This is a genomic window from Stenotrophomonas sp. YJH_SMC_120 (assembly GCF_059368675.1).
On sequence record NZ_JCAFRY010000012.1, the window covers coordinates 56,551 to 111,971 of the forward strand.

At 67.7% G+C, this 55,421-nt stretch carries 53 protein-coding genes, 1 tRNA gene and 2 riboswitches (2 of these 56 only partly in view); of the genes, 25 read left to right on the plus strand and 29 right to left on the minus strand.

Annotation, left to right across the window (positions count from 1 at the left end; genetic code table 11):
• The 4 genes from AC5P60_RS14520 to dtd all read right to left on the minus strand — a co-directional run.
• A protein-coding gene (locus tag AC5P60_RS14520) for a hypothetical protein (protein ID WP_049431604.1) crosses the window boundary here: on the minus strand, nt 1–191 show its 5' end (the start). Its footprint begins 451 nt before the window's first position; only the first 191 of its 642 coding nucleotides appear in the window; its start codon is at nt 189–191; the stop codon falls past the left edge of the window.
• Between the two features lie 90 nt (nt 192–281).
• A tRNA-Ile gene (locus AC5P60_RS14525) sits at nt 282–357 on the minus strand.
• A gap of 448 nt (nt 358–805) precedes the next feature.
• Nucleotides 806–2,659 (minus strand): RNA polymerase sigma factor RpoD, encoded by a 1,854-nt coding sequence (gene rpoD, locus AC5P60_RS14530; protein ID WP_005411179.1) that lies wholly within the window; start codon nt 2,657–2,659, stop codon nt 806–808.
• An 89-nt stretch (nt 2,660–2,748) separates the two neighbouring features.
• Nucleotides 2,749–3,189 (minus strand): D-aminoacyl-tRNA deacylase, encoded by a 441-nt coding sequence (gene dtd / locus AC5P60_RS14535; protein WP_005411180.1) that lies wholly within the window; start codon nt 3,187–3,189, stop codon nt 2,749–2,751.
• A 61-nt stretch (nt 3,190–3,250) separates the two neighbouring features.
• On the opposite strand from dtd, the gene AC5P60_RS14540 reads away from it, so the two are divergent.
• The 4 genes from AC5P60_RS14540 to AC5P60_RS14555 all read left to right on the plus strand — a co-directional run bounded on the left by AC5P60_RS14540 (nt 3,251) and on the right by AC5P60_RS14555 (nt 7,484).
• Nucleotides 3,251–4,171, plus strand: coding sequence for a lauroyl acyltransferase (locus AC5P60_RS14540; protein WP_483693948.1), 921 nt, complete (start codon nt 3,251–3,253; stop codon nt 4,169–4,171).
• A 65-nt stretch (nt 4,172–4,236) separates the two neighbouring features.
• A complete protein-coding gene (gene ribA / locus AC5P60_RS14545; RefSeq protein ID WP_033834003.1) occupies nt 4,237–5,373 on the plus strand; it encodes a GTP cyclohydrolase II RibA in 1,137 nt (378 codons plus the stop codon).
• 75 nt (nt 5,374–5,448) lie between these two features.
• Complete coding sequence (locus AC5P60_RS14550; protein WP_231522795.1) at nt 5,449–5,949, plus strand: PH domain-containing protein; 501 nt, start codon at nt 5,449–5,451, stop codon at nt 5,947–5,949.
• A complete protein-coding gene (locus AC5P60_RS14555) occupies nt 5,946–7,484 on the plus strand; it encodes a PH domain-containing protein (protein WP_231522794.1) in 1,539 nt (512 codons plus the stop codon). Before AC5P60_RS14550 ends, AC5P60_RS14555 begins: the two co-directional genes overlap by 4 nt.
• A 114-nt stretch (nt 7,485–7,598) precedes the next feature.
• Here the strand turns inward: AC5P60_RS14555 and AC5P60_RS14560 are convergent, their stop codons facing one another.
• Entirely contained in the window at nt 7,599–8,657 is a 1,059-nt protein-coding gene (locus tag AC5P60_RS14560) for a CDP-glycerol glycerophosphotransferase family protein (protein WP_033834006.1), read from the minus strand.
• Here AC5P60_RS14560 and AC5P60_RS14565 point away from each other — a divergent pair.
• Nucleotides 8,656–9,474: a glycosyltransferase family 2 protein gene (locus AC5P60_RS14565; protein WP_005414597.1), complete on the plus strand. Its 819-nt coding sequence runs from the start codon at nt 8,656–8,658 to the stop codon at nt 9,472–9,474. The genes AC5P60_RS14560 and AC5P60_RS14565 overlap by 2 nt on opposite strands.
• Before the next feature lie 43 nt (nt 9,475–9,517).
• The gene (locus AC5P60_RS14570; RefSeq protein WP_099473970.1) at nt 9,518–10,639 is read left to right on the plus strand and encodes a glycosyltransferase family 4 protein; all 1,122 of its coding nucleotides are present in this window, start codon (nt 9,518–9,520) and stop codon (nt 10,637–10,639) included.
• An 18-nt stretch (nt 10,640–10,657) separates the two neighbouring features.
• On the opposite strand, the gene AC5P60_RS14575 is transcribed toward AC5P60_RS14570, so the two are convergent.
• From AC5P60_RS14575 to def, 4 genes are all read right to left on the minus strand, one after another.
• Nucleotides 10,658–12,379: an ArnT family glycosyltransferase gene (locus AC5P60_RS14575; RefSeq protein WP_483693949.1), complete on the minus strand. Its 1,722-nt coding sequence runs from the start codon at nt 12,377–12,379 to the stop codon at nt 10,658–10,660.
• 24 nt (nt 12,380–12,403) lie between these two features.
• The gene (rsmB, locus tag AC5P60_RS14580) at nt 12,404–13,735 is read right to left on the minus strand and encodes a 16S rRNA (cytosine(967)-C(5))-methyltransferase RsmB (protein WP_483693950.1); all 1,332 of its coding nucleotides are present in this window, start codon (nt 13,733–13,735) and stop codon (nt 12,404–12,406) included.
• Nucleotides 13,736–13,738: 3 nt separating this feature from the next.
• On the minus strand, nt 13,739–14,662 hold the full coding sequence (gene fmt / locus AC5P60_RS14585; protein WP_033834010.1) for a methionyl-tRNA formyltransferase: 924 nt from the start codon (nt 14,660–14,662) through the stop codon (nt 13,739–13,741).
• 120 nt (nt 14,663–14,782) lie between these two features.
• The gene (gene def, locus AC5P60_RS14590; protein WP_495201768.1) at nt 14,783–15,295 is read right to left on the minus strand and encodes a peptide deformylase; all 513 of its coding nucleotides are present in this window, start codon (nt 15,293–15,295) and stop codon (nt 14,783–14,785) included.
• A 126-nt stretch (nt 15,296–15,421) separates the two neighbouring features.
• On the opposite strand from def, the gene AC5P60_RS14595 reads away from it, so the two are divergent.
• The 9 genes from AC5P60_RS14595 (at nt 15,422) to AC5P60_RS14635 (ending at nt 25,047) form a co-directional block, all read left to right on the plus strand.
• The gene (locus AC5P60_RS14595; RefSeq protein ID WP_483693951.1) at nt 15,422–16,555 is read left to right on the plus strand and encodes a LysM peptidoglycan-binding domain-containing protein; all 1,134 of its coding nucleotides are present in this window, start codon (nt 15,422–15,424) and stop codon (nt 16,553–16,555) included.
• A 165-nt stretch (nt 16,556–16,720) separates the two neighbouring features.
• Complete coding sequence (gene dprA / locus AC5P60_RS14600) at nt 16,721–17,848, plus strand: DNA-processing protein DprA (RefSeq protein ID WP_483693952.1); 1,128 nt, start codon at nt 16,721–16,723, stop codon at nt 17,846–17,848.
• 43 nt (nt 17,849–17,891) lie between these two features.
• A complete protein-coding gene (locus AC5P60_RS14605) occupies nt 17,892–18,365 on the plus strand; it encodes a DUF494 family protein (RefSeq protein WP_005411195.1) in 474 nt (157 codons plus the stop codon).
• 39 nt (nt 18,366–18,404) lie between these two features.
• Nucleotides 18,405–19,163: a pilin gene (locus AC5P60_RS14610; RefSeq protein ID WP_495201769.1), complete on the plus strand. Its 759-nt coding sequence runs from the start codon at nt 18,405–18,407 to the stop codon at nt 19,161–19,163.
• A 49-nt stretch (nt 19,164–19,212) separates the two neighbouring features.
• Nucleotides 19,213–20,145: an RDD family protein gene (locus AC5P60_RS14615; RefSeq protein WP_005411197.1), complete on the plus strand. Its 933-nt coding sequence runs from the start codon at nt 19,213–19,215 to the stop codon at nt 20,143–20,145.
• Between the two features lie 193 nt (nt 20,146–20,338).
• Nucleotides 20,339–22,825: a DNA topoisomerase I gene (locus AC5P60_RS14620; RefSeq protein WP_005414607.1), complete on the plus strand. Its 2,487-nt coding sequence runs from the start codon at nt 20,339–20,341 to the stop codon at nt 22,823–22,825.
• Between the two features lie 129 nt (nt 22,826–22,954).
• A complete protein-coding gene (tsaC, locus tag AC5P60_RS14625; RefSeq protein WP_483693915.1) occupies nt 22,955–23,545 on the plus strand; it encodes an L-threonylcarbamoyladenylate synthase type 1 TsaC in 591 nt (196 codons plus the stop codon).
• 43 nt (nt 23,546–23,588) lie between these two features.
• Nucleotides 23,589–24,278, plus strand: coding sequence for a DUF4124 domain-containing protein (locus tag AC5P60_RS14630; RefSeq protein WP_033835252.1), 690 nt, complete (start codon nt 23,589–23,591; stop codon nt 24,276–24,278).
• 22 nt (nt 24,279–24,300) lie between these two features.
• A complete protein-coding gene (locus AC5P60_RS14635) occupies nt 24,301–25,047 on the plus strand; it encodes a hypothetical protein (protein WP_033835253.1) in 747 nt (248 codons plus the stop codon).
• A 94-nt stretch (nt 25,048–25,141) separates the two neighbouring features.
• Here AC5P60_RS14635 and AC5P60_RS14640 read toward each other — a convergent pair whose 3' ends face one another.
• Nucleotides 25,142–25,918 (minus strand): SDR family oxidoreductase, encoded by a 777-nt coding sequence (locus tag AC5P60_RS14640; protein ID WP_005411202.1) that lies wholly within the window; start codon nt 25,916–25,918, stop codon nt 25,142–25,144.
• Nucleotides 25,919–26,029: 111 nt separating this feature from the next.
• Here AC5P60_RS14640 and AC5P60_RS14645 point away from each other — a divergent pair, with 111 nt between their 5' ends.
• Nucleotides 26,030–26,242, plus strand: coding sequence for a hypothetical protein (locus AC5P60_RS14645; protein ID WP_033835254.1), 213 nt, complete (start codon nt 26,030–26,032; stop codon nt 26,240–26,242).
• 99 nt (nt 26,243–26,341) lie between these two features.
• Here the strand turns inward: AC5P60_RS14645 and sppA are convergent, their stop codons facing one another.
• The 4 genes from sppA to AC5P60_RS14665 all read right to left on the minus strand — a co-directional run bounded on the left by sppA (nt 26,342) and on the right by AC5P60_RS14665 (nt 31,563).
• Nucleotides 26,342–28,264, minus strand: coding sequence for a signal peptide peptidase SppA (gene sppA / locus AC5P60_RS14650; RefSeq protein WP_005411204.1), 1,923 nt, complete (start codon nt 28,262–28,264; stop codon nt 26,342–26,344).
• 115 nt (nt 28,265–28,379) lie between these two features.
• Nucleotides 28,380–29,744: an MATE family efflux transporter gene (locus tag AC5P60_RS14655; RefSeq protein WP_005414611.1), complete on the minus strand. Its 1,365-nt coding sequence runs from the start codon at nt 29,742–29,744 to the stop codon at nt 28,380–28,382.
• A gap of 237 nt (nt 29,745–29,981) precedes the next feature.
• A complete protein-coding gene (locus AC5P60_RS14660) occupies nt 29,982–30,566 on the minus strand; it encodes a DUF3106 domain-containing protein (RefSeq protein ID WP_012481374.1) in 585 nt (194 codons plus the stop codon).
• Nucleotides 30,559–31,563: a hypothetical protein gene (locus tag AC5P60_RS14665; protein WP_483693914.1), complete on the minus strand. Its 1,005-nt coding sequence runs from the start codon at nt 31,561–31,563 to the stop codon at nt 30,559–30,561. Before AC5P60_RS14665 ends, AC5P60_RS14660 begins: the two co-directional genes overlap by 8 nt.
• 413 nt (nt 31,564–31,976) lie before the next feature.
• Between AC5P60_RS14665 and AC5P60_RS14670 the strand changes: the two genes are divergently transcribed.
• The gene (locus tag AC5P60_RS14670) at nt 31,977–34,154 is read left to right on the plus strand and encodes a primosomal protein N' (RefSeq protein WP_483693918.1); all 2,178 of its coding nucleotides are present in this window, start codon (nt 31,977–31,979) and stop codon (nt 34,152–34,154) included.
• A 96-nt stretch (nt 34,155–34,250) separates the two neighbouring features.
• Here the strand turns inward: AC5P60_RS14670 and AC5P60_RS14675 are convergent, their stop codons facing one another.
• Both AC5P60_RS14675 and AC5P60_RS14680 read right to left on the minus strand, forming a co-directional pair.
• Entirely contained in the window at nt 34,251–34,871 is a 621-nt protein-coding gene (locus AC5P60_RS14675) for a glutathione S-transferase family protein (protein ID WP_024957891.1), read from the minus strand.
• Between the two features lie 143 nt (nt 34,872–35,014).
• Nucleotides 35,015–35,794, minus strand: a complete 780-nt coding sequence (locus AC5P60_RS14680) for an NYN domain-containing protein (RefSeq protein WP_005411210.1) — start codon at nt 35,792–35,794, stop codon at nt 35,015–35,017.
• A 123-nt stretch (nt 35,795–35,917) separates the two neighbouring features.
• On the opposite strand from AC5P60_RS14680, the gene AC5P60_RS14685 reads away from it, so the two are divergent.
• Nucleotides 35,918–37,198, plus strand: coding sequence for an NAD(P)/FAD-dependent oxidoreductase (locus tag AC5P60_RS14685; RefSeq protein ID WP_005414616.1), 1,281 nt, complete (start codon nt 35,918–35,920; stop codon nt 37,196–37,198).
• Nucleotides 37,199–37,289: 91 nt separating this feature from the next.
• Here the strand turns inward: AC5P60_RS14685 and AC5P60_RS14690 are convergent, their stop codons facing one another.
• From AC5P60_RS14690 to AC5P60_RS14700, 3 genes are all read right to left on the minus strand, one after another.
• Nucleotides 37,290–37,745 carry a hypothetical protein gene (locus AC5P60_RS14690; protein ID WP_483693917.1) on the minus strand — a complete coding sequence of 152 codons (456 nt, stop codon included), beginning with the start codon at nt 37,743–37,745 and terminating at the stop codon, nt 37,290–37,292.
• 5 nt (nt 37,746–37,750) lie between these two features.
• Entirely contained in the window at nt 37,751–38,182 is a 432-nt protein-coding gene (locus AC5P60_RS14695; RefSeq protein ID WP_099473983.1) for a nuclear transport factor 2 family protein, read from the minus strand.
• A 71-nt stretch (nt 38,183–38,253) separates the two neighbouring features.
• Nucleotides 38,254–38,529, minus strand: a complete 276-nt coding sequence (locus AC5P60_RS14700) for a GIY-YIG nuclease family protein (protein ID WP_024957887.1) — start codon at nt 38,527–38,529, stop codon at nt 38,254–38,256.
• A gap of 40 nt (nt 38,530–38,569) precedes the next feature.
• Nucleotides 38,570–38,659: riboswitch (glycine riboswitch) on the plus strand.
• Between the two features lie 13 nt (nt 38,660–38,672).
• Nucleotides 38,673–38,776: riboswitch (glycine riboswitch) on the plus strand.
• Nucleotides 38,777–38,860: 84 nt separating this feature from the next.
• Here AC5P60_RS14700 and AC5P60_RS14705 point away from each other — a divergent pair.
• Nucleotides 38,861–39,478: a trimeric intracellular cation channel family protein gene (locus AC5P60_RS14705; protein ID WP_005411215.1), complete on the plus strand. Its 618-nt coding sequence runs from the start codon at nt 38,861–38,863 to the stop codon at nt 39,476–39,478.
• A gap of 168 nt (nt 39,479–39,646) precedes the next feature.
• Here AC5P60_RS14705 and AC5P60_RS14710 read toward each other — a convergent pair whose 3' ends face one another.
• The 7 genes from AC5P60_RS14710 to AC5P60_RS14740 all read right to left on the minus strand — a co-directional run bounded on the left by AC5P60_RS14710 (nt 39,647) and on the right by AC5P60_RS14740 (nt 45,120).
• A complete protein-coding gene (locus tag AC5P60_RS14710) occupies nt 39,647–40,720 on the minus strand; it encodes a 3-deoxy-7-phosphoheptulonate synthase (protein WP_005411216.1) in 1,074 nt (357 codons plus the stop codon).
• A gap of 295 nt (nt 40,721–41,015) precedes the next feature.
• Complete coding sequence (locus AC5P60_RS14715) at nt 41,016–41,273, minus strand: hypothetical protein (RefSeq protein WP_005411217.1); 258 nt, start codon at nt 41,271–41,273, stop codon at nt 41,016–41,018.
• A 112-nt stretch (nt 41,274–41,385) separates the two neighbouring features.
• Nucleotides 41,386–41,724 (minus strand): DUF6616 family protein, encoded by a 339-nt coding sequence (locus AC5P60_RS14720; RefSeq protein WP_005411218.1) that lies wholly within the window; start codon nt 41,722–41,724, stop codon nt 41,386–41,388.
• Between the two features lie 47 nt (nt 41,725–41,771).
• On the minus strand, nt 41,772–42,512 hold the full coding sequence (locus AC5P60_RS14725; protein ID WP_169448974.1) for a DNA alkylation repair protein: 741 nt from the start codon (nt 42,510–42,512) through the stop codon (nt 41,772–41,774).
• Nucleotides 42,509–43,009 (minus strand): MarR family winged helix-turn-helix transcriptional regulator, encoded by a 501-nt coding sequence (locus AC5P60_RS14730; RefSeq protein ID WP_005414623.1) that lies wholly within the window; start codon nt 43,007–43,009, stop codon nt 42,509–42,511. Before AC5P60_RS14730 ends, AC5P60_RS14725 begins: the two co-directional genes overlap by 4 nt.
• A 72-nt stretch (nt 43,010–43,081) precedes the next feature.
• Nucleotides 43,082–44,380 (minus strand): sensor histidine kinase, encoded by a 1,299-nt coding sequence (locus AC5P60_RS14735; protein WP_483693916.1) that lies wholly within the window; start codon nt 44,378–44,380, stop codon nt 43,082–43,084.
• 32 nt (nt 44,381–44,412) lie between these two features.
• Nucleotides 44,413–45,120: a response regulator gene (locus AC5P60_RS14740; RefSeq protein WP_005411222.1), complete on the minus strand. Its 708-nt coding sequence runs from the start codon at nt 45,118–45,120 to the stop codon at nt 44,413–44,415.
• 106 nt (nt 45,121–45,226) lie between these two features.
• Here AC5P60_RS14740 and AC5P60_RS14745 point away from each other — a divergent pair, with 106 nt between their 5' ends.
• A complete protein-coding gene (locus AC5P60_RS14745; protein ID WP_288416215.1) occupies nt 45,227–46,156 on the plus strand; it encodes an aspartyl protease family protein in 930 nt (309 codons plus the stop codon).
• A 67-nt stretch (nt 46,157–46,223) separates the two neighbouring features.
• Nucleotides 46,224–47,387 carry a serine hydrolase domain-containing protein gene (locus AC5P60_RS14750; RefSeq protein ID WP_483693913.1) on the plus strand — a complete coding sequence of 388 codons (1,164 nt, stop codon included), beginning with the start codon at nt 46,224–46,226 and terminating at the stop codon, nt 47,385–47,387.
• Between the two features lie 28 nt (nt 47,388–47,415).
• Here AC5P60_RS14750 and AC5P60_RS14755 read toward each other — a convergent pair whose 3' ends face one another.
• The 3 genes from AC5P60_RS14755 to AC5P60_RS14765 form a co-directional block, all read right to left on the minus strand.
• Nucleotides 47,416–48,027, minus strand: a complete 612-nt coding sequence (locus tag AC5P60_RS14755; protein ID WP_164076438.1) for a DUF6445 family protein — start codon at nt 48,025–48,027, stop codon at nt 47,416–47,418.
• A 134-nt stretch (nt 48,028–48,161) separates the two neighbouring features.
• Entirely contained in the window at nt 48,162–49,811 is a 1,650-nt protein-coding gene (groL, locus tag AC5P60_RS14760; RefSeq protein WP_005411226.1) for a chaperonin GroEL, read from the minus strand.
• An 81-nt stretch (nt 49,812–49,892) separates the two neighbouring features.
• Entirely contained in the window at nt 49,893–50,180 is a 288-nt protein-coding gene (locus AC5P60_RS14765; RefSeq protein ID WP_005411227.1) for a co-chaperone GroES, read from the minus strand.
• A 312-nt stretch (nt 50,181–50,492) separates the two neighbouring features.
• Between AC5P60_RS14765 and AC5P60_RS14770 the strand changes: the two genes are divergently transcribed.
• The 4 genes from AC5P60_RS14770 to AC5P60_RS14785 form a co-directional block, all read left to right on the plus strand.
• Nucleotides 50,493–52,283, plus strand: coding sequence for an endonuclease (locus AC5P60_RS14770; RefSeq protein ID WP_005414629.1), 1,791 nt, complete (start codon nt 50,493–50,495; stop codon nt 52,281–52,283).
• A 68-nt stretch (nt 52,284–52,351) separates the two neighbouring features.
• The gene (gene cutA / locus AC5P60_RS14775; RefSeq protein ID WP_033834043.1) at nt 52,352–52,690 is read left to right on the plus strand and encodes a divalent-cation tolerance protein CutA; all 339 of its coding nucleotides are present in this window, start codon (nt 52,352–52,354) and stop codon (nt 52,688–52,690) included.
• Nucleotides 52,687–55,059, plus strand: coding sequence for a protein-disulfide reductase DsbD family protein (locus AC5P60_RS14780; RefSeq protein ID WP_483693912.1), 2,373 nt, complete (start codon nt 52,687–52,689; stop codon nt 55,057–55,059). Before cutA ends, AC5P60_RS14780 begins: the two co-directional genes overlap by 4 nt.
• Nucleotides 55,056–55,421: the 5' portion of a TlpA family protein disulfide reductase gene (locus AC5P60_RS14785; protein WP_483693911.1), read on the plus strand. Its footprint extends 198 nt past the window's final position; the window shows 366 of its 564 coding nt (coding positions 1–366); it begins with the start codon at nt 55,056–55,058; the stop codon falls past the right edge of the window. Before AC5P60_RS14780 ends, AC5P60_RS14785 begins: the two co-directional genes overlap by 4 nt.

A 55,421-nucleotide genomic window follows, 5' to 3' on the forward strand; every position in this document is an offset into this window, starting at 1 on the left:
GGCTCATCGTGGAAGATCAACGCGTGCTCGTACTCGCGGCCGGGGCTCTGGTCGGGATAGCGTTGGCGTGCCTGTTCAAGTGCCAGCGCCTCGGGCACCTGTCCATAGTGGACCAGGCACCAGGCAAACAGGTGCCGGCTGTCTTCGATTTCGTTGGTGAAGTCTTCCACCGGCGTATCGGTGCTGGCCATGGTCGATCCCTGTGTGCGGATCAGATGGTACCGACGCTGCAGGTCGCGCTGGGGAGCGATGAGACCTGCGACCGGTCAGGCGAGGTCGGTTGGTGGGCCCACCAGGATTCGAACCTGGAACCAAGGGATTATGAGTCCCCTGCTCTAACCGTTGAGCTATAGGCCCGGCGCAGCGTCACAGTGTAGTGGAGGCCGCGCTCGATCGGCTACCCGGCAGCAGCAAGAGCCTCAGCCACATGCCCCAACCGCTTCTCCGCCACGTCCGCAAACCAGACCTGCCGCCGCAGGTGCGCGTGGAACAGCGCCACAGTCCTCCTGGTCTCTTCCAGCCCCTTCTGGTTGTCCGCCGCCGAAGCCAGCAAATAATCCAGCACCAGACTGCGTCAGCAATGCCAGCGTCGCTCTTCGGGCAAATCCCAGTGAATCCTCGCGCTCGTCGCGCATCACATCTTCCCAATGCAGTAGCGGCGCAAACGCGCAGCCGTTGAGAAGACCTGCTGGATACGTCATCGCAAACAGCAGCTGGCTCGACTCTACAGAAAGCACACACCCCCCAAAAAGAAAAACCCCGCACCAGGCGGGGTTCCTCTCAACGCTTCAACAGCCGCTGGAAATCAATCGATATCCAGGAAGCTGCGCAGCTGCTCCGAGCGGCTCGGGTGACGCAGCTTGCGCAGGGCCTTCGCTTCGATCTGGCGGATGCGCTCGCGGGTAACGTCGAACTGCTTGCCGACCTCTTCCAGCGTGTGGTCGGTGTTCATGTCGATGCCGAAGCGCATGCGCAGCACCTTGGCTTCCCTCGGGGTGAGGCCGGCCAGCACGTCGCGCACGGTTTCAGACAGATTGATGTTGGTGGTGTTCTCGATCGGGGACTCCACGTTGGTGTCCTCGATGAAGTCGCCTAGATGGGAATCCTCGTCGTCGCCGATCGGGGTTTCCATCGAGATCGGCTCCTTGGCGATCTTCATCACCTTGCGGATCTTGTCTTCCGGCATGTCCATTTCCTTGGCCAGCTCCTCCGGCGTAGCCTCGCGGCCGTACTGCTGGAGCATCTGGCGGGAAATGCGGTTCAACTTGTTGATCGTCTCGATCATGTGCACCGGAATACGGATGGTGCGTGCCTGGTCGGCGATCGAGCGGGTGATCGCCTGGCGGATCCACCAGGTGGCGTAGGTCGAGAACTTGTAACCGCGGCGGTACTCGAACTTGTCCACGGCCTTCATCAGGCCGATGTTGCCTTCCTGGATCAGGTCGAGGAACTGCAGGCCACGGTTGGTGTACTTCTTGGCGATGGAGATGACCAGGCGCAGGTTGGCCTCGACCATTTCCTTCTTGGCCTTGCGCGCCTTGGCTTCACCGTAGGCCATGGCACGGCTGATTTCCTTCAGCTCTTCCAGGTCCAGCTGGGTCAGCGTCTCGATGTCGATCGTCGCCTGCTGTTCGGCAATGATCTGGTCCTTCACTTCGCGCAGCGCCGAGGACCACTTCTGCTTGCGCTTCAGTGCGTCTTCCACCCACTCCAGGTTGGTCTGGTTGCCTTCCCAGGAACGGATGAAGTCCTTGCGCGGCATGCGGGCGGTAACGGTCGCCAGGTTCAGCACGCGGCGCTCATGGGCCTTGATCGACGCCATGGTGTCGCGCAGCTGCTTGGTCAGCACATCGGTCAGCGGCAGCGGCAGCTTCAGGGTGACGAACACCGCCGACATTTCTTCGCGCAGGCGCGGCAGGTTCTTCTTGTCGCCCTTGGTCGCGGCCTTCTTGAAGGCGTTGAAGGCATCGCTCAGCGCCTGCATACGCGCGGCGACTTCCTCCGGATCCGGACCGGTCGGTGCGGCTTCTTCATCGCCACCGTCGACATCGTCGTCCTCGTCCTCGTCGCCTTCGGCGTCCGCATCGGCGCTGTCATCGGCAGCGACCGCCGGCGGCGCCGGCTCTTCGTCGACCAGGTCGTTGAAGCCGACGATCACTTCGGCCAGGCGCTTCTTGCCTTCCTTGTGGGCTTCGTAGTCGTTCAGCAGCGACTCGACCGAAACCGGGAACTGGCCCAGGGCCGCCTGGACCTGCGAAAGGCCTTCCTCGATGCGCTTGGCGATGGCAATTTCGCCTTCGCGGGTCAGCAGCTCGACGGTGCCCATTTCGCGCATGTACATGCGCACCGGGTCGGTGGTACGGCCACCTTCGGTGTCGAGCGCGCTCAGCGCAGCGGCAGCTTCTTCAGCCGCGGTGTCATCGACTTCGCGGTTGCCGGTGTTGCCATCGTTGAGAAGCAGGGTTTCCACATCCGGCGCAACTTCATGGACATCGATGCCCATGCCGTTGATCATGCCGATGATGTCTTCGATCTGTTCCGGGTCGACCATGTCGTCCGGCAGATGGTCATTGACTTCGGCGTAGGTCAGGTAGCCCTGTTCCAGGCCCTTGCTGATCAGTTGCTTGATTTCGGATTGGGCAGGACGTTCGTTGGCCATGTAGTGCTCGCGCCACCGGCAGGGAGAAATAGGGAACGTAGCATTATACCAGCCCGGGGCCCTGCCTGCCGGGCGGTGGTCCCGCAGGCTCAGGGCCGGAGAAGGAAGGTCACGGGACCGTCATTGACCAGGCTGACGACCATATGGGCACCAAATCGGCCCGTTTCCACCCCTGGCGCGTGATTTTCACGACAGATCTCAACAAAACGGTTGAACCCGCGTTCAGCCTCTTCCGGCGGCGCGGCCGTGGTGAAGCTCGGCCGCATGCCCGAACGGGTGTCGGCGGCCAGGGTGAACTGGCTGACCAGCAGCAGGCCGCCGCCGGTATCGCGCAGCGAGCGGTTCATCTTCCCGGCCTCGTCGGCGAATACCCGGTAGCCCAGCAGGCGCTCGGCCATCCGCCGCAACTGGGCCTCGGTATCGCCCGGCTCCATGCCGACCAGGGCCAACAGGCCAGGGCCGATCTGCCCCACGGCCTCATCGTCGACATGGACGGCAGCCTGGCTGACACGCTGGATCAGGACGAGCATCGTGGGCTTCCAATGAACAGGGCCGGCCACGATAGCAGCGCCCTTGGCTAAACTGGCGCCGATGAATCCGCAACGCAAAGCCCGGCTGGTCTACCGCGCCACCACCCTGTTCGCCCGCCTGCCCTGGCCGCTGCTGCGGGCGTTCGCGCGCGCCCTGGCGTGGGCGTGGATCGCCCTCGATGCCCGTGAGAGCCGCGTCACCCGGCGCAACCTGGAACTGGCCTACCCGGAGCTGGATGGCGCCGCGCGCGACCGCCTGCACCGTGATCTGCTGCGCTCCACCGCGCTGCAGGCCATCGAAACCCTGCGGCTGTGGAGCCAGGCGCCGGCCCACAACCTGCGCCTGCACCTGAAGCAGCGCCATGGCGAGGCCCTGTACGACGCCGCCCTGGCCAGCGGCAAGGGCGTGATCGTGGCCGCGCCGCACTTCGGCAACTGGGAGCTACTGAACCAGTGGCTGGCCTCGCGCGGGCAGATCGCCATCGTCTACAAGCCGCCGGAGGACGAGGCCAGCGATGCCTTCCTGCAGCTGGTGCGCGGCGGCCAGAACGTACAGCAGGTGCGCGCCGAAGGGCCGGCCGTGCGCCAGCTGTTCAAGGTGCTCAAGGACGGCGGCGCCACCGGCATCCTGCCCGACCAGCAGCCCAAGGCCGGCGACGGCGTGTTCGTGCCGTTCTTCGGCGTGCAGGCGCTGACCATGACCCTGGTCAACCGGCTGGCCGAACGCACGGGTGCCACCGTGCTCTATGGCTGGTGCGAACGCATCGGGCCGGACATGGAGTTCGCCCTGCACATCGAGCCGACCGACCCGGCCGTGGCCGATCCGGACCCGCTGGTGGCGGCCACTGCCCTCAACGCCGGCATCGAACGCATCGCCCGCCGCGACCCGGCGCAGTACCAGTGGACCTACAAGCGCTATACGCTGCGGCCACCGGGCAGTAGCGAGGAAGACCCGTACGCAACTGAGGAACACCCCCACTGACGGCCGCCTGCGACCACTGGCCGCACCACGTTGAATACGACGCCGGCGCCCCCATAGAGACTGCGATGTCCGCCTCCCCCGGTCCTGCCATGCCTGCTGCTTCTTCCCTGTTCGGCGATCCGGCCGCGATCCGCTGCGAACGCGCGGTGGCCGAACTGCGCGCCGGTCGTCCGGTGCTGCTCCACGATGGCCAGGGCCAGCGCCTGGCGGTGATCGCGCTGGACAGCGCCACGACCAGCAGCTTCGCCGCCTTCGCCGCTGCCGCCCGCGAGCGCCATTACCTGTTCCTGACCGCCACCCGCGCCCGCGTGCTCGGCGTGGAGGCACCACAGGGCGCGCGCCTGCCGCTGAGCGGCGTGGCCTTCGAGGCCCTGCCCTCGCTGGGCTACCTGCGCGAACCCGGGCCGATGCCCGAAAGCTGGAGCGCCGGCGACGCCTTCGATGCCGGCGCGGTGGAGCTTGCCCGCCTGGGTCTGCTGCTGCCAGCGATGGTCGCGGTGCGCCTGGACGTCGATGACCACACTTTCGACGGTGCGGCCGAGGTGGCCCTGTGCGACCTGGCCGAAGGCGCAGCACATGCGGCCCACGACTACGAACTGGTGGCGCGTTCGCCGGTTCCGCTGCGCGACGTCGGCATGACCACCTTTGCAGTCTTCCGCGGCGGCGTGGCGCAGCGCGACCAGGTCGCGATCATCGTCGGCGAGCCGGACCTGTCGGCAGTGGTGCCGGTACGCGTGCATTCTTCGTGCCTGACCGGCGATCTGTTCGGTTCACTCAAGTGCGACTGCGGCGACCAGCTGCGGCGTGGCCTGCGCAAGCTGAAGGACCTGGGCGGTGGCGTGCTGCTGTACCTGGACCAGGAAGGCCGCGGCACCGGCATCGCCGCCAAGATGCGCGCCTATGGCTATCAGCACGACGGCCTGGATACCATCGACGCCGATGCGCAGCTGGGCTTCGGTGCCGACGAGCGGCGCTACGGCAGCGCGGTGGCGATGCTGCGTGGCCTGGGCATTTCGCGCGTGGCGCTGCTCAGCAACAACCCGACCAAGGCACAGCGCCTGCGCAATGCCGGCATCGAAGTGCTGGACTGCATTCCGGTCACCGGCGAGATCACTGCCGAGAACGAGAACTACCTGCGCACCAAGGCCGACCGTGCCGGCCACCTGCTGGATGTCGATGCGCTGATCCAGGCTGCCCAGTAACGCAGCCGACCTGCTACCGTCTGCGCGGTGCGGCCACGGCCGCTACCGCCCGCCCTGCTGCCTGACGGAGCCCGCGTGACCGACGCCACGATTCCCGCACCACCCGCCACCGACTGGCAGTCACTGCCGCAACGTGCAGCCCGCCTGGCCGCACTGGAAGGTGCCTTTGGCGGCCTGTTCGTCCCGGGCCTGCCACTGGCGGCAGCGGCGTGGTTCTTCGATCTGCCCGGTGGCCTGTGGACCGCTGCAGCCGGGCTGCTGATGGGTGTGGCTTTTGGTGGGTGGCTGGGCCGTCGACGCCTGGTCCGCACCCGTTGGCGGCTGGACGCACAGGGCCTGGGCCTGCGCCGCGACCTCATGTGGCAGCTGGAGACGCGCATCCCGCTCTCGCGGGTGCAGCATCTCGATCTGCGCCGGGGCCCGCTGGAGCGCCGTGCCGGCCTGGCCACGCTGATCGTGCACACCGCCGGCACCCGCATGAGCGCGGTGACCGTGAGCGGTCTGGACCAGGCCGACGCCGAGCGCCTGCGCGACACCCTGTCCCACCAGCTCGACCAGGACGCCGACGCCCTGTGAGCCTGCCGCCGCCCCTGCCTGCACCGCTGCCCGCCGGTACCGAGGACCACCGCCTGCACTCGTGGTCGTGGCTGTTCGTGCTGCTGATGCAGCTGCGCCACTACTTCCTGCCACTGGTCGCGCTGCTGGTGTTCGGCCAGCGCGGCGACCGCGATCCGATGTGGGCGCAGCTGATTCCGCTGACGGCAATTGCCGCCCTGGTCCTGGTGTCGGTGATGCAGTACCTCAGCTACCGCTACCGCATCGGCAGCGATGCGATCACCGTGCGCAGTGGCCTGTTGGCGCGCAACCGCCGCGAGATCCCGTTCGCCCGCATCCACAACGTGGAAGTGCGGCAGAACCCGCTGCACCGCCTGTTCGGCGTGGCCGAGCTGCGCCTGGAATCGGCCGGCGGTGTGCGCCCTGAAGCGGAGATGCGGGTACTGAAGCTGGACCAGGCACTGGCGCTGGAACGGCTGGTCCGCCAACGCGGACAGACGCCGCAGGCCAACGACGCCGTCGATGCACCGCCCATTGCCGACGTCGACAGCGAACGCGTACTGCTGCGACTGTCCAGCTGGGACGTGGTGCGCATGGGCCTGCTCTCCAACCGCGGTTGGGCGCTGGCGGTGGCCGCGTTCGGCGTCCTGTTCCAGACCGTGCCACGGCCGGTGATGGACGATGCCATCCAGCGCGGCGGCCGCGAGGCCTTCGGCTATGCCAGCCACCTGCATCCCGGCGTGACCGGCGCGTTGCTGCTGGCGGCGGCGGCCCTGCTGCTGGGCTGGCTGGCGCTGCGCGTGCTGTCGGTGGTGCTGACCCTGTTGCGTTACCACGGCTTCACCCTCGTCGAGCAGGACCGCCGCCTGACGGTGTCGGCCGGGATGCTCAGCCGCACCCGCAGCAGCGTGGCACGTCGCCGTATCCAGGCCTGGACGCTGCGCGAAGGCACCCTGCAGCGCTGGTTCGGGCTGCGCCAGCTGCGCATCGACAGTGCCGCCGGTGGCCCTTCGCGTGATGAGGACCGCGCCCTGCGCGAACTGGCGCCGCTGGCAACCCGCGAGCATTGCACGCAACTGGTGCAGCACCTGCTCCCCCAGCTGCACTGGCCACCGGCGCAATGGCAGTCCATCCCGCAGCGTGGCTGGTGGCGGCTGTGCCTGGGCGCGCTGCTGCTGGTGCCGCTGCTGGCCGCCACCGCGTACTGGCGCTGGGGCACGTGGGGCCTGGTCGTGCTGGCCTGGCTGCCGGTCGCGTTGTTGGTCGCACACCGGCAGATGGCACGCATGGGCTGGTATCTGGACGAGCACTATGTGGCCGTGCGCGGCGGCTGGTGGAAACGCTGGTGGCGCTGGGCCGAGCTGGACAAGGTGCAGGGCCTGCGCCTGCAGCGTTCACCGCTGGACAAGGTGCTGGGCACCAGCAGCCTGCAACTGGATACCGCCGGTGCGCATGGCGACGTGGCACTCACCCTGCACCATCTGCCTCAGGCACAGGCACAGCAGGCGATGGATCAACTGGCGGCCGCGCTGGCGCGGCGCAAACTGCGCTGGTGATGCGGGGTCGGATCCCGGCCTGAATCAGGTAGTGCCGGCCGCTGGCCGGCAACTGCACATCCCCCAGTTTGCCGGCCAGCGCCCGGCACTACCGCGAGCAGGGCCAGCGAGGCATCATCGCTGCGAGGGGCCCCAATAGCCCAGGTCCCTTCGGATCTGCAGATCGCGCACCCAGCTGCCGAGAGGCTTGCGGCGCAGCGCACCCATTTCACCGGACAGGAAATCCTCGGTGGCCGCGATTACCCGCTCGCTGGACAGGCCGTCGCGGTACGGATGGATGGCATCGGCGTAACGCACGATTTCCGCCTGCAGCGCGGCGTCCGGATGCAGCGCGTGCTGCAGCATCGCCGGCAGCTGTGCCGGGTCGTCGAAATCAATCATGTGCGGCTTCGGCACGCGGTTGCGGAAGGTCACCACCGGCTTGTGCTGGACGATGAACTCCGAAACGATCGACGAGGTGTCCGACACCAGCACATCGGCGGCGCGCTGCGCGGCCATCACCTGCTCCGGCTCGATGAAGCGGGCATTGGCACCGGCCAGCGCGCGATAGCGCTCGAACAGTTCCGGCGGACATTTGGGATGCAGGGTCAGCAGCCAGTAGCGCCCACCGGCAGCGATATCGGCGGCGATCTGCGCATGCAGGTGCGGTGCCGCACTCAGCCGCTCGGTGAAGGTGGAACCAAACAGGATCACCGGGCGATCGCCGGCCGGCGCGCGCAGTGCGGCGCTCTCGCCACCGTCATCGCGGAACAGCGGGTCCAGCTTCGGCCAGCCGGTCTCGGCCACCGCGAAGTGGCCCTGCTGGGCCGCGATCTCGCGGAACGGTGTGGTGGTGGCCGGCCCCTGCGTGCAGTACAGGTCGAACATGCCGCGCACCCGGAAGTGGCCGCGCGCGCTGTCGCGCTTTTCCACGTTGAAGCCATGGAACAGCTGCACCTTGGCCCCCGAAAGGAAGGTCGGCACCCAGTTGGCCGCGCTGAACACCGCCCGCGGGCGCATTGCCAGGGCCTGCTTCAGGCCGACGTTGGCCACCCCCGGCAGGCTGCTGCCGGCCGCGCCGCCTTCGAACCAGGCCGCAACCTCCTGCCCGGACGCGTGCAACGCCTGCGCCAACGGGGCGAGAATAGGCAGCGCATAGCGCTCCGTCGCAAACAACAGGTACCCGGCCATCATGTCCTCCACGACCGCTCCCATCGAACGGCCTCGCATCTCGGCGTGCATTATCGCGTTCAACGAGGCCGGGCGCATCGGCGACTGCCTGGCCTCGCTGGCCTTCTGCGATGAGATCGTGGTGGTGGACTCGCAGTCCACCGATGCGACCGTGGCCATCGCCGAGGCTGCCGGTGCCCGCGTGCTGCAGCGTCGGTTCGAGGGCTTCCGCAGCCAGAAGGCGTTCTGCGTCGAGCAGGCCAGCCACGACTGGGTACTGTGCCTGGATGCCGACGAGCGCATCAGCCCCGAGCTGCGTGCGGCCATCGAACAGGCCCGTGACGGCGGCTTCGCCGGCCACGCCGGCTACCGCTTCGCCCGCCTGTCCGAATACTTTGGCAGGTTCCTGCGCCACGGCAATGCCTACCCGGACCGGGTGATGCGCCTGTTCGACCGTCGCCAGGGTGGCTGGCGCGGCAAGCGCGAGATCCACGAGGCGGCCAGCGTCGATGGCAGCGTCGGCACCCTGCGCGGCGATCTCATCCACTATCCCTATCGATCGTTGCAGCAGCAGCTGGCCAAGACCGAGAAGTATGCGCGGATGATGGCCGAGCACGAGTTCGCGCGTGGCAAGCGCGCCACGCTGGGCAAGCTGGTGCTGGCGCCGGCCTGGCGGTTCTGGCGTGGCTTCCTGTTCCGCGGCGGTTTCCGCGACGGCTGGCACGGCCTGGTCTATGCCTATGTGCGTGCCAACTACGTACGGCAGAAGACCATCATGCTGTGGATGCTGGGCAACGGCCAGGCGGTGGCCGATCCTCCAGCCCCTGTGGAACGGCCCTGAGCCGGCTGTGTCACACTTGCCGCGCGTTGCCTGAAGATCCCCCATGAAAATCCTGTACACCAACTTCCACTATGGCGACGGTGGCGGCCACACCACGTACATCGTGTCCCTGGCGCGCGCCCTGCATGGCCAGCACACGCTCCATGTCGCAGCCCCCGCCGACAGCCGCCTGCTGCGCACGGTGGCCGAGGAAGGAATCGCCACCCCGCTGCCGATGGCCTTTGGCAGCGGCCTGCCGACCTTGCCACGACAACTGGCCGAACAGCATGCGCTGCGCCGGCTGGTGCGGGACGAGGGCATCGACCTGGTCCACGTCAACGGTGCTCGTGATCACCGCTTCGTGATGCAGGGACTGCTCGGCATGCGCCGCCCGCCGATCATCCTGACCAAGCACAACAGCAAGCCCACCCGTACGCTTGGCAATGCCTTCAGGGCCCGCTGGGCCACCGACCGCGTGATTGCGGTTTCGGCACACACCGGGCGCCTGCTGGAGCAGGGCCCGTACCGGCGCTGCCCGATCGATGTGGTCCGCAACGGCGTCGACCTGGACCGCTTCGCGCCGCTGCCGGCCGACGCCGGCCAGGCAATGCGGCAGCAATGGACGCAGGACCCGGATGCGCTGCTGCTGGTCAGCAACGCCGGCACCGATGACTACAAGGGCTGGATCGACCTTGCGCAGGCCATTGCCCTGCTCCCCGACGCGATCCGGCCGCACGTACACATGGCGGTCGCAGGTCACCTGCCCAACGCGCAGCAACGCGCGCAGGTGCAGGCCCTCGGCGATGTCGCCGCGCAGGTCCACTTCACCGGACTGCTGGCCGATACGCGCCCACTGATCGCCGCCGGCGACGTCGGCTTCGTGCTGTCCAACGACATCGAGACAATTTCCTTCGCCTGCCGCGAAATGATGGCCAGCGCCAGGCCGATGCTGGTCAGCGACTACGCGGGGCTGCCGGAAAACATCGAGCAGGGAGTCGACGGCTGGGTCGTGCCCACCCGCAACGTGGCCGCCATCGCCGCACAGGTGCAGGCGATGTATGAACAACGCCAGGCGCTGCCGGCGATGGGCATGGCCGCCCGCCGCCATGCAGAGCGTGAGTTCGGCCTGCAGACCTTCGCCGGGGCGACCCTGGCCAGCTATCACGCCGCCTTGGCCAGCACCTGAGCCACATTGCCCGAACGCTCAATCGGTAAGGCCGGGCCCCTGCAGGCGGCGCTCGTGCTCGAGTTCCGCCGCCGACGGCCGGCAGGTGCCGGCGACCGCGTCGGCAGGCACCAGCCACCAGCGGCGACGATTGGAAATGCCCGCCATTTCGGCCTGCGCACGGTCAATGCAGGCCTGCATCGCATCTTCGTTCACCAGCAGCCAGCGGTGCTGCGGAACCAGCCGCTGCCAGCGCACGGCCGCCTGCAGCTGTTCATGCCAGCGGTTCTCGAATCCAAAGGTCGCCGCGCGGCGGTCCGCCATCAGCAGATTCTGTTCCTTCCAGGCCACCAGCCCCAGTTCCGCGCCTGGCCCGAGACGCGTGCCGACGTCACGCATCAGACCACGCGCGGAGCTTGAATCATTCAGCAACGGGTAGCCGAGCAGGCCGTAGAGCACCCAGGCCACGGCCAGGGTCGATAGCAGCGCCAGGTGGCTTCGACGCCAGCCGGTCACCACCAGGCTCAAGCCACCCCAGAGCCCCATCGCCAAGATCGTCCACGCCAGTGCATCGGTCGCGCCGGGCGGCAATCCGCGTCCATGGGCAAGGTTCACCTCGAAGCGCGGATCACCCAGCAACGCGAGCGCCCCGACCAGGCTCAAGCCCAGTGCCAGCAACGCGGCAAACCCTCCCAGCACGCGCTGCACATCGCGCCGCTTCAGCAGCCCGGGCAGCAGCGGCGCCAGCGCCAGGCAGAACATCGGCAGCGCCGGCAGGATGTAGACATCACGCTTGCCCTGGGGAATCGAGAAGAACAGCACGACCAGCAACCACCACGCCAGCGGCAGCAGGTAGCGTGGATCGCGGCGGCACAGGCGCCGCCGCCACGCCGGGATCGCCCATGGCAGCGCCAGGAACGCGGGTATCCACATCGTTGGCATGACACCGAAGAAGTACCACCACGGCTGGTGATGGTCCCAGGACTGCGTGTAGCGGCGGGCCGTCTGCCGCACCAGGATGTCGTTGATGTAGCCGCGGTACTCGTCCGATCCGGTGCCCAGCGCGGCCAGCAGCATCGGCGCCAGCCACAGCGATATCGCCAGCAGGAAGGCCAGCGGTGCCAGCCAGAAGCGGCCATCGCGCGCGTGCAGGGAAACACGGGGCCACTGCAGGGCTGCTGCGATGGCCGCCGGCACGATCATCAGCAGCGCCAGCATGCCCACGCCCTTGGTGATCACCCCGATACCGGCAAAGAACCAGCCCAGCCACCACCAGCGCCAGGCCGGGCCCAGCAGCAGGTGGCGCAGCAGGCCATAGTTGGCCAGGGTGATGAACAGCACCAGCAGCGGATCGATCTGCGCCTTTTTCGCCTGGAAGGTGAACTGCAGCGCGAACAGCAGTGCCCACCCCGCGCAGAGCCCGACCTGCCGCGTCCACAGCCGGCGCCCCAGATCGACCACGCACCACAGCGTGCCCAATGCGGCCAGCAGCGAGGGCAGCAGGAAGGCCACCCGCCAGTGGCCAACCAGGCCATACAGCGAGGCCTGCCACCACATCAGCATCGGCGGCTTGTCCGAATACAGCTCGGTACCGCGATGCGGGAACAACCAGTAACCGCTGTCGACCATCTGCCTGGCCACCAGCGCGAAGCGTGGTTCGTCAGAGGGCCACGGATCGCGGAGACCGAGCCCGGCCCCCAGCACCAGCAGGGCCACCACCACGAACAACCACGTCTGGCGCGACGCGTGGGTCTTCAGCATGGGACTCGAAACGGCAGCGGGGGGTCAGGCTGCTTTTATCAGACGCGCGTAGAAGAAACCGTCAGCATCGTTGTCACCAGGCAGTCGCTGGCGTGCCACGCCTTCGCAATCCACGCCGAACGCATCGCCCAGCGGCTGCGCCACCGCGTCCGGGTGCCACTTCAGGAACGCACGCACCTGATCGATGTTCTCGGCGCGCAGGATCGAGCAGGTGGCGTACAGCAGCACGCCGCCGGGGCGCAGCATCGACCAGCAGGCTTCCAGCAGGCGCGCCTGCACGCCCACCAGTGCATCGATGTCCTCGGCGCGACGGTGGAACATCACATCCGGCTGGCGGCGGATCACGCCCGTGGCCGAACATGGCGCATCCAGCAGGATCGCGTCGAACGGCACGCCGTCCCACCACGAACCGGGATCGCTGGCATCGGCGACCAGGGTCTGCGCATGCTCGCCCACACCGGTGCGGGTGTAAGTGTCACGTGCACGGGCCAGACGGCGCGCGTCGATATCCAGCGCCAGCAGGCGCAGGCTCGGGTCACGCTCCAGCAGATGCGCCGATTTGCCGCCGGGTGCCGCGCAGGCATCCAGCACGCGGGCACCGGTCGCGGGTGCCAGCGCATCGGCCGCGCATTGCGCCGACAGGTCCTGCACCGACAGTGCACCATCGCCGAAGCCCGGCAGCTGGTTCACGGCAACGGGGGTCGCCAGGCGCAACGCATCGGCGCACAGTGCAGTGGCTTCAGCGGCAATGCCGGCCTCGGCCAGCGTCGCCAGGGCCTTGTCGCGACCGCCGTGCTGGCGGTTGGCACGCAGCCACAAGGGCGCGGGTTGCAGGCTGGCGCTGAAGATCGCTTCGGCCTGCGCCGGCCAGTCGCGTTCGATCGCATCAGCCAACCATTCCGGGAAAGCGTCGCGCGCAGGCTGCTCGGGGAACCCCTCGCGCTGGGCGCGGCGCAGGATCGCGTTGACCAGGCCTGCCTGGCGCTCACGGCCCAGCGCGCGCGCCGCATCGACCGTAGCCGAAAGCGCTGCGTGCGCAGGCAGTTCGAGCACGTCCAGCTGGGCGAAACCGACCATCAGCAGCGTGCGCAGGTCGGCATCGCGCGCCGACAGCGGCTTCTGCATCCAGGCCTGCAAGGCCGCGTCATAGGTGCTGCGACGGCGCAGCACAGCGAAACACAGGGCTTCCAGCAGCGCGCGGTCGCGGCTGTCGGCCAGCTTCGGCAGTGCCCAGGCCAGTTCGGCCTTCAGCGAACGGCCACGGGTGAACACCTGTGCCAGCACGCGTGCGGCCAGCATGCGCGTGGCCGCGCCCGGTGCCGCCTTGGCGACGGAGAAATCGTTCTGCTTGGACACCGCTTATGCCCCCACGCGCAGGTCGCGGCGAGCGTTGAGGTAATCGGCAGCGGTGATCGCCTTGCCGCCTTCACGCTGCAGCACGCGCAGGCGCAGCGCGCCTTGGCCACAGGCAATGTCGATGCCGTCGCGGCCGGCGGCCAGCACGGTGCCCGGCACCTGACCGTGGTCTGCCTCCAGCGCCACCGCGCCATGGATGCGCACGCGTTCGCCAGCCAGCGTTGCCTCGGCGATCGGCCACGGATTGAACGCGCGCACGGTACGCGCCAGCGCGTCGGCGTCCTGCGCCCAGTCCAGCCTGGCTTCGGCCTTCTCCAGCTTGTGCGCGTACGTCACGCCCTGTTCCGGCTGCGGTCGCGCGATCGGCTTGATGCCCGCGCGCAGCAGGCCCAGGCCATCGGACAACACCTGGGCACCAAGCTCGGCCAGCTTGTCGTGCAGCTGGCCACCGGTATCGATAGCGGCGATCGGCAGCTCCTGGTGCAGCAGCACCGGGCCGGTATCCAGGCCAGCCTCCATCTGCATCAGGCACACCCCGGTCTTCGCGTCACCAGCCTGGATCGCACGCTGGATCGGCGCAGCGCCGCGCCAGCGCGGCAGCAGCGAGGCATGCACGTTCCAGCAACCATGGGTCGGGATGGCCAGTACTGCCTTGGGCAGGATCAGGCCATAGGCCACCACCACCATCAGGTCCGGCTGCAGGTCGCGCAACTGCTGCTGGGCGACCGCGTCCTTCAGCGACTCCGGCTGGTAGACCGGAATGCCACGGGCCACGGCTTCGAGCTTGACCGGCGAAGGCGCCAGGCCACGGCCTCGGCCGGCCGGGCGATCAGGTTGGGTATAGACGGCCACGACCTCATGGTGGCGCGCAGCCGCGCGCAGCGACGACACCGCGAATTCCGGCGTACCGGCAAAGACAATCCTCATGGCTACCCCACTTGCAGGATGGATTCGTGCAGGAAAGAAAACGGCGCCGTCGGCCGGCGCCGTAGAGCCCGCGCGAGCCGCGCAGGCACGGGCCACCCGAAGGGTGGCCCGGATTGGCGATCACGCCACGTGCTTGCGCTGCTTGGCCAGCTTCTTGCGCACCATCTCGCGCTTGAGCGGCGACAGATAGTCGATGAACAGCTTGCCGTCCAGGTGATCCATCTCGTGCTGGATGCAGGTGGCCAGCACGTCACCAGCCTCCATCTGCTGTTCCTGGCCGTTGCGATCCAGGTACTTCACGGTGATGGTGTCGGCACGGGTCACGTCGGGGAAGATGCCCGGAACCGACAGGCAGACCTCCTGGTACACCCGGCCCCCGTCCTTGGCGACGATTTCCGGATTGATGAACACATGCGGTTCATTCTTTTCTTCGCTGACGTCGATGACCATGAAGCGCTTGTGCACGTCCACCTGGGTGGCGGCCAGGCCGATGCCCGGGGCGTCGTACATGGTCAGGAACATGTTGTCGATCAGTTCCTGGAAGGCCGGCGTGGTGACTTCGGCAGCTTCGATCAACGCGGCCTTGGTACGCAGGCGCGGATCGGGGAACTCGAGAATGGGGAGAAGGGCCATGGCTGTTTCCGGATAGGGGGCCGGCACGCCGGCATACGTCGCAGATTCTAGCTCCAACGCTTGCCTTGCGCCCCGGTTTCTGGACTATAGTGCGCGGACCTGTTGGGGAATCAGGGCTTCACACCTATGTTGCTTCGTTTTCGTACGGTCGTCGCCGCGGCGATGCTGACCGTGGCTGCCTATGCTACCGCCGTGGAAGTGAATGGCGGGCACCCGGACACCTATGTGGTCCGAAAAGGGGATACGTTGTGGGATATCGCCGCACGTTTCCTGCAGAAGCCGTGGCTGTGGCCGGAGATCTGGCAGGCCAATCCGCAGATCGCCAATCCGCACCTGATCTATCCCGGTGACGTCCTGAGCCTGGCCTACCTGGACCGGGTGACCGTGGCGGCCCGGCCCGGCCCGCGCGAGGAGGCCCCGATCGACGCCATTCCGCTGGCCCAGGTCGAGCCGTTCCTGAAGCAGCTGAGCGTAGTCGACAGCATCGAGCAGCTGCCCTACGTGGCCGGCCTGGAAGAGGAACGCCTGCGCGCCACCAGCGGCCACGCCGTCTATGTGCGCCTGGCCGACGCCCAGGTGGGCCAGCGCTGGGCGGTCGTCCGCCCGACCGTGCGCTACGCCCAGCCCAAGCCGACCGAGGACCTGACCGCCAACGGCGACGTCACCCCGGGCAGCGGCAACCTGTGGCGCGCCTACAGCGCCCCCAACCACCGCCGCGGCGTGCTCGGCTATGAGCTGGCCCAGGTCGCCACCGGCACCATCACCCATGTCGCCGGAGGCAAGGTCGAGGCGTCCACCCTGGTGCTGGACAAGAACGAAGGCGGCCGCGAGGTGCGTGCCGGCGACCGCCTGGTGCCCATCGAGGCCAGGCCGTACGACCTGCAGTTCGTGCCCCATGTCCCCGCCGCAGGCGTCGAGGGCGTCGACGTACGCGTGCTGGCCGTCACCGACATGTTCACCGCCGGCGGCCCCCGCGACGTGATCGCGATTTCGGCTGGTCGCACGCAGGGCGTGGACAATGGAACCGTGTTCTCGCTGTGGCGCCCGGGCCGCCATGTGGCGCACCGCATGAAGTACCCGGACTCGTCGCGCACGGACGATTCGCTCAGCACCGGCGCCGGCCGGGTCTCGCTGCCGGACGAGTACGCGGCGCATGCCATGGTGTTCCGCACCTTCGACAATGTCAGCTACGCGCTGGTGATGCAGGGCGTGAAGCCGGTGCGCGTGGGGTACAACGCGTTGCACCCGGACGCGCGGTAGAGTCGACTGTTGGTCGACTGCTCTTCACCGCCCCCCGAAAGCGCCCGCGCTGCGCGCGGTAGTCGACTGACAGTCGACTCTACAGGGGCGGTCTCCGGCAAAGTCTGACAGCCACATGCGAAGGCGCCCTAGGGCGCCTTTGTTGCATGCGCTCGATAGTGGGGAATGACCAAGCAAGCTGATGAGGCGCTGCTGCGCCTGGTGATGGCAGGCGGCGCGCTGGCGCCACGGCGGACCCTGCTGCAGGCCGCGGGCAGCGCGGAGACCGCGATCGCGCAGGGCGCCGCGAACTGGCGCGCGCACGGTTGCACGCCAGAGCAGTGCGCTGCACTGGAACACCCCGACGCCCGCGCCTGGACCGTGGCACGGCACTGGCTGGAAGACGACGACCACCATCTGCTGTCCTTCGCCGATGCGGCCTTTCCGCCGCCCCTGCTGGACGTCCCGAACCCGCCACTGGCGCTGTTCGTGGCGGGCGATCCGAGCCTGGCCTGGCGCCCCTCGGTGGCGCTGGTCGGCAGCCGCTCGCCAACCCCGGGAGGACGCGCGCTGGCCGCGCGCTTTGCCGGCTGCTTCGTCGAGGCCGGACTGGCCGTAACCAGTGGCCTGGCGGCCGGCATCGACGCGGCCGCCCACCTGGCCACACTGGAGGCAGGCGGCTGCACCGTGGCGGTGATCGGAACCGGCCCTGATCGGGCCTATCCGAACAGCCACCAACGGTTGCAGGGGCGGATCGCCGCCGAGGGCGCGGTGCTCAGCGAGTACCTGCCCGGCACACCGGCACGCCCGGGCCACTTCCCCGCGCGCAACCGCCTGGTGGCCGGGCTGGCGCTGGCGACGGTGGTGGTCGAGGCCGCGCAACGCTCCGGCGCCCTGATCACCGCACGGCTGGCTGCCGAGGCGGGCCGTGAAGTCTGTGCCCTGCCTGGCTCGGTACTCAACCCACGCGCAGCGGGCTGCCACCGGCTGATCCGTGAAGGGGCCGCACTGGTCGAGCGCCCCGAGGAAGTGCTGGAACTGCTGGCCCCTGCCCTTCGCCAGCAGCTGCCGGGCTTGCAATCACGGCTGGGCACCCCCACTGAACAGGCACCGCTGGCGCTCCTGCCGGCGCGCTGGGCCGACGACCCTGACTACCAGTGCTTGTGGCGGGCCCTGGACCACGACCCAAGCAGTATGGATTCACTGATCACACGCTGTGGATTGACGGCGCCCCAGGTGTCCTCCATGCTGCTGGCCATGGAACTGGCGGGAATCGTGGTGTGCGTACACGGCCGCTACTGTCGAACTCCCTAGTTTCTTCACCTCCACAGCGTCGCGCGACGCAGGCCGAGGGGCAATGAAAGAGAGCATCCTGGACGTACTGCTGTACCTGTTTGAACACTATTTCAGCGAAGACGCGGACCTGATCCGTGACCGCGATTCGCTCCAGAACGGCCTGATCCAGGCCGGTTTCAGCCCAACCGAGATCAACAAGGCGTTCGACTGGCTCGACGCCCTGGCCGCGCAGCGGCCGAGCGTGGCCCAGGCACGGGTCGACGGCCCCGTGCGCGTCTACCACGGCCCCGAGCTGGACAAGCTGGACGTGGAATGCCGCGGCTTCCTGCTGTACCTGGAACAGCACGGCATCCTCGACGCCGACCAGCGCGAACTGGTGCTGGACCGGGCGATGGCCCTGGACCAGGACGAACTGGACCTGGACGACCTGAAATGGGTCGTACTGATGGTGCTGTTCAACCAGCCTGGCTCCGAAGCGGCCTATGCCTGGATGGAGACGCAGATGTTCATGGACGAGCCAGAACCCCTGCACTGACCGTACACTTGGGGGCATAGCGCATTCAGGAGCGTCCCCGTGAGCGAGTGGTTCCATGCAGAAGGCAACCGGCAGCAAGGTCCGCTGCCGGCGGAACAATTGGTCGAGCTGTTCCGCAACAACCAGATCACCCTGGACACCCTGGTGTGGCGCGACGGACTGCCGCAATGGCAGCCGTTGCGCACCGTCGTGGACGAACTCGGCCTGATCGTGCCGGCGCTGGACGCCGCCGTACCGCCGGTCGAACCCGAACCGGAACCGGAACCCGTCGCACCGCCTCCGCCGCAGCCGCCGGTACTGCCGGCGTCCACGCCCTACGCCGCCAGTGCATCGGCCACCGTCCTGCCGGCACCGAAAAAGAAGCTGTCCGGCTGTGCGCTGACCGCCATCATCGGTGGTGCCCTGTTGCTGGTACTGGTCCCGATCGTGGCCATCCTGGCCGCCATCGCGCTGCCGGCCTACAACGACTACACCGTGCGCAGCAAAGTCGCCGGCGCCGTGGCCGCGCTGCAGCCGCTGAAGGACCAGGTGCAGCATTTCGCCGATGACGAAGGCCGCTGCCCGGGTGCCAATGACGCCGGCTTCCCGGTCCCGGGCGACTTCGCCAACGCGGGCCTGTCGGCGGTGAACATCGGCCGCTTCAACAACGGTCACTGCGGTATCGAAGCAACGCTGGCGGTACCAGGCAAGGGCATCGACGGCGACCTGCTGTGGCTGGAATACGATCGCGACAGCGGCCGCTGGGAATGCAGTGGCGAAAGCAACGACAAGTACCTGCCGCCGACGTGCCGCGGCTGAGCCACGCGCACGCCAGCACCTCCAAGGATGATTCAACAGGGAACATGCAATGACTGAGTGGTACTACGCCGAAGGACAGCAACGCCAGGGCCCGCTGCCGGTCCAGGAGATCCGCCAGCGCTTCCAGCGCGGCCAGTTGAACCTGGACACCCTGGTCTGGCGCGAGGGCATGGCCCAGTGGGCTGCACTGCGCCAGGTGGTCGACGAGCTCGGCCTGCAGACGCTGGCCGATGCCAGTACGGCCACCAGCAGCGGCGGGTTCGACCTGCGCAGCGACTATGCCGCCATCGACAGCGGCACCGCACCGCTGCCCGGCACCGGCGCGCTCAGCAGCTCGCCATACAGCGCTCCAGCCGCCGTCGGCAGCGGTGGCCACGCACAGCCTGTGGTTGGCGGTGAAGTGGTCTACGCAGGCTTCTGGAAGCGCGTGGCGGCCTACATGATCGACTACTTCGTGCTGGTCATCCCCGGCAGCATCATCGGGGCCATCCTCGGTGCGATCCTGGGCGCCAGCATGGGCGCGGTGGGCAGTGGCGAATCGGCCATCGAGATCGTGGCCCAGCTGGCCAGTGCCCTGATCAACCTCTGCATCGGCATGGCGTACTACACCTGGTTCCATGCCTCGAAGGGCGGCGCCACGCTGGGCAAGATGGCGGTCGGCATCAAGGTCGTTCGCGGCAACGGCGAGCGCCTGACCAAGGCCCGCGCGTTCGGTCGTTACTGGGCCATGCTGCTGAGCAGCTTCACCCTCGGCATCGGCTTCCTGATGGCGGCCTTCACCGAGCGCAAGCAGGGCCTGCACGACATGATCTGCGACACTCTGGTGGTCGACCGCTGGGCCTACACCGACCAGCCCCACCTGCAGCGCCGCGAGCTGGGCACCGTCACCGTGCTGGTACTGGTGTTGACCGCAGTACTGTCGCTGGTGGGCCTGGCGCTGCTGGTGTTCGCGGTCGGCTTCATCGCCAAGATGGCCTCCTGAACGGCCATCCTCACGGCTGGCTGCTTGACACGGGCTGGCCGGGCGTGATTCCTCTAATAAGGTGAAACCTGAACGCCCGGCACATTACCGGGCGTTCAGTTTATGGATTTGCGCGTGGCCGCTTCACTAATGCGGCCATTTGCTCCACCCTAGCGGCCCCTTCCCCACGGTTCGCCCCACAGACCCTGCTGCCATGCCCAAGCACCTGCTCATCGTCGAATCGCCGGCCAAGGCCAAGACGATCAACAAATACCTCGGCAAGGACTACACCGTCCTGGCCTCGTATGGGCATGTGCGTGACCTGATTCCGAAGGAAGGCGCGGTCGACCCGGACAACGGGTTCGCCATGCACTATGACGTGATCGACAAGAACGAGAAGCACGTCGATGCGATCGCCAAGGCCGCCAAGGGCGCCGACGACATCCTGCTGGCGACCGACCCGGATCGCGAGGGTGAAGCGATCAGCTGGCATATCGCCGAGATCCTGAAGGAACGCGGGCTGGTCAAGGACAAGCCGATGCAGCGCGTGGTGTTCACCGAGATCACCCCGCGCGCCATCAAGGAAGCCATCAGCCAGCCGCGCGCGATCGCCAGCGACCTGGTCGATGCCCAGCAGGCGCGCCGCGCGCTGGATTACCTGGTCGGGTTCAACCTGTCGCCGGTGCTGTGGCGCAAGGTCCAGCGCGGCCTGTCCGCCGGCCGCGTGCAGAGCCCGGCGCTGCGCATGATCGTCGAGCGCGAGGAAGAGATCGAAGCCTTCATCGCCCGCGAGTACTGGTCGATCGCCGCCGAGTGCGCGCACCCGTCGCAGCACTTCAACGCCAAGCTGATCAAGCTGGACGGGCAGAAGTTCGAGCAGTTCACCATCACCGATGGCGACACCGCTGAAGCGGCGCGGATGCGCATCCAGCAGGCCGCGCAGGGCTCGCTGCACGTCACCGACGTGGCCAGCAAGGAGCGCAAGCGCCGCCCGGCGCCGCCGTTCACCACCTCCACCCTGCAGCAGGAAGCCTCGCGCAAGCTCGGCTTCACCACCCGCAAGACCATGCAGGTGGCGCAGAAGCTGTATGAAGGCGTGGCGATTGGTGACGAAGGCACCGTCGGCCTGATCTCGTATATGCGTACCGACTCGGTGAACCTGTCGCAGGATGCGCTGGCCGAGATCCGCGACGTGATCGCCCGTGACTACGGCATCGCCTCGCTGCCCGACCAGCCCAACACCTACCAGACCAAGTCGAAGAACGCCCAGGAAGCGCACGAAGCGGTACGCCCGACCTCGGCCCTGCGCACCCCGGCCCAGGTCGCACGCTTCCTCACCGACGACGAGCGCCGCCTGTACGAGCTGATCTGGAAGCGTGCAGTGGCCTGCCAGATGATTCCGGCCACGCTCAACACGGTCAGCGTCGACCTGTCGGCCGGCAGCGAACACGTGTTCCGTGCCAGCGGCACCACCGTGGTCGTGCCCGGCTTCCTGGCCGTGTACGAGGAAGGCAAGGACAACAAGAGTGCCGAGGACGAGGACGAAGGCCGCAAGCTGCCGGCGATGAAGCCCGGCGACCGCGTGCCGCTGGAACGCATCCAGGCCGAACAGCATTTCACCCAGCCGCCGCCGCGCTACACCGAAGCGGCGCTGGTGAAGGCGCTGGAAGAGTACGGCATCGGCCGTCCCTCGACCTACGCCTCGATCATCCAGACCCTGTTGTTCCGCAAGTACGTGGAAATGGAAGGGCGCAGCTTCCGCCCGTCCGATGTGGGCCGCGCGGTGTCCAAGTTCCTGTCCAGCCACTTCACCCAGTACGTGGATTACGACTTCACCGCCAAGCTTGAAGACGAGCTCGATGCCGTCTCGCGTGGCGAAGAAGACTGGATCCCGCTGATGTCGCGCTTCTGGGAACCGTTCAAGGAACTGGTCGAAGACAAGAAGGAATCGGTCGACCGCGCGGAGGCCAGTGGCGCGCGCGAGCTCGGCACCGACCCCAAGACCGGCAAGCCGGTCAGCGTGCGGTTGGGCCGTTTCGGGCCTTATGCCGCCATCGGCAGCACCGCCGAAGATGCCGAGGAGAAGCCGAAGTTCGCTTCGCTGCGCCCTGGCCAGTCGATGCACACCATTTCCCTGGAAGACGCGCTGGAGCTGTTCCTGATGCCGCGCGCACTGGGCGAGGACAACGGCGAGCCGGTCAGCGTCGGCATCGGCCGCTTCGGCCCGTTCGCCAAGCGCGGCAGCACCTATGCCTCGCTGAAGAAGGAGGACGACCCGTACACCATCGACCTGGCGCGCGCCGTGTTCCTGATCGAAGAGAAGGAAGAGATCGCGCGCAACCGGATCATCAAGGAGTTCGAGGGCAGCGACATCCAGGTGTTGAACGGCCGCTTCGGCCCGTACATCAGCGACGGCAGGATGAACGGCAAGATCCCCAAGGATCGCGAACCGGCGTCGCTGACCCTGGCTGAAGTGCAGCAGTTGATGGAAGAAACCGGCAAGCCGGTGCGCAAGGGCTTCGGTGCCAAGAAGGCCGCCGCGAAGAAAGCCCCGGCCAAGAAGGCGGCAGTGAAGAAGGAAGCGGCGCCGAAGAAGGCCGCTGCAAAGAAAGCGCCTGCCAAGAAGGCCGCGGCCAAGAAAGCAGTAAAGAAGGCCGCCGCGAAGAAGGCCCCGGCGAAGAAGGCCGCCGCAAAGAAGTAGATCCACGCCAAGCGTGGATGAGGGGCAGTGCCGGCCGCTGGCCGGCAACCCCAGAAGCATCAGATGCCGGCCAGCGGCCGGCACTACCGGGTGCCAGGGTCCACCCCTTCTGCACGCAGCAGGGGGATAATGAAGGCCCACGCCGGGCCGGTCGCCGCCATGAAAGAACTCACCCTGGACTCTGCTGTCGCCACGCTCCGCGGGGGCGGCGTGATCGCCTACCCGACCGAAGCGGTCTGGGGCCTGGGCTGTGACCCTTCGCACGAGGCGGCGGTGCACATGGTGCTGCGACTGAAACAGCGCCCGATGGAAAAAGGCATGATTCTGGTCGCGGCCGATCTGGCGCAGCTGGAAGGCTGGGTGCGCCTGCAGGCCCTGCCGGACGCACGCCAGCGCGCGGTGCTGGCCAGCTGGCCCGGCGCCAACACCTGGATCCTGCCGGCCGGACCCCGTGCCCAGCCGTGGGTCACCGGGGAGCACAGCGGCATCGCCGTGCGCATCAGCGCCCACCCGCTGGTGGCCGAACTCTGCCGTGCCTGGGGAGGCCCGCTGGTCTCCACCAGCGCCAACCTGGCCGGCGAACCACCGGCGCGCCGCCGCGAAGAACTGGATCCCCGCCTGCTGCGCCTGCTTGATGGCATCCTGGATGGCGAAACCGGCGGCCTGGCCCAGCCCACCCCGATCCGCGACGCGCTCAGCGGCAACGTGCTGCGCTCCTGAGCGGCCGATTGCGCTGCCCCGGACAATCGCGCACCCTGCCGTCATGAACCTGCTGCGCACCGCTTTGGGCCTGTGCCTGCTGCTGCCATCGACGGCACCGGCGGCCGAGGACGTGCGGGTCTACCGCTGCGTCGCCAGCAACGGCGGCGTGGCCCTGCAGGACAGGCCCTGCAACAGCGGCCGCCAGGAAGTCCGCGACCTGCAGCGCCCGCGCGATCCAGCGCCGCAGGTGGTGCGCAGCGATGCGGCCCCCGCACCGCCGGACGAATCTCCGGTGATGCGTGACCGCGAGGTCCGCCACGTCTACATCCAGCCGCCGCAGCCGCTGTACGAATGCGTGCGCGACGATGGCCAGCGCTATACCAGCGACAGCAACGAGGGCAATCCGCGTTGGGTGCCGTTGTGGACCAGCGTCTGGCTGCCACACGGGCATCGGGGCCCATCGTACCCGGGTCCGCGCCCGGCCATCGGCACACCGATCGGTCCGCCCGTCGGCGAGGGCGCCGGTTACCGGCCGCCCGCCGTCGGCGTAGGCGTGCAGGCCCCGGCCGGCAGCGTGCTGGTGCGCGACAGCTGCCACGCGCTGCCGCCACAGGAGGTCTGTGCGCGCCTGCGCGACCGCCGCTGGGAACTGGACCGTCGCTACAACAGCGCATTGCAGAGCGAGCGCACCGCCATCAACAACGAACAGCGTGGCATCGACGCGCGCCTGTCACGCGACTGCCAGCGTTGAGCGCAGCCTGTACGCTGTGAGCATGAACAGACTGATCTGGTTGCTTCTGGCGCTGCTGCCCGGAAGCGCGTTGGCCGAAGAGGGCGTGATCTACCGCTGCACCTCCAGCAGTAGTGACGTCCCTACCCTGCAGCGCACGCCGTGCCCCACCGGCAGCAAGCAGCAGGTGCTGCGCGTGCCCGGCCCGGCCAACCCGCAGCCGGCTGCCGCTGCACCTGTGGCTGCGGAACCTGCACCCACCCCCGTCGAAACACCCGCGCCGGTGCCGGCCGGACCGGCCGTTGCCCCTGCGGCCCCAGCGAAACCACGACGCGCGGACGAAGGACGCACCATCATGGAAGCGGGAATGGTTGAACGCGAAGGTGCCAACCAGATTCTCGACAGTGCGACCCTGCGCCGTGATGCCGATGCCCGTGCCGAAGCAGGCAACGGTCCACCGAAGCCGCCGCTTCCCCCGATCTTCCAGTGCACCGACGGACAGGGCGGTGGTTATCTGCACGAGTACGAGGCATCACCTGGTCGCTGCGAACCGATGACGGTGCAGGGCCTGGGCGGGGTCACGCCGATGAACGCGGCCGGCTGCGAAGTCGTACGCGACCGCTGCGAGGAACTTCCCGAAGCACAGCGATGCGGCAGCTGGCAGCAGCGCTTCCGTGATGCCCGCGGCCGTGAACGCTTCGCCGCACCGGAAAACCGCGATACCGCGCGCGGTGAACGCGAGCGGCTGCAGGCGGTGTTGGAGGCCAGCAACTGCCCGGTACCGGGGTGACCGCCACCCGGTAGTGCCGGCCGCTGGCCGGCAACCACAGGATCTTCAGATGATTGCAGTTGCCGGCCAGCGGCCGGCACTACCCGCTGAAAGATCAGAACCCGTAACGCAGGAAGCCGCCATCCACCGCGATGCACTCACCGGTGACATAGCTGGCTGCCGGCAGGCAGAGGAAGCCCACCGCGGCGGCCACTTCCTCCGGCTCGCCGATACGACGCATCGGCGTGCGGTTGATCACTTCCTCGTAGTAATCCGGGTCCGACAACGGACCGGAGGTCCGCCGCGTGCGGATGTACCACGGCGCCACTGCATTGACCCGGATGCCATCCTCGGCCCACTCGACGGCCAGGTTGCGGGTCATCTGGTGCATCGCGGCCTTGCTCATGCCGTAGACCACGCCGCTGCGCACATGGGTCAGGCCGGACACGCTGCCGACGTTGACGATCGACGACGATGCGTGGCGAGCCAGCAGCGGATGCGCGTAGCGCGACAGCTCGAACGCCGAGAACAGGTTGGTCTCGAAGATCTTCCGCCATTCGTCCTCTGAATACTCCGTGGCCGCCTTGGTGACGTTGCCGCCAGCGTTGTTGACCAGGATGTGCAGGCCATCACTGTGGTCTTCTACCCAGTCCAGGATCTGCCGGCGGTCCTCGTCGTCGGAGACATCGGCGGCCAGCGCGTGCACCTGCATCTGCGGATACACATCCAGCAGCTCGTCGCGCGCGGTCTCCAGCATGTCGATATCGCGCCCGACGATCATCAGGTCCGCGCCGAAGCCGGCCAGTTCGTGTGCGATGGCCAGGCCGATACCGGCGCTGGCACCGGTGATCAGGGCGGTCTGCCCGTCCAGGCGCCACCGTTGCTGGGTCATGTGTCCTCCGGGGCCGCGCCCGCTGCATTTCGATGCGGCAAGGATACGCGCTCACGGCGGCCCTCTGCCGAGGATGCGACACTGCACGTACGCCCACTGCGGAGAGCCGCCATGCGCATCCCGACCCTGTTCTCGTCCCTGCTGGCCGGCGTGCTGCTGGTGGCCTGCCAGCGGCCGCCGACGCCGAACCCGGAGAAGCCACCGGTGCCCAAAGCGATGTCGCGTGCGATGCAGGAACCGCTGGACCGCGCCAAGGGCGCGCAGAAAGCAGTGGAAGAAGCCGCCGCACGCGAACGCAAGGCCGAGGCCGACGCGACGCAGTGACCTGTGGGGTCAGAGCCCTTTGCGGGGCAAAGGGATCCGACCCCCACCAACGAAAACGCCCGGCCAGGGCCGGGCGTTTTCATTCGTCACCGCTGCCGATCAGAACCCGCAGAAGCAGTAGGCCAGCGCCTTCACCGGCGTACCGTTGCCCTTCTCGCGCGCCGCGTTCTCGACAAAGCGCAGCTGCGTATCCACTTCCGGCATCGTGCGCGCCAGCACCATCCGCGCCATGCCCGAGTCGGACAGCATCCAGGCGCCGGCACGGCTGCCGGCGAAACCGCTGACAAACTGCGCGAACGGCGTTGCCGCCTTCTCGATGTAGCGCACGCGATAGGCATCGGCCTTGCCCAGCTTGGCGCGGCTGGCGGCATCGGCCACGGCATCCTTCAGGCCACCGAAGGCATCGACCAGGCCACGTTCCTTGGCCTGCGCACCGCTCCACACGCGGCCACGCGCCACTTCGTCGACGGCCTCGACCGGCTTCTTGCGGGCGTCGGCGACGCGACCGGTGAAGTCGGCGTAACCCTTGTTGATCACCGACTGGATGACCTGGCCAACGGCCGGATCCATCGGGCGGGTGACATCGAACGCACCCGCGAAACGTGTGGTGCCGACACCATCGGTGTGCACGCCGATCTTGTCCAGCGCGCGGCTGAAGTTCGGCACCATGCCGAAGATGCCGATCGAACCGGTGATGGTCGACGGATCGGCATAGATGCGATCGGCATTCATGCTGATCCAGTAGCCACCGGAGGCGGCCAGGTCGCCCATCGACACCACCACCGGCTTGCCGGCGGCCTGCAGGGCCACCACTTCGCGGCGGATCTGCTCGGAGGCGAACACTTCACCGCCCGGCGAATCCACGCGCAGCACCACCGCCTTCACGTTCTCGTCGTCACGCGCGGCACGCAGCAGCGCCGAGGTCGATTCGCCACCGATGCGGCCGGCCGGGAGATCGCCGCCGCTGATTTCGCCGGCGGCCACAACCACCGCTACCTGCGGACGGTTGTCCACCGGGTTGCGGCGCGCATCGAGCTGGCCCAGGTAGGTGCCGAAGTCGACGTTGCGGAAACCACCGTCGGCATCGTCATCGGCCACGCCGCGCTCGATCATCAGATCCTCGAACTCCTCGCGGGTCTTCAGCGCGGTCACCAGCTTCTGCTGCAGGGCGAACTTGGCCAGGTCGCCACCGGCGGCGGCGATGCCTTCCGGCAGCGTGTCGATGCCGGCGGCCAGCTGTGCCGGGTCCAGGCGACGCGCCTTGGCGATGTCCGCCAGATAGCGCTGCCACACGTCGTTCATCCAGAACAGGTCGGCTTCCTTGGAGGCCGGCGAGGCCGCATCGAGCACGTACGGCTCGGCCGCGGACTTGTACTCGCCCACCTTGAACAGGTGCACGTCCACGCCCAGCTTGTCCTGCAGGCCGGTGCGGAAGTACTGGCGGTAGCGGCCCAGGCCCTCGAGCACCACCGACCCCATCGGATCCAGGTAGACCTCGTCGGCCTGTGCGGCCAGCAGGTACTGCGACTGGCCCATGCTCTCGCTGTAGGCCACCAGCTGCTTGCCGGAGGCACGCAGGTCCTGCAGCGCGGTGGCCACTTCACGCAGCGAAGCGAAGCCGGACGGCTGCAGCTTGTCCAGCTCCAGCACCACGCGCTCGATCTTCTTGTCTTCCTTGGCCGACTCGATCACCCGCAGCAGGTCGCGCAGCTGGATCTCTTCGGCGCCGTTGTCGCCCACCGCCTTGGCCAGTGCGCGGCTGACCGGGTCGGCGCTGAACTGCTCGACCAGGCGACCTTCCGGGGCGATCACCAGGGTGGTGCGATCCTGCAGTGACTTGCTGGCACCGGCACCCATGCCCGCCGCGATGACGAACATCACCAGCAGCAGGAACAGCAGGCCGAAGAACAGCAGGTTGAGGATCAACCGGCGGGTGAAGTTCATGACGTCCCACAGCCCGATGAAGAAACTGGCGACGGGGTTGCGACGCGCCGGGGGCAGCGGGGGCACGGGTTGATTCATGGAACGCTCCGGATGGCTTCTTGCCGTGGTACCAGCATAGCCGGTGCCGCGTGATGCAGCATCGGACACAAGTCAGGGGATCGCCCGCCATGGGTCGGCATGGCGGGCGCAAAGGTCAGGACAACATCGACTGGCCGATGCGCAGGCTGCTGCGGCGCAGGCGCCAGCCCATCAGGATGGCAGCGGCGGTCAGGCCAACGATCAGGCCGATCCACATGCCCTGCGGGCCCATGCCCAGGCCCAGGCCGAGCCCGGCGCCGAGCGGCATGCCCAGGCCCCAGTACGCGAACATGGCGATGAACATCGGCACGCGGGTGTCTTTCAGGCCGCGCAGCGCGCCGGCCGACAGTACCTGGATGCCATCCGGGAACTGGAAGGTGGCCGCGTACAGCAGCAGCGTCGAGGCCAGGCCGGCCACCGCCAGGTCGTTGGTGTAGACACCGACGATGGCATCGTGGCCGAACAGCAGCACCGCCGCCGACAGCGTCTGCGTGCCCATGATGATCGCGTAGCCGGCCCAGGCCGCACGCCGTACGCCGAAGCCATCGCCACGGCCAACCGCATGGCCGACGCGCACGGTGGTGGCCTCGGCCACGCCCATCGGGATCATGAAGCACAGCTGCGCCACGTTGATCGCGATCTGGTGCGCGGCCGCTTCATTCGCACCCAGACGGCCGATCAGCAGCGCGGTGACGATGAACAGGCCGCCTTCCATCAGCACGGTAATGCCGATCGGCAGGCCGGTGCGCAGCAGGTCCCAGATCGCCTTCCAGCGCGGTCCTTCGAAGTGCGAGAACAGCTGCAGGTGGGCGAAGCGCTTGGTGCGCCACAGGTAGAGGGCAAACGCCGTGGCCTGCAGCCACATCATCACCGCCGAAGCGATGCCCAGGCCTTCCGCACCCAGTTCCGGGAAACCGAGCTTGCCGTTGGCCAGCACGTAGCCCATCGGCGCCAGCACCAGCAGGCCGCCGAAGCCGAGCAGCATGGTCGGCAACGTCCAGTGCATGCCTTCGCTCAGGTAACGCATGCAGAAGTACAGGGTCAGTGCGGGCCCGCCCCAGCGCACCGCGTGCAGGAACGCGGTCGCCCCCGGCACGATGTCCGGCGCGATGCCGAACGATGGCAGCAGCGGCGGCACCACCGTGAGGAAGGTGAACATGATCAGCCCCAGCCCCAGCGCCAGCCACAGTGCCTGGCGGAACAGCGGGCCGATCTCGCGCTCGCGGCCGGCGCCGTGCAGCTGCGATACCGAGGCGGTGAGCGAGATCAGGGTGCCGATCGGGATCAGCATCGGCAGCCACAACAGCGCCGTGCCGATGGTCACCGCGGCCAGGGTCGCGGTGGCGTGGTGGCCGGCAATGACGTTGTCGACGAAGGAGATCAGACCGGTGGACACATGCCCGAGCACAAGCGGCAGGGCGAGCAGACCGGTGGCGCCGACTTCCTTGCTGAAGCGCGGCGTGGAGGTTGCAGTAGACATAAGGTGCTTGACGCGAACTACGGTTGCGCGCGAAGGGCACAGGCACCGGGTTGCGGCCGGTCATCTTACGCGCGCAGCGCGCGCATTCCCATGACATGGCGTGAATGCTGGGTTCCGGCAGGCCCCGGCATCACGCGTTGCGATCGCGTTACGAACAGAAAAAGGGGACGGAGGGGATTAAGTCGTTTCAAGCACGACCGTGCCGAACACGGCTTAATCCCCTCCGTCCCCTTTTGCTTACTGACCCGCCTGGCGCTTGAGCCAGGTATCGCGCTCGGCGGCCGGCACGGCGAGGAACGCGCCTCGCACCGTGTCACGCTCCTGCGGTGGCGTGCGCTGCGCGACCAGGGTCAGCTGGGCCAGCTGCGCTGGGCTGAGCTGGCGCAGCACGGCCAGCGCGGCCTCGCGCTGTTCCGGTGGCACGAAGCCGAACAGGCCGTGCAGCTTGGGGAACTCCAGTCCCAGCTGCGGGCCCAGCCGCCAGCCCTCGCGGAAGGCCTGGTCCTGCGCCTGGAACTGCTCGCGCAGGCGCTGCTGCTGGTCCGCCGGCAGCGCATTGAACCGCGCCGCAGCCTGCCGGATGCGCTCCCGCTCGCTCTCCGGCAGGGCGCGCCAGGCCGCGTAGTCGGCACGGCGCTGACGCTGCTGCTGGGCGTCGAGCTGGGTGAACGCAGCGGGCGTCGTGTTTGTGGTGGCCGGAGCGGGAGCCGCCGGTGAACTGCCCGGCACTGGCGGCGGCAGCGGCACGCTCAAGGTCTGCGGCGCGGCGGACAGCGACAACGGCAGGGCCAGCAGCAGGCTGGCGAACAGGGTCTTATTCATCGGCGGCAGCGGTTTCCAGCGTGGCGCTGGCGGGCTCGGGCCGGCTCGGCCTGGATTGCGATTCGTCCACCGGCAACGGGCCGCCGGCGGCGGTCCAGGCATACAGATCGGCATCGGCCACCAGCGGATAGTCGCGGTCGGCCAGCATCATGGCGTCGTCGGAGGCTTGGGCCGGGGTCGCATCCGGCGTGGCATTGACCTTGCTCGGCGGAAGCGCTTCCACCGTGACCGGGCCAGCTTCGCCCACTACCCCTTCCGGCAGTGGAGCGTCGCTACCGGATAAATGTCGTTGCCAGTAGCGCCAGCCCAGTGCCGCGGCCAACAGCACCGCCACCGTCACCAGCAGGATCACCGGGCCGCGCCAGCGCGGCCTGGCATTGGGACGCCGCCGCTTGCCCTGGGCGGCCGCACGATCATCGCGCTGCGGTGCGCGCCAGCTGGTCGCGGGAGCTTCATTGCTGGCGGCCGACGCAGCCGGCTGTTGCAGCTGCTGCAGGCGCTTGGCCGGCAGGTCGCGGATGCGCAGCTGCACCTGTTCGGCCAGCTGGCGCCATGCCGACGCATCGGGCTGGCCGTGCGCATCACGGGGGCAGGCATCAGCCAGCAGGTGCTGGTAGCCCGCTTCGTCCTGGTCGAGCACGCGCATGGCGATACCCTCGTCCAGACTGCCGCCCACCCGCAGCAGGAATGCCAAGCGCGGCAGCGGCCCCATCTCGCCCAGCGCGGCCAACGGCGGCAGCCACTGGCCGCCCACCGGCTCGCGCAGCGCCTGGCGCTGGCCCAGCAGGGTCCAGAAGCGGGTCGGCCACTGCGCCATCGGCAGGTCGCTGGCGACCGCGGCGAAGGCGCGCATCACCGCCACCAGGGTCTGCTCGGCTCGCGCGGCATCGCCGCACTGCAGCTCAGCCACCACCAGGGCGCGGCGCTCGACGCCGCGCAGGAACGCCGACAGCGCGCCGGCCGCGGTCGAGGAAACAGGGGCGGGCACAGCCGTCATCGGTCACTCCAAAGGTCTGCCGGCATGATAGCGGCAGCCCATCGGCACCCGTAGGACTTGCGCGCGCAGGCACTTCGTGCTGCAGGTTGTGCACAGCACCACGCCCGCCTCGGGGAAAACTGCGGCATCCAGCTGAATTCACTCTGTTTCAGCAATGTTTCACACTCAAGTTGTTGATTTTGAATGACTTTGAAGTGTGGCGATTTTTTGACCAACCCAAGCGTGAGCTCGTCGCCATCGGCCTCCTGCGTTCCCGTCGACCGGTAACGCACAACGTTATCCACAGAACATGTGGATAAGACTGAATCTCCAATGGACACCGATATTTAGGTGACATTTATGATTCGACGGAGGCCCCCCGGCAGTCTCTGGCCCCTGCCATCCGCGCGCGCATGGCCCGTTACACTGGCCCGATGCTTTCACCCATTCCGACCCTGCAGGTCGCCCTGCCCGTCCCGCTGCCGCGCCTGTTCGACTACCTGTCACCAGAGGGCGATGGCCCCACGGTCGCGGTCGGCTGCCGCCTGAAGGTGCCGTTCGGCAACCGCGAGCTGGTCGGCGTGGTGGTGGGGCACGGCCAGACCGATGACGGCCAGGGACTGCGCCAGGCCTTGGCCTGGTGCGACCCGCAACCGCTGCTTCAGGGCGAGCTGTGGCACAGCCTGCAGTGGCTGGCGCGCTACACCCATGCGCCACTGGGCGAGGTGCTGAGCACCGCCCTGCCGGGCCCGCTGCGCCATGGCGACGCCCTGCCCGACACCCATCACTGGGGCTGGCAGCTGACCGCCGAAGGCCGCGCCCAGCGCGAAAAACTGCGCGCCGGCAGCCGCCCCCGGCAGCTGGCCGAGCTGCTGGCCGACGCCATCGTCGATGAGGACGTGCTGGGCGAACGCATGGACGACTGGCGCACCGCCGCGCGCAGCCTGGCCAAGCGCGAGCTGGCCGAACGCGTGGCGCTGCGCGTCGCTCCGCAGCACGCGCAGCCACTGCCTGGCCCCACCCTCAACACGGAGCAGGCAGAGGCCGTGGCGGCGATCAACGCAGTCGAGGGCTTCCAACCGTTCCTGCTGGATGGCGTAACCGGCAGCGGCAAGACCGAGGTCTACCTGCAGGCCATCATCCACTGCTTGGCCCAAGGCAAGCAGGCGCTGGTGCTGGTGCCGGAAATCGGCCTCACCCCGCAGACCCTGGCACGCTTCCGCGGCCGCCTCGGCATCGCCGTGCATGCACTGCATTCGGGGTTGAACGACAACGAGCGCGCCCGGGTCTGGGCGGCGGCTTCGCGCGGCGAGGCACGGGTGATCGTCGGCACCCGCTCGGCGGTGTTCACGCCGCTGCCGCAGGCCGGCCTGCTGATCGTCGACGAGGAGCATGACGGCAGCTACAAGCAGCAGGACGGCATCCGCTACCACGCACGCGATTTCGCTCTGGTCCGGGGCAAGGCGCTGGGCGTTCCGGTTCTGCTGGGCAGCGCTACGCCTTCACTGGAGACGCTGCACAACGCCTATGCCGGGCGCTACACCCACCTGCGCCTGAAGCAGCGTGCCGGTGATGCGCGGCCACCGCGCGTGCGCATCCTTGATGTGCGCAAGCGACCATTGCATGACGGCCTCTCGGCCGACGTGCTGGCCGGCATTGGCGAGCACCTGCAGCGCGGCCAGCAGGTGCTGGTGTTCAAGAACCGCCGTGGCTATGCGCCGGTACTGCTGTGCCACGACTGCGGCTGGACCGCGCCATGCAACCGCTGCGATGCACCGATGACCGTGCATGGCGGCGGTCGTCGCCTGCAGTGCCATCACTGCGGTGCGCGGCAACCGGCGCCGCTGGCATGCCCCGCGTGCGGGAGTCTGGCGCTGCAACCGCAGGGCATCGGCACCGAGCGCCTGGAAGAACATCTCACCGCCGCCTTCGCCGACTTCCCGGTGGTGCGCATCGACCGCGGCACCACGTCGCGACGCGATGCACTGGAACAACAGCTGTCGAAACTGGGCGACCAGCCCGGCATCCTGGTCGGCACGCAGATCCTGGCCAAGGGCCACGACCTGCCCAAGCTGACCCTGGTGGTGGTGGTCGGCATCGACGAAGGCCTGTTCTCGGCCGACTTCCGCGCCAGCGAGAAACTGGCGCAGCAGCTGATCCAGGTCGCCGGTCGCGCCGGACGCGCGCGCGACCCGGGCGAAGTCTGGCTGCAGACGCATCACCCGGGGCACCCACTGCTGGAAACCCTGGTCAGCGGTGGCTACCACCCGTTCGCGCAGGCCGAGTTGAACCAGCGCCAGGCCGCAGGATTCCCGCCGTTCGCGCATCTGGCGCTGATGCGCGCCGAAGCGCAGCAGGTGGAGCATGCCAGTGCATTCCTGCTGGCAGCGCGACAGCTGCTGGGCGAGCAGGACGTGGTGGAAGCCTATGGACCCATGCCGGCGCCGATGCCACGGCGCGCCGGTTACCAGCGCGCCCAGCTGCTGCTGTCTGCCGCGCAGCGGCCACCGCTGCACGGAGTGCTTTCGCAACTGGTACCGCAGCTGTATGCGCTGCCGGAAGCACGCAAGGTGCGCTGGTCGCTGGATGTGGATCCGACGGATCTTTATTGAGGGGTCAGAGCCCACCCGTCGGGTGGGATCCGACCCCGATGCCCTGGGGTCGGATCCCTTTTCGCAGAAAAGGGCTCTGACCCCGGACGCTTTCGCTTACGTCAGCGGCGACATCACGCCGCGCTGGTAGGCGGGGCGCTCGCGAAGACGGGCGTACCAGTCGGCCAGGTGCGGCAGTTCCGGACGCTGGATCGGCAGTTCGAACCAGGCATAGATCAGCGAGCCCAGCGGGATGTCACCCATCGCGAATGTCTCGCCGGACAGCCACGGCTGCTTGGCCAGGGTGGCATCGGCCATCGCCAGGTAGTCGCCGGCGCGTACGATGGCGGCATTGATCCGCGCTTCGTCGCGGTCGGCCGGGGCGGTGCGCATGATGCCCCAGATCAGGTCGGTGTACAGCGGCGCCATGCGCGAGGTGCTCCAGTCCATCCACTTCTCGGCCTGGGCGCGTTCCATCGGCTCTTCGGCGTACAGCGTGCCCAGCGCGTAGCGCGCACTCAGGTAGCGCACGATGGCGTTCGATTCCCACAGCGGCAGGCCGTGGTCTTCGATCACCGGTACCAGGCCATTGGGATTCATCGCCTGGTATTCCGGCGTCTGCGTGCCGCCGTGGCTGCCACCGACCTCGATGGACTCGTACGGCAGGCCGATTTCCTCGGCACACCACAGCACCTTGCGGACGTTGCTGGAATTGCGACGGCCCCAGATCTTCAACATGCGGGTATTCCTTGCTGGCAATGCGAGCGGCAACGATACCCCTGATCGGGCGGGGTGTGTGCATGCCGGATGCGGGATCTGGCGTCCGGGAATTGCCGGCCAGCGGCCGGCACTACCGGTTCCTCGCTGGCCAGCGGCCGGCATTACCGGTTCTTTTTCGGCAGCGCGCGCACGTAGGACGACTTGCCATCCTTCTTCAGTTCGAACAGGCCGATCGCGGCCAGCAGATCGCTGAGCTTGCCGTAGCCATAGTTGCGCGGGTCGAACGACGCCTGGTTGCCGATCTGGCTGCCGACCGGGCCGAGGTGCGACCAGCCATCCTCGCCCTCGGCCGCGGACACCGCGCGACGCAGCATCTTCACCAGCCGCGTGTCGCTGCGCATTTCCGCACCGCTCTTGCGCGGGCGCGCATCATCGTTGGCCACCGGCTCGTTCGAGGCCTGTTCGCTGGATGCCTGTTCGGTATCCGGCACGCTGGCGTGGGTCTGGCCCAGTGCTTCCAGGTAGGTGAATTTCGAGCACGCGTTGACGAACGGCTCGGGTGTTTTCTTCTCGCCGAAACCGTACACCTTCACGCCATCGGTCAACAGGCGCATCACCATCGGGGTGAAGTCCGCATCGCTGGAGACGATGGCAAAGCCATCCAGGTTGCGCGCGTACAGCAGGTCCATGGCATCGATCACCATCGCCATGTCCGAGGCATTCTTGCCCTTGCTGTAGGCGAACTGCTGGATGGGACGGATCGCATACTCATGCAGCACCGCTTCCCACCCCTTCAGTCGCGGGCTCTTCCAGTTGCCATAGGCGCGGCGCACGTTGGCCACCCCATAGCGGGCCACTTCGGCCAACACCTCGTCGATCTTCGAGGCCGGCGCATTGTCGGCGTCGATCAACAGGGCGATGCGCTTTTCCGGTTCGCTCATGGACTCCTCGCGGGCGGTTGCCTGAACCCGAGTATCGCCGATCCACGCGGGCGCTGACGTGACAGGCAGTCGCCGTGCGAAGATGCCAGGCGCTTCCCCCAATGCCCCCACTGGAGTGAGTCGATGAGTCGCGAGCGCGTTCCCCACCTGGTTGTTGTCGGCGGCGGTTTTGCCGGTCTCTGGGCCACCCGTGCCCTGGCCCGCGAGCGCATACGCATCACCCTGGTCGACCGCCGCAACCATCATCTGTTCCAGCCGCTGCTGTACCAGGTGGCCACCGCCGGCCTGTCCGCGCCGGATATCGCTGCACCACTGCGCCATATCCTCGGCCACCAGCGCAACGTGGAAGTCCGCCTCGGCGAAGTGGTCGCCATCGACAAACAGGCCCGGCAGATCCGCATGGCCGATGGCAGCACGCTGGACTACGACAGCCTGCTGCTGGCCACCGGCGCCACCCATGCCTACTTCGGCAACGACCAGTGGGCCGATGATGCGCCCGGCCTGAAGACGCTGGACGATGCGATCGCGCTGCGCCGCAAGCTGCTGCTGGCGTTCGAGCGTGCCGAAGCAGAACCGGACCCGGCGAAGAAGGCCGCATGGCTGAGCTTCGCGGTGGTCGGTGGCGGTCCCACCGGTGTTGAACTGGCCGGCACCCTGGCCGAGATCGCGCGGCATACGTTGCGCAACGAATTCCGCCACATCGACCCGGCCAGCGCCAAGGTGCGGCTGGTCGAGGCCGGCCCGCGCGTGCTGTCCTCGTTCCCGGAAGTACTTTCGCTGAAAGCACGCCGCCAGCTGGAAAAGCTGGGCGTGGAAGTGCTGACCGGTACCCCGGTGAGCGACATCGACAGCCAGGGCTTCACGCTCGGTGACCAGTTCGTACCGGCCCGCACCGTGGTCTGGGCCGCCGGCGTGGCCGCTTCACCGCTGGCGCGCACGCTGGACGTGCCGCTGGACCGCGCCGGCCGCGTGCCGGTGCAACCGGACCTGACCCTGCCCGATCACCCGGAGCTGTTCGTGGCCGGTGACCTGGCCGCACTGACCCAGGCCGACGGCAAGCCGGTACCCGGCGTGGCACCCGCTGCCAAGCAGATGGGCAAATACGTGGCCGAGGTGATCCGCGCACGCCTGCACGGCAAGCCCGAGCCCGGCCCGTTCAAGTACGCCGACTACGGCAACCTGGCCACCATCGGTCGCATGGCCGCGATCGTGCACCTGGGGCGGCTGCAGCTGTCGGGCGTGCTGGCCTGGTGGTTCTGGCTGGCCGCGCACGTGTTCTTCCTGATCGGCTTCCGCAACCGCATCGTAGTGCTGCTGAACTGGGCCGTGGCGTACTGGAGCTACCAGCGCAGCGCGCGCATCATCTTCGGTGATGACCAGGAAGACCGGCGACCCCGACGGTAGTGCCGGCCGCTGGCCGGCTGCCGCGCGGTCCGTCCCCTCTCCGCAGGAAAGGGCTCTGACTCCGTCAACATCATCCATGCATGGCGTGGATCTACCGCTTCATCGGGCCGCCGGGCACCCGCCGTTTCGACCATGCGCGGCAGAAGTCCTCCTTCCTTGCGGTGTCGGCAATCTGCGCGGCACTCCAGTTGCGGGTAATCCAGATCGTCAGTGCCGTGCTGCTCAGATGCCAGCGCAGCATGTCGTGCCGTGGCTGCCGCCAAAGATGGCGGCGGGCAATCCAGAACGCCTCCCGTTCCACCTCTGGCACCTTCTTCTTCATCGCGTCGTCGTCGAAGAACTGCGCGGCGAAACACCAGGGATTCATCGGCTGAGATCCTGTTCGCGGTTCACTGCTGCACGCAGCCACACCACTGGGCGCACGGTCTGCTGGCTTCGGCCAACCGCCCACCAGGGCAAGCCCGAGCAGGTACAGCAGGCCAGGCAGCAGTGCGATGCCGGCGGCCAGTACGACGACGGAGACCCATGCCTTACCGGCGGCACGCATCGTGCTCACTTCGCCTTCGGTTTCGGGTACCACAACGCGTTGACGATGACCCAGCGCTGGTCGAAGCGCCCCATGTGGAAGTAATCGACGAACCACGGCGTTTCCAATCGCACCGAGGCGGCATTGCCGGTCACGTCCAGCACCGTGCAGCGGCGGTCCCATTGATCCTTCGGGGTCTTCAACGCGCCCTGCTTCGTCAACGAGACCAGTTCTTCCTTCGACATGCGGCGCAGGCCCAGCCGCTCGTCGGGCGTATCGCCGAGGACCGCGCGCTTGGCCAGGTCCGGGTGCAGGGAGCGGGCGACGCGCTGCGGGTCGGCCTCCAGCTGGCCGTCGACGTAGTCATGGCAGGTGGCTTCGATGGCCGCGAGGGTGGCCGGGTCGGCAGCGGGACTGGTTGACGCAGAGAGAGCGAACAACAGGGCGACGGTGGACATCCGGGTCTCCAGCGCTGAGGGCTGGGCGATCATCGCATGGCGGCACAGAGGCATCCATGTATGCCATGGATCTACAGGGACCCAGCATCCACCGCCTGCAACCACGCCAGCTTGCGCTCGCGCGGCAGCTGCTTGAGCTGCCATTCGGCCCGCGAGGCGGCGGCCCGGTCCGGGTACTCGCGCACGGCCAGCACCCGCAGCGGCGGCCGGGCCCGGGTGTAGCGCGCGCCCTTGCCAGCCTGGTGGGCGGCGAAACGCGCGTCCACGTCGGTGCTGATGCCGGCGTAATAGCTGCCATCGCGACATTCGAGCAGGTACAGGAACCACGGGCGGAGGGACGGGGCCATGCCCGGATTATGCCGTGCTGCACTGCAGCGGATATACTGGCGCTCGAATGCAGGAGAGAGGCGCCGCGCTGGCGCCCGCCGAAGGCGCAGGCTCCCATGATCGCTCAGGCCGGTGGGCTGGAATCCCACCAACCATGCATTCGACTCGCCGAGCTGGAGAGAGGTCACCGGGCACGCCCGCGACGATCCGCCGAAGGGGCACGCGGCCCATGCCGCTGAACTCTCAGGCAAAAGGACAGCGGGAGCGGCACCGGTCATCGTCATCCCGTCATTGCGCAGGCAGTGGCGGTAGTCGCGCATGGCCGGCCCCACCGCGCCCGGAGCCTGCCCAATGCTGCTGTCCATCATCTACCTGATCGCCATTTCCGCCGAAGCCATGACCGGCGCACTGTCCGCCGGCCGCCGCCGCATGGACCTGTTCGGCGTGGTCATGATCGCCTGCGTCACCGCCCTCGGTGGTGGTTCACTGCGCGACATCCTGCTCGGCCACTATCCGCTGGGCTGGGTGAAGCATCCCGAGTACCTGGGCTTCACCGTGTGCGCGGCGCTGATCGCCACCTGGGTCGCACGCTGGATGCACCACTTCCGCCGCACCTTCCTGGTCCTCGACGGGCTGGGCCTGATCGCCTTCACCCTGATCGGCTGCTCGATCGCGCGCGAAGCCGGCCATGCGATGCCGATCGTGCTGATCGCCGGCATGCTGACCGGCGCGTTCGGCGGCGTGCTGCGCGACATCCTCTGCAACGAGGTGCCGCTGATCTTCCAGAAGGAGCTGTACGCGATCATCGCGCTGCTGACCGGCGCGGCCTACCTGTTGCTGCTGCACTGGGGCGTGGCCGACGCCACCGCGATCCTGTGCTGCCTCGGCGGCGGCTTCGCGCTGCGCCTGCTGGCGATCCACTACCGCTGGGAAATGCCGAAGTTCGTGTACCACGACGAAGTGCATTGAGGTTCGCGCGGCGGAATCCGCACCACCCCGGCGATGTACCTGGCGCTGTCGCTCATGCGCAGCGCCAGGCGCATCGCCGGTGCAGATGGGCCGGACTCCAACTCCGACCGGCCCTGATCGCGGCCGCACCCCCGCAGGCGCTGGCCGCCATCCACACACGTGCCGCACTCAAGCGGCTTCGGACACCTTCACGTCGCGACGGGCGCGCACGGCCGCGGCCAGTCGCTCCAGCACCGTCACGGTGGTGTCCCAGTCGATGCAGCCATCGGTGATGCTCTGCCCGTAGACCAGCGGTTGGCCTTCCACCAGTTCCTGGCGACCACCGACCAGATGGCTCTCGATCATCACACCGACGATGCGCTGTTCACCGTCTTCCAACTGAACGGCGATGTCCTCGATCACCTTCGGCTGGTTGTCCGGGTTCTTCAGGCTGTTGGCATGGCTGGCGTCGATCATCAGGCGCGTCGGCAGCTTGGCCTTGGCCAGCGCCTGGCAGGCCTCGGCGACACTGCCTGCATCGTAGTTCGGCTGCTTGCCGCCGCGCAGGATCACATGGCAATCCGGGTTGCCAGTGGTCGAAACGATGGCGGTGCCGCCCTGCTTGGTGACCGACAGGAAGTGATGCGGATTGGAGGCCGCACCCACCGCGTCGGCGGCGATCTTCACGTTGCCATCGGTGCCGTTCTTGAAGCCGACCGGGCACGACAGACCCGAGGCCAGTTCGCGGTGCACCTGGCTTTCGGTGGTGCGCGCACCAATGGCGCCCCAGGCCACCAGATCGGCGATGTATTGCGGCGAGATCACGTCAAGGAACTCGACGCCGGCCGGCAGGCCCAGCTTGTTGATGTCGCGCAGCAGGCCACGGGCGATGCGCAGGCCCTTGTCGATCCTGAAGCTGCCGTCCAGGTCCGGATCGTTGATCAAGCCCTTCCAGCCCACCGTGGTGCGCGGCTTCTCGAAGTACACGCGCATCACGATTTCAAGTTCCCCGGCCAGCGCGTCACGCAGCGGCTTCAGGCGCTGGGCGTACTCGATGGCGGCCTTCGGGTCGTGGATCGAGCATGGGCCAACCACCACTGCCAGGCGGTCGTCACGGCCATGCAGGATCTGGTGCAGGGCCGCGCGCGAGGCGCTGACGGTGTCGGAGGCTTCATCGTCACACGGCAGCATCGCCAGCAGCTGGGCAGGCGGTGTCAGCGGTTCGATGGTGCGGATACGCAGGTCGTCGGTGTGCGGGGGCATTGGGGGAGGTCTCCGGAACGTTGGGGGTCCCCAGCGTGGCAGCATGAAAAAAGCCGCCAGGTTCGCTGGCGGCTTTCGGGAATGCGTCTGAAGCTTTCTTCAGGGTGAGCGCAGTCCTTCCTCCGCCAGTGGCTTCGGAAAGTAATACCAGTAAAAGCGGGTGGCGGCTGCGTTCATGGGTTGTATTGATAGCACAGCTTTTGCGCAGTGCAAAATGTTTCATCCGCAACTGGGGACGCGGTTCAGCGAGATGCGCGCCGGCCCTGCCCACGCGGCGGCAACCACGCAACGTCGCTCATTTGCCATGCACTTCCACGTCCAGCAGCAGGCCCTCATGGATGTCGGCCCAGCGTTCCAGCACGCGATCCAGTTCCTGTCGGGCCTCGTCCAGCTGCTCGGGGTTGAGCAGGGAACGCGCGGTGTAGAGATCGGAAACCAAGCGCCGCAGGGCCGATTCCTGGATGGCCACCGACGGCCCCTCCAGCCCCGGCAACTGCAACGCCGGGCTGTCGCCAAGAGGGCCGAACAGCGTGACCTGGAGCGTACTCTGCATGATCGACCTTCCTGCGGATGGACATGGGCAATGTCCTGTTTACCGCGTCTGGGTGACAGGCGCATGTGCCACCCATGCCCAGCACCGGGATCTGCCGGCGTCTGCCGCCCCGCTACAAGGCGGCCAGGTCGGCAAGGTGCTGGGCCATGCTGTCCATCGCGCCTACCGCCTGGGTGGTGGTGAAGTACTCATGCCAGCCGGTAGCGGCAATGCCGGCCATCAACGCATCGACCTCCTCGCGGCTTGCGCAGCGCCAGACCGCATAGAACTGCTCATCGCTGCCGTGCGGTACGCCCGAGGCAATGCGGCCCATCGCCAGCGGCGTGATGCGGACCGGATCGAACTGCTGCATGCCGGCGCCGATACGGGCGAAGAAGGCATTCCGCTGCTCGGGCGGAAGTGTGGTCCAGGCAGGGGTGGCGGTGTAGAGCTCGATGAAGGTGTGCGACATGGTGGTTCTTCCTTGAGGGTTCGGGGGTTGCCGGCCAGCGACCGGCACTACCGGAGCGAGCGCAGCGCGCGTTTGCGGATGTAGGCGTTGGCGTCGCTGTGACGCTCATGCTGCCAACGCGTACACAGCTGGCGCAGCCACTGCGGCTGAGTCTTGCCGGCATCGTTGAGCCAATTTCCGACCGAATCCTGCACATAGCGTTCCGGATCGTCGGCCAGTGCTTCCAGCAGCGCAGATGCATGTTCCGGGTGTTGCTTGAACAGTGCGATATGCGTGGCCCAGACACCGCGCGGACGCAGTGCTTCGCAGGCGAAGCGGCGCAGGTACGGCGATGTTTCCTGTGACCACGGTTGCAGGCAATCAAGCGCCTGCATCGGCGCGGCAACGATGTCCGTGCGTAGTGCCAGCCACGCCCATTCGCGCACACCGAAATGGGGGTCATCGGCCAGTGTGCGCATCTGCTGCAGCTTCCCTGCCAGCGTTGCGCGGGCATCGCTGCCGATCAGGTAGCAGGCCCAGCCACGCACGGTATCGGAGCTGTGATGCTGCCAGAGCGCAGGCGCCCCCTGCCCCGCCTCACGCAGCAGTTGCGCAGCCAGGGCCATGCGCAGGGTGATGCCCTTGCCTGAGGCGACCCGCATGCGTTGCAGCGCCTCCGGTGCAAGCGCAGGCGCCGCCACCTGCAGAAGCGCGGCAAAATCCACTGCCAGGCATTCGGCCAGATGGGTGGCGGGGGCGCGGCCGGTGTTGAGTGCTTGCCGGCGTTCCGCAGGAATGGCCGTGCTCATGCTGCGGATTCCCGCCCGGCGTCCGTGTGCTGCCAGACCTTGTGCAGCAGCTGTGACAGCTGCTGCTGTTCATCAGCATCCAGGCCGTTGAACAGCCCACCGATCCATTGCGTGTGCTGCTCGAACAGCGATTCGGCCAAACGCTTTCCCGGTGCGGTCAGCACGATCTGCAGGCGGCGGCCATCCCCGTCATCGTTGCGACGCTGCAGCAGGCCTTCGCGCTGCAGGCCGTCGAGCAGGCCGCTGATGGTGGCGCGGGTCACGCCGGCGCGTTCGGCCAGCACATGCGGCGGCAGTGCGCCACCGGCCCCGTGCAACAGGAACAGCACGATGAAGCGACCCTCGCTGAGCCCATGCGGTGCCAGCCGCGCGGCGCAGTCGCGATCGATCGACGAGGACAGCGAGAGCAGCTGGAAACACAGGCGCAGCGGCGCGATGTTGGCGTGACCGCGTCGCTGCGCTTCCTCGATCAGGGCATGGTGCTTGGCTTCGATCATCTCACGCACGTGATATGGTTAGGTGCCTAATCATACAGCCGAACAGCCGCTGCCTGTAAACCACAGCCGATATCAGGTGAACTTTCCCAGCAGCAGGCACGCAATCAGCCCGCCGCCCTCCCGGTGCAGCAGCTGCAGTTCGCCCGCGTGCCGCCTCGCCACATTGGCGGCCACTGCCAGCCCAAGTCCCGCTCCACCGGTGGTGCGACTACGAGAACGCTCGCTGCGCTGGAACGGTTGCAGCAGGCGTACTCGGTCGCCCTCGGCGATACCTGGGCCCCGATCCATCACCTCCAGCTGGACCCCTCGCTCAACCACGGCAAGCCGCAGTTCCACCGCCCCGGCATAGCGATCGGCATTGTCGATAAGGTTGTCGAACGCGCGCCGAAGCAGCAGCGCGTCGCCGTGCCAGGGCAGACTGTCCGGCCCCTGGATGGAGATCTCGACACCGCGCAGCAACGCTGCCTGCACGCACTCCTCCAGCAGCGCGGCCAGATCCAGCGGGCGCATCTGCAACGGCTGCAATTCGCCGCGTGCGTAATCGAGCACCTGCTCGATCATCGTGTCCATGCGCTCGATGTCCGCCACCATCCGGGCCGCCTGTGGTGTGGGCGCGAACTCGGCGCGCAGTCGCAGGCCGGTCAATGGTGTGCGCAGGTCGTGCGCCACTGCAGCCAGCATATGGGTCATGTCCTGGGCCTGCGCACGCAGGCGCTCTCGACCGGTGCCGATCGCGGCGGCCAGCATCTGTACCTCGCGCGGGCCATCATCCGGCAGGGGCGTGTCGGCTTGCAGGTCCACACGTGCACTGGCATCGGCCAAGCGTCGTAGTGGACGCCCCAGCCGGATCGATGCCCACGCCGCCAGCGGCGCCAGCAACACGGCACCGCCCAGCAGCGCCAGTATCACCTGTCGCCGCCAAGCTGCCAGATCACTGTGATCGCTGCCGACCACCCGCCAGCGGCCATCGGCCTGGCGCACGCCCAGTTCAAACGGCGGCCATTGCATCGCGGTCAGCAGCGCGGCCTGCGCCTTCAGTACACCGACCCGCGCCGTGCCGTCGAGCACCGCGCCGCCTTCGATGACCTGCACATCAGGCGCCTTGCCCTCTCCGCTCCAGACCAGGCGCACCTCCTTCGCCGGCAAACCCATCTGCAGCGCCGCCAACTGGGTGAGCCAGTCACTGGCACTGCCCTGTGGTGGCGCATCCTGCGTCGCCAGATGCAGGCCCAGTGGTGCCGCGGCCTGTTCCCCCCGCAGCACCTGCACGGCCTGGTCCAACCGCATCGGTGGCGGCGCGGGCCGAGGCATCCAGCCAACCACGGCAACGCTGACCAGTGTCGCCAGCAGCAGGCTGGCCAGGGCCAGCATCGTGATCCAACGCGCGGTCGGCCACCGGCTGCTCACAGCACCTGTACCTCGGCGTGGAAGCGATAGCCTTCGCCACGCGATGTCTGCACCAGGGCTTCCGCACCGGGTGAGGCCTGCCCGAGCTTGCGGCGCAGGCGGCTGATCGCCAGGTCGACCGCGCGGTCGACGCTGTCACTCGGCTCGCCACGGCTCAGCTGCAGCAGCTGCTCGCGCCCCAGTACCCGCCCGGGGCGTTCGGCCAGCGCCAGCAACAGGCTGAATTCACCACGGCTGAGCACCAGCTCGTTCCCATCCGGCGCCAGCAGGCGACGCTGTTCCGGCAGCAACCGCCAACCAGAAAAGCGCAGTTCACTGGCTACCTGCGCGCGCAGCTTGTCCTGCCGGCGCAGCAGCGCGCGTACCCGCGCCAGCAGCTCGCGCGGGTCGAACGGCTTGGCCAGGTAGTCGTCCGCGCCCATCTCCAGGCCGATCACCCTGTCCGGTGCGCTGCCCATTGCCGACAGCATCAGGATCGGAATGGCCCGTGCCTGCAGCCGGCGGCAGACCGACAGGCCATCCTCACCGGGCATCATCCAGTCGAGGATGATCACGTCCGGGCGATCGACCTGCAGCAGCACGTCCAGTGCCGTCGCGTCCGCTGCCACCCGTACCTGGTAGCCATGCAGCAACAGGCAATCGGCGATGGCATCACGGATGCTGGCGTCGTCATCGACAACGATGACACGGGCGGGAGTCGTCATGCAGGCAGTATCAGGCAGGTCTGTATCAGGACGGTATCAACGCCGATATTCCCGCGATACGCCGCTGCGCGCCAATGGTCACCCATGATCACTGCGGAGACTTGCCTTGCGCCTCATCCCATTCGTCCTGCTTGCTGCCCCGCTGGCTGCGCTGGCGTCCGATTCCCCCGAACACATCCTGCCGATGTGGATGCAGGGCGGTCATCCGGCCGTGGCCGTGTCGCTGGACGGGCGTGCCGAACCACTGCGCTTCGTGGTCGACAGCGCGGCAGGCGCCACGCTGGTCGATGACCGCGTCGTGCGGCGCTACGGTCTGGGAGATGCGGATGCGGAGGTATCACAGGCCCAAGGGGCAAGTGCAGCCTCCGCGCGGCTGCAGCGCATACGCAGAACGTCCTGGCAGCTGGGCAGTTGGCAGCTGCAGGCCCAAGCCATGAAGGTCGATCTGTCGTCGTTGCCGAAGGACGATGATCCGGCCATTGACGGCTTGATCGGCAACGATCTGACCGGGCGCTGGGACACCCGTTGGGACTTCGGCCGCAATCAACTGGCGCTGTGGACACCCGGCGGATTGAACCTGGAAGGACCGGGTTGCCAGCCCAATGCGCTGCCCGGACGCACTGACGGCCTGCGCCAGTTCGGTTTCATCATGCTTGGACTGGGCGCGCCCGCCGTGGACGCCATCGCCGTGGTCGACACCGGTGCCGCGCAGACCGTCCTCAACGCCGAAGCAGCCCGCGCACTGGGGCTGCGCACCGACGGCAGCGACGCACGGGTGCGGGTGCGTGAAAAGGGCACCGAAGGCCTGGGCGGCGGAAAGCAGGCAACCTGGCTGTACACCCTGCCCGGCATGGCCGGCAACGGCTGGCAGCACCCCTCGATGGAGGTCCGCATCAGCGAACTGCCAGTGTTCAAGGCGATCGGCCTGGAGGGCCGGCCGGCGCTGATCCTTGGTGCGGATGCAATGCGCGGCGGCCAGGTGGACATCGGTGCCGGCGCGTCCCGGATCTGCCTGCGCCGGCCGCAGGCCAGCTGACATCCGGCAATGACGCCAGCGGCAGCCTGGCGTAGCATCACCGTGCGCCCCACCAGGAGTTCCACGCATGTGCCGTGCTGCCCTGATGTTGCTGACGCTGTTCCCGCTGGCCGTGCTGGCTGCACCTCCCCCGGTACCCTCGCCGGTCCGCATCGATGCCGAAGCGCAGCGGTTGATGCAGGCCGCACAGGCGCGCGGCATGGCACTGGCGGTGATCGACGGCGGCAAGGTGGTGCACGTCGCCGCCTACGGCGAGCGCAATACCGCAGGCGAACCACTGCGCACTGATACGGTGATGTACGCCGCCTCGCTGACCAAGATGGCATTCGGCCATCTGGTCGCGCAGCTGGCGCAGGACCGCAGGATCGATCTGGATGCCAGCATCGCCACAGCGCTGGACAAGCCGTTGCCAGACTATCCGCCCGAAACGAAGAAGTACGCCGACTACAGCGTGCTGGCCGATGATGCGCGCTGGCGCCAGCTCACCCCTCGCCTGCTGCTCAACCACGCCAGTGGTTTTGCCAACTTCGCGTTTCTGGAACCGGACGGCCGGCTGAAGTTCCACTTCGATCCAGGCAGCCGCTACGGCTATTCCGGCGAAGGGCTGATCCTGCTGCAGTTCGTGATCGAACGCGGACGGCTGGGCGAGGATGTGGGTGCGTTGATGCAGCAGCGGGTATTCGACCGCTTCGGCATGACCCGCACCAGCATGATGTGGCGCGGGGACTTCGCCACCAACCTGGCCGACGGCTGGACCAAGGAGGGCACCGCCGAGCCGCACGATGAGCGCAGCCGCGTACGCGCGGCCGGTTCGATGGATACCACCATCGCCGACATGGCCCGTTTCGCCGCCGGCTACGTGCGCGGCGATGGGCTGTCAGCGACGATGCGCAAGGAGCTGGTGCGGCCGCAGCTGCCGATCACCACCGCCAGCCAGTTCCCCACCCTGCAGCCGGAGCTGCCGAAGGCGCTGCAGCGCAAGGACCTGGCGGCCGGCCTGGGGGTGGTGACTTTCCGTGGCCCGCAAGGCGCGGGCTTCTACAAGGGCGGCCACGATGATGCGGTCGGTAATACGCTGGTGTGCGTCGAGCAGCAGCAGCGCTGCGTGGTGATCCTGGGCAACGATGTGCGCGCCGAGGCGACCTTCCCGGCGCTGGTGGCCTTCGTGCTCGGCGACATCGGCGTACCGTGGCAGTGGGAGTACGGCGCAGCGAGGGCATTCGTGAAGTAGATCCACGCCATGCGTGGATGATCTCCCTTCAACGCGCCTGCTCGAAGAACATCAGGTAGACCAGCCGCCCATTCTCCGGCCGGTCGCCGAAGGCCGGGCCGGCGGTATGCCAGAACCACGGGCGCAGCAGCACCAGGCGGTTGAAGCGCATCGGGATGCGCATGGTCATTTCCCACTGGCTGTCGTCGACGCTGTCGCGCTCGATGATGTCCCGATGCATGTCGCCGCCGTTGGCGTAGCCCAGCGCAGCCAGATCGTGGGCGTTCAACGCCATGCGCTCGGTGTTGGTGCGGCGATGGCGGAAGAACTCGGTACCCCCTTCGCAGTGCTCCGGGGCGCTGAGGTAGAGGATGCCGGACCAGTGCGAATGGTCGGTGTGCACCTTGGCGCGACCCACATCGCTGGCCAGGGTCAGCCGGAACTTGCCGTGCGACTGCAACGGATTGACCGGCCGCAGCGGCTCGTTGACCAACCGCGACGCGGCCTCGGACAGGCCGTCCAGCTCCAGCCGTTCGAGCGAATTACGCCCGGGGAATGCCCCCTCCTGCGCCGGGTAGGTCAGGCCCAGGCCGGCCTGGCGCAGGCCGTGTGCATCGGCTGGAGAGAGGAAGTCGTCGACGACGATGAACGAGGTAGGCATGGTCTGCGAGCGTAGCGACGCGGCGCCATGGCGGCAACCGGACAACAAAAAAACCCCGCCTCGCGGCGGGGTTTTTCCTTGCATCGGGGAGACGCGCCGGCCAGGGCCGGCAACGTCCGACGCGGGCGTGGACCTTAGAAGTCCATGCCGCCCATGCCACCCATGCCGCCCATGCCACCGGCGCCGCCCATGGCCGGCTCGTCCTTCTTCGGAGCTTCGGCAACCATGGCTTCGGTGGTGATCATCAGGCCAGCGATCGAGGCCGCGTTCTGCAGCGCCGAACGGGTCACCTTGGTCGGGTCCAGGATGCCGAACTGCAGCATGTCGCCGAACTCGCCGGTAGCGGCGTTGTAGCCGAAGCTGCCGGTGCCTTCCTTGACCTTGTTGATGATGACCGACGGCTCGTCACCGGCGTTGGCAACGATCTCGCGCAGCGGGGCTTCCATCGCACGCAGGGCGATCTGGATGCCGTGGTTCTGGTCTTCGTTGGCGCCCTTCAGGCCGGCCAGCGCGGTGATCGCGCGGACCAGGGCAACGCCGCCGCCCGGAACCACGCCTTCTTCAACGGCCGCACGGGTGGCGTGCAGGGCGTCGTCGACGCGATCCTTCTTTTCCTTCATTTCGATTTCGGTCGAGGCGCCGACCTTGATCACGGCAACACCGCCGGCCAGCTTGGCCACGCGTTCCTGCAGCTTCTCGCGGTCGTAATCCGAGGAGGTGTCCTGGATCTGGGTCTTGATCTGCGCCACGCGTGCATCAACGTTGGCCTTGTCGCCGACGCCGTCGATGATGGTGGTGTTCTCCTTGGAGACCTGCACCTTCTTGGCGCGGCCCAGGTCCTTGATGGTGGCCTTCTCCAGCGACAGGCCGACTTCTTCGGAGATCACGGTGCCGCCGGTCAGCACGGCCATGTCTTCCAGCATCGCCTTGCGACGGTCGCCGAAGCCCGGAGCCTTGACGGCCACGACCTTGACGATGCCACGGATGGTGTTGACGACCAGGGTGGCCAGCGCTTCGCCTTCAACTTCCTCGGCCACGATCAGCAGCGGCTTGCCGGCCTTGGCGACGCCTTCCAGCACCGGCAGCAGGTCACGGACGTTGGAGATCTTCTTGTCGTGCAGCAGGATGAACGGGTCATCCAGGTCAGCGGTCTGCGACTGCTGGTTGTTGATGAAGTACGGCGACAGGTAGCCGCGGTCGAACTGCATGCCCTTGACCACGTCCAGCTCGTTGTCCAGGCCCGAGCCTTCTTCAACGGTGATGACGCCTTCCTTGCCGACTTCCTTCATCGCGTCAGCGATGATCTGGCCGATCGACTCGTCCGAGTTGGCCGAGATGGTACCGACCTGGGCGATCGCCTTGTCGTCGGCGGTCGGCTTGGAGATGTTCTTCAGCTCGGCGACGGCGGCCGAAACGGCCTTGTCGATACCGCGCTTGAGGTCCATCGGGTTCATGCCGGCGGCAACGGCCTTGGCGCCTTCGCGGATCAGGGCCTGGGCCAGCACGGTGGCGGTGGTGGTGCCGTCGCCGGCATCGTCGTTGGTGCGCGAAGCAACTTCCTTCACCATCTGCGCGCCCATGTTCTCGAACTTGTCAGCCAGTTCGATTTCCTTGGCGACGGAGACGCCGTCCTTGGTGATGGTCGGGGCGCCGAAGCTCTTTTCCAGCACGACGTTGCGGCCCTTCGGGCCCAGGGTGGCCTTGACGGCATTGGCGAGAACGTTGACGCCGCGCACCATGCGCGAACGGGCGTCTTCACCGAAACGAATATCCTTGGCAGCCATTGCATTTACCTCATTGGTAGCGCCGGACGCTGCCCGGCGGCTGGGAGTTTGGGATCAGGTTGAAACAGGTCGCGCCGAGGCTCAGCCGATGACGGCGAGCACGTCGTCTTCGCGCAGGACCTTGTATTCGACGCCTTCGCTCTTGTACGAGCTGCCGGCGTACTGGCCATAGATGACCTTGTCGCCGACCTTCAGCGACGGCGCGCGCACGTTGCCGTTGTCCAGCGGCTTGCCCGGGCCGACGGCCACGACCTCACCCTTGGTGGACTTTTCCTTGGCCGAGTCGGGGATGACGATGCCACCGGCGGAGATTTCGTCGGCTTCGATCGGCTTGACCACAACGCGGTCGTGCAGCGGCTTGATGCTCATAGGAGACCTCTTAAGTGATTGATTGGTCTAAAAAAGTCCGGCGATGTTAGCACTCACCCCAGGCGAGTGCCAGAACCGCACGTGAAGAAACCCGACAACGTCGGGAGCAGGGCAGAGATGGAGCCCCGCCGCCCCCTTTCAAGGGCGGAATGAAAAAATTTTTTCCACCCGCGCGCCTCGGCCAAGGCGTCGGTCCTGGACAATTTCGGTGACAAGCGTCGCACTGTCAGATATCTGACGTTCATTTACGACAAAGTGTCACTGGATCGGCCTTAGGCTCGGTCAGGCATTCCCAATCACAAGGAGTAGTCGATGCGATTGCTGTCCCCGCTTGCCGCCGCCTGCCTGCTGGCACTGGCCGCGGCGCCGGCCCAGGCCGAGGTCTTCATCAACGAACTGCACTACGACGACAGCACCGCCGCCGGTGACGTCGGCGAAGCCATCGAAGTGGTCGCTACCGCAGGTGAAGACCTGTCCGGCTACCGCCTCTACCTCTACAACGGCAGCAATCCTTCGGCCGCCACGGTCTACGCCAACAACCCGGTCCCTGCCGGCACCGCCGCCGGTTGCGGCAGCGCCAGCATCGCCGTGGTCAACTACCCGACCAACGGCATCCAGAACGGCCCGAACGACGGCATCGCCCTGGTCGACGCCAGCGGCAAGGTGGTCCAGTTCCTCAGCTACGAGGGCGCCATCACCGCCTCCGGTGGCCCTGCCGCCGGCATGACCAGCCAGAACATTCCGGTGGCCGAGACCAACAGCACGGCCCCCGGCACCTCGTTGCAGCTGACCGGCAGCGGCAGCCAGTACGCCCACTTCACCTGGGCCGAGTCGGCCAGGCAGACCTTCGGCAGCTGCAACAACGGCCAGACCTTCAGTGGCGGCGGCACCCCGGGCCCGAACACGCCGCCGTCGGTGTCCACCACCACCCCGGCGCAGGGCAGCAGCACCTTCCCGGCCGCCGCCGATCTGGAAGTGGTGTTCAGCGAAACCGTGAACCTCGCCAGCGGCGCCTTCGCGCTGAGCTGCGGTACCTCCGGCAGCGTGCCGCTGACCTTCCCGGCCAGCGGGCGCAGCGTGAAGCTGTCCACCAACACCGCGCTGGTGGCCGGTGAAGCCTGCCGCTTCGACATCCGCGCCGCGCGCATCACCGACCTGCAGGGCGCACACCCGGCGGCCGACAGCCGCATCGCCTTCACCGTGGCCAGCACCGGCGGCAATCCGGACCCGGGCAACCCGGGTGTGCCGGCCGGCTACTACTCCAAGGTCAACACCTCCAGCCCGAGCCAGCTGCGCTGCTCGCTGCACGCGACAATCAAGGGCCACACCGCCTACCCGTACAGCGGCTCGGGCACCAGTACCTGGACCATCCTGGAGATCGCAGACGAGGACCCGAACAACCCGAACCGCATCCTCGACGCGTATCGCAACCGCAGCTACGCCAAGGTGACCGATCGCGCTGGCAGCGGCAGTGGCCTGAAGTACAACCGCGAGCACACCTGGCCGAACTCGCTGGGTTTTGCCACCACCACGGGTGACAAGGGCCTGCCGTACGCGCCGTATACCGACACCCACATGCTGTACCTGACCGATGCACAGTGGAACGCCGACCGTGGCAACAAGCCGTTCGGCAAGTGCGACGCCAGCTGCGGCGAGCGCGCCACCGAGGCCAACAACGGCCAGGGTGGCGGCAGTGGTGGCTATCCGGGCAACTCCAACTGGGTGCGCACGCCGGACGGCAACACCGGCACGTTCGAGGTGTGGGGCAAGCGCAAGGGCGACATGGCGCGTGCGGTGATGTACATGGCGATCCGCTACGAGGGCGGCAAGGATGCAGCCACTGGCCAGTCCGAGCCGGACCTGGAGCTGACCGACGACCGCAGCAGGATCGTCAAGACCAGCAGCTCACCGGCCTACATGGGCCTACTGTCGACGCTGATCGACTGGCACCTGTCCGATCCGCCGGATGATGCCGAGCGTGCGCGCAATGACGTGATCTACAGCTTCCAGGGCAACCGCAACCCGTTCATCGACCACCCCGAGTGGGCGACCCCTGGCCTGTTCACCTCGGCCAAGCCGGCCACCTGCCAGCTGGCCAACTGACCGCGCAACGCAGCGGTCCACGGCCGCCGCCGGGTCCTGACCCGGCGGCGGCCCTATACTCGACGGTCATGTCGACCGTCGATCCCGTCCTGCTGCTGTTGACCACCTGCCCGGACCGGGCCAGCGCCGAGCGCATCGCGCACACGCTGGTTGGCGAGCGCCTGGCCGCGTGCGTGACCCGCCTCGATGGCGCGCAGTCGACCTACCGCTGGCAGGGCGAGGTGACCACCGACGCCGAGCTGCAGCTGCTGGTGAAGACCACCGCGAGTCGCGTCGATGACGCAATCGCCCGGATCGTCGAACTGCATCCGTATGAACTCCCGGAGTGCATCGCGGTCGAAACCCGGGCCGGCCTGCCGGCGTATCTGGACTGGATCCGGGCACAGACCCGGGAGGACACTGATTGAAGACTCTGTTTGCGCGTGGCGCCGCCCTGTGCGCCCTGTTGTGGCTCTCGCTGCCGGCGTTCGCCCTGGATGAGAAAGACCTGCTGCCGGTGGACCAGGCGTTCGCGCTGACCGCCACCGCCCCCGAACGTGGCCAGGTGCAACTGCAGTTCAAGATCGCGCCCGGCTATTACCTGTATCACCACCGCACCAGCGTCAAGGCCGACCCGGCCTTCAATGCCGGCGCGCTGCAGATGCCCAAGGGCGACAAGCACCACGACGATTTCTTCGGCGAGGTCGAAACCTATCGCGAGCGCCTGCAGGCCACCCTGCCCGGCACGCCGACCGAGGCCGCCGGCACCATCAGTCTGGAAGTGCGTTACCAGGGCTGCGCAGATGCCGGTGTCTGCTACCCGCCGCAGAAGCGCGTGGTGCAGGTCACCCTGCCTGGCAGCGGTGCACAGGCGGCGGCCCCGGCCGGCCGCGCCGGTGCGGCCAGTCCGTTCAACAACCCACTGGCCGGTGCCGGCAACAGCGGCGGCCTGCGCCTGCCGGGTGCCGCCAGCAACAGCCAGGCGCTGCCGCTGCCGTCGGAACAGGCGTTCGGCTTCGATGCCATCGCCAGCGACGGCAACACCCTGCTGCTGCGCTTCAGCCCGGCACCGGGCTACTACCTGTATCGCGACCGCACCTCGCTGAAGCTGGAAGGCAGCACCGGCGTGCAGGCCGGCACGCCGCGCTGGCCGGCCGCGCAGTCGCATCGCGACGAGCACTTCGGCGATGTCTCGGTGTACTTCAACCAGGTGGAAGTGCCGCTGCCGTTGCGGCGCACGGTTGCCGACGCGGTTGACGGCACCCTCGTGGTGACCTTCCAGGGCTGCCAGACCGATGGCATCTGCTACCCGCCAATGACCCGCCGGGTGAAGCTGTCGATCCCGGCCGGCAAGGTCAGCGCCAGCGCCGACCAGGCACCGCCGCGCAACGAGGTAATCAGCCCGTTGGCTGTGGCGCCACGCGAAGGCGCCAACGGCGCCCCCCTGCGCCTGCTGCCGACGGTGCCCAATACGGACGCCGCCCCCCCGGCCGTCGCAGGCACCGTGGACGGCAATGAATTCGCCGCCGATGCGCGCGGTGACAACGCGCTGCGTACGCGCCCGCCAGCGGCCACACCGAACCCGGACCGTTCGTTCGTCTGGGTGCTGCTGCTGGCGCTGGCCGGCGGCCTGGTGCTGAACCTGATGCCCTGCGTGCTGCCGATCCTGTCGCTGAAGGTCCTGAGCCTGGCGCAGAGTGGCGAAAGCCCGCAGCGCGCACGCAGCCACGCGCTCTGGTATACCTTGGGCGTGCTGGTCGCATTCGCGGTGATCGGTGCGTTGATGGTGGGCCTGCGCGCAATCGGCAACGCCGTCGGCATCGGCTTCCAGCTGCAGCACCCGGGCGTGGTGGCGGCGCTGGCCTACATCATGTTCGCGGTAGGCCTGAGCCTGTCCGGCGTGTTCACCCTGGGCGGCGGCATCGGCAACCTGGGCCAGTCGCTGGCCAGCCGCAGCGGCCCGGCCGGTGACTTCTTCACCGGTGCGCTGGCCTGCGTGGTCGGCAGTGCCTGCGTCGGCCCGTTCATGGGTGGCGCGATTGCCTACGCGTTCATTGCCCCGCCGCTGAAGGCGATGACCGTGTTCCTGTTCCTCGGCCTGGGCCTGGCGCTGCCGTTCCTGCTGATCGGCTTCGTGCCGGCGCTGGCGCGCCGCCTGCCCAAGCCCGGCCCGTGGATGGAAACGCTCAAGCACGTGCTGGCCTTCCCGATGTACGCCACCGCGCTGTGGCTGCTGTGGGTGCTGGGCAAGCAACGCGGCGTGGACGGCATGGCGCTGGTGCTGGGTGGCCTGTTGCTGTTCGCCTTCGGCCTGTGGCTGTTCGAGCGCAACCGCTGGACCGGCTCGCGTGCGGTGACCCTGCTCGGCGTGCTGCTGGCGATCGGCGCATTGGTACCGGCCTGGGGCGTGACCCAGCTGGCAGCGCCGGCACGCGCCGCACAGGCCGCCAGCGACAACGTGGTGGAGTATTCGCCGCAGTTGCTGGACCGCCTGCGCGCCGACAACCGCGTGGTGTTCGTCAACATGACCGCCGACTGGTGCGTGAGCTGCAAGGCCAACGAGCGCGCCGTGCTGTCGCGGCCGGAGTTCAAGGACCTGCTCAAGCGCACCAACGCGGTGTACATGCGCGGTGACTACACCAACGTCGATCCGCAGATCACCACGTTCCTGGAAGAGCACAAGGCCGTCGGCGTGCCGCTGTACGTGGTGTACGGCCCCGGCGCACCGCCGACCGTGCTGCCGACCCTGCTGACCCAGGCGGTAGTCGAAGAAGCGCTGCTGCGCACCGCGCGATGAAGTGGCAACGGCCAGCGCTGCTGTGGACAGCGGTGCTGGCCGCCGGCCTCGGCCTGTGGGCCGGGCATCGATTGGCTCCTGCGCCGGTTGCGCCTGAGGCCATGCCAGCGGCGCCTGCTGTGGCGGCTACGGCACCTGCCCTGCAGGTCGGCGACAGCCTGCCCGCGCTGTCGCTGCCCGATCTTGAAGGCCGGCCGCTGGACCTGCGCCAGCACGCTGGCGGTCGCCCGCTGTTGATCAATGTCTGGGCCAGCTGGTGCGCGCCCTGCGTTGAAGAAATGCCCGAACTGGCGCGTTTCGCACATATCCAGGGCGAGCACGGTGTGCAGGTGCTGGGACTGGCGCTGGATACGCCGGAGGAC

Excerpts from the sequence above, each read along its gene's own strand:
- AC5P60_RS14765 (WP_005411227.1), bottom strand. The coding sequence starts at position 50,180 with ATGAGCATCAAGCCGCTGCACGACCGCGTTGTGGTCAAGCCGATCGAA.
- AC5P60_RS14605 (WP_005411195.1), top strand. The coding sequence starts at position 17,892 with ATGAAAGAGAGCATCCTGGACGTACTGCTGTACCTGTTTGAACACTAT.
- ribA (WP_033834003.1), top strand. The coding sequence starts at position 4,237 with ATGTCCGCCTCCCCCGGTCCTGCCATGCCTGCTGCTTCTTCCCTGTTC.
- AC5P60_RS14725 (WP_169448974.1), bottom strand. The coding sequence starts at position 42,512 with ATGAGCACGGCCATTCCTGCGGAACGCCGGCAAGCACTCAACACCGGC.
- AC5P60_RS14685 (WP_005414616.1), top strand. The coding sequence starts at position 35,918 with ATGAGTCGCGAGCGCGTTCCCCACCTGGTTGTTGTCGGCGGCGGTTTT.
- rpoD (WP_005411179.1), bottom strand. The coding sequence starts at position 2,659 with ATGGCCAACGAACGTCCTGCCCAATCCGAAATCAAGCAACTGATCAGC.
- AC5P60_RS14540 (WP_483693948.1), top strand. The coding sequence starts at position 3,251 with ATGAATCCGCAACGCAAAGCCCGGCTGGTCTACCGCGCCACCACCCTG.
- AC5P60_RS14710 (WP_005411216.1), bottom strand. The coding sequence starts at position 40,720 with ATGCCCCCGCACACCGACGACCTGCGTATCCGCACCATCGAACCGCTG.
- AC5P60_RS14695 (WP_099473983.1), bottom strand. The coding sequence starts at position 38,182 with ATGTCCACCGTCGCCCTGTTGTTCGCTCTCTCTGCGTCAACCAGTCCC.
- AC5P60_RS14595 (WP_483693951.1), top strand. The coding sequence starts at position 15,422 with ATGTTGCTTCGTTTTCGTACGGTCGTCGCCGCGGCGATGCTGACCGTG.
- AC5P60_RS14575 (WP_483693949.1), bottom strand. The coding sequence starts at position 12,379 with ATGCTGAAGACCCACGCGTCGCGCCAGACGTGGTTGTTCGTGGTGGTG.
- AC5P60_RS14705 (WP_005411215.1), top strand. The coding sequence starts at position 38,861 with ATGCTGCTGTCCATCATCTACCTGATCGCCATTTCCGCCGAAGCCATG.
- AC5P60_RS14720 (WP_005411218.1), bottom strand. The coding sequence starts at position 41,724 with ATGTCGCACACCTTCATCGAGCTCTACACCGCCACCCCTGCCTGGACC.
- AC5P60_RS14690 (WP_483693917.1), bottom strand. The coding sequence starts at position 37,745 with ATGCGTGCCGCCGGTAAGGCATGGGTCTCCGTCGTCGTACTGGCCGCC.
- dprA (WP_483693952.1), top strand. The coding sequence starts at position 16,721 with ATGACCAAGCAAGCTGATGAGGCGCTGCTGCGCCTGGTGATGGCAGGC.
- AC5P60_RS14680 (WP_005411210.1), bottom strand. The coding sequence starts at position 35,794 with ATGAGCGAACCGGAAAAGCGCATCGCCCTGTTGATCGACGCCGACAAT.
- tsaC (WP_483693915.1), top strand. The coding sequence starts at position 22,955 with ATGAAGGCCCACGCCGGGCCGGTCGCCGCCATGAAAGAACTCACCCTG.
- AC5P60_RS14645 (WP_033835254.1), top strand. The coding sequence starts at position 26,030 with ATGCGCATCCCGACCCTGTTCTCGTCCCTGCTGGCCGGCGTGCTGCTG.
- AC5P60_RS14640 (WP_005411202.1), bottom strand. The coding sequence starts at position 25,918 with ATGACCCAGCAACGGTGGCGCCTGGACGGGCAGACCGCCCTGATCACC.
- fmt (WP_033834010.1), bottom strand. The coding sequence starts at position 14,662 with ATGAGGATTGTCTTTGCCGGTACGCCGGAATTCGCGGTGTCGTCGCTG.
- AC5P60_RS14730 (WP_005414623.1), bottom strand. The coding sequence starts at position 43,009 with ATGATCGAAGCCAAGCACCATGCCCTGATCGAGGAAGCGCAGCGACGC.
- AC5P60_RS14700 (WP_024957887.1), bottom strand. The coding sequence starts at position 38,529 with ATGGCCCCGTCCCTCCGCCCGTGGTTCCTGTACCTGCTCGAATGTCGC.
- AC5P60_RS14655 (WP_005414611.1), bottom strand. The coding sequence starts at position 29,744 with ATGTCTACTGCAACCTCCACGCCGCGCTTCAGCAAGGAAGTCGGCGCC.
- AC5P60_RS14570 (WP_099473970.1), top strand. The coding sequence starts at position 9,518 with ATGAAAATCCTGTACACCAACTTCCACTATGGCGACGGTGGCGGCCAC.
- AC5P60_RS14620 (WP_005414607.1), top strand. The coding sequence starts at position 20,339 with ATGCCCAAGCACCTGCTCATCGTCGAATCGCCGGCCAAGGCCAAGACG.
- AC5P60_RS14675 (WP_024957891.1), bottom strand. The coding sequence starts at position 34,871 with ATGTTGAAGATCTGGGGCCGTCGCAATTCCAGCAACGTCCGCAAGGTG.
- AC5P60_RS14750 (WP_483693913.1), top strand. The coding sequence starts at position 46,224 with ATGTGCCGTGCTGCCCTGATGTTGCTGACGCTGTTCCCGCTGGCCGTG.
- def (WP_495201768.1), bottom strand. The coding sequence starts at position 15,295 with ATGGCCCTTCTCCCCATTCTCGAGTTCCCCGATCCGCGCCTGCGTACC.
- AC5P60_RS14735 (WP_483693916.1), bottom strand. The coding sequence starts at position 44,380 with ATGCTGGCCCTGGCCAGCCTGCTGCTGGCGACACTGGTCAGCGTTGCC.
- AC5P60_RS14630 (WP_033835252.1), top strand. The coding sequence starts at position 23,589 with ATGAACCTGCTGCGCACCGCTTTGGGCCTGTGCCTGCTGCTGCCATCG.
- groL (WP_005411226.1), bottom strand. The coding sequence starts at position 49,811 with ATGGCTGCCAAGGATATTCGTTTCGGTGAAGACGCCCGTTCGCGCATG.
- AC5P60_RS14635 (WP_033835253.1), top strand. The coding sequence starts at position 24,301 with ATGAACAGACTGATCTGGTTGCTTCTGGCGCTGCTGCCCGGAAGCGCG.
- AC5P60_RS14670 (WP_483693918.1), top strand. The coding sequence starts at position 31,977 with ATGCTTTCACCCATTCCGACCCTGCAGGTCGCCCTGCCCGTCCCGCTG.
- AC5P60_RS14560 (WP_033834006.1), bottom strand. The coding sequence starts at position 8,657 with ATGATGGCCGGGTACCTGTTGTTTGCGACGGAGCGCTATGCGCTGCCT.
- AC5P60_RS14755 (WP_164076438.1), bottom strand. The coding sequence starts at position 48,027 with ATGCCTACCTCGTTCATCGTCGTCGACGACTTCCTCTCTCCAGCCGAT.
- sppA (WP_005411204.1), bottom strand. The coding sequence starts at position 28,264 with ATGAATCAACCCGTGCCCCCGCTGCCCCCGGCGCGTCGCAACCCCGTC.
- AC5P60_RS14665 (WP_483693914.1), bottom strand. The coding sequence starts at position 31,563 with ATGACGGCTGTGCCCGCCCCTGTTTCCTCGACCGCGGCCGGCGCGCTG.
- AC5P60_RS14565 (WP_005414597.1), top strand. The coding sequence starts at position 8,656 with ATGTCCTCCACGACCGCTCCCATCGAACGGCCTCGCATCTCGGCGTGC.
- AC5P60_RS14740 (WP_005411222.1), bottom strand. The coding sequence starts at position 45,120 with ATGACGACTCCCGCCCGTGTCATCGTTGTCGATGACGACGCCAGCATC.
- AC5P60_RS14770 (WP_005414629.1), top strand. The coding sequence starts at position 50,493 with ATGCGATTGCTGTCCCCGCTTGCCGCCGCCTGCCTGCTGGCACTGGCC.
- cutA (WP_033834043.1), top strand. The coding sequence starts at position 52,352 with ATGTCGACCGTCGATCCCGTCCTGCTGCTGTTGACCACCTGCCCGGAC.
- AC5P60_RS14615 (WP_005411197.1), top strand. The coding sequence starts at position 19,213 with ATGACTGAGTGGTACTACGCCGAAGGACAGCAACGCCAGGGCCCGCTG.
- AC5P60_RS14660 (WP_012481374.1), bottom strand. The coding sequence starts at position 30,566 with ATGAATAAGACCCTGTTCGCCAGCCTGCTGCTGGCCCTGCCGTTGTCG.
- dtd (WP_005411180.1), bottom strand. The coding sequence starts at position 3,189 with ATGCTCGTCCTGATCCAGCGTGTCAGCCAGGCTGCCGTCCATGTCGAC.
- AC5P60_RS14715 (WP_005411217.1), bottom strand. The coding sequence starts at position 41,273 with ATGCAGAGTACGCTCCAGGTCACGCTGTTCGGCCCTCTTGGCGACAGC.